This window comes from Rhizobium giardinii bv. giardinii H152, assembly GCF_000379605.1.
GTDB lineage: Bacteria > Pseudomonadota > Alphaproteobacteria > Rhizobiales > Rhizobiaceae > Pararhizobium > Pararhizobium giardinii.
This window is the reverse complement of the sequence record NZ_KB902578.1, coordinates 618,185-674,938: the sequence shown is the minus strand read 5'-3', so window position 1 is coordinate 674,938 and position 56,754 is coordinate 618,185. Positions and strand designations below refer to the sequence as shown.

The 56,754-nt window shown below is 60.1% G+C and carries 55 protein-coding genes and 1 tRNA gene (2 of these 56 only partly in view); 20 read left to right on the top strand and 36 right to left on the bottom strand.

What is annotated here, in order from left to right:
• Positions 1–445 carry the 3' portion of a polysaccharide biosynthesis tyrosine autokinase gene (locus tag A3AY_RS0103395; RefSeq protein ID WP_026203063.1) on the top strand. Its footprint begins 1,892 nt before the window's first position, so only the last 445 of its 2,337 coding nucleotides appear in the window; its start codon lies off the left edge, out of view; the stop codon is at positions 443–445.
• Between the two features lie 156 nt (positions 446–601).
• On the opposite strand, the gene eglC is transcribed toward A3AY_RS0103395, so the two are convergent.
• Positions 602–1,993: an endo-1,3-1,4-beta-glycanase EglC gene (gene eglC, locus A3AY_RS0103390; protein WP_018324274.1), complete on the bottom strand. Its 1,392-nt coding sequence runs from the start codon at positions 1,991–1,993 to the stop codon at positions 602–604.
• Positions 1,994–2,254: 261 nt separating this feature from the next.
• On the bottom strand, positions 2,255–3,508 hold the full coding sequence (locus A3AY_RS0103385) for an O-antigen ligase family protein (protein ID WP_018324273.1): 1,254 nt from the start codon (positions 3,506–3,508) through the stop codon (positions 2,255–2,257).
• A 608-nt stretch (positions 3,509–4,116) separates the two neighbouring features.
• Here A3AY_RS0103385 and A3AY_RS0103380 point away from each other — a divergent pair.
• The 3 genes from A3AY_RS0103380 to A3AY_RS0103370 all read left to right on the top strand — a co-directional run bounded on the left by A3AY_RS0103380 (position 4,117) and on the right by A3AY_RS0103370 (position 6,022).
• Positions 4,117–4,362: a helix-turn-helix domain-containing protein gene (locus tag A3AY_RS0103380; RefSeq protein WP_018324272.1), complete on the top strand. Its 246-nt coding sequence runs from the start codon at positions 4,117–4,119 to the stop codon at positions 4,360–4,362.
• Between the two features lie 322 nt (positions 4,363–4,684).
• A complete protein-coding gene (locus A3AY_RS0103375) occupies positions 4,685–5,374 on the top strand; it encodes a hypothetical protein (protein ID WP_154663244.1) in 690 nt (229 codons plus the stop codon).
• Between the two features lie 153 nt (positions 5,375–5,527).
• Positions 5,528–6,022, top strand: a complete 495-nt coding sequence (locus A3AY_RS0103370; RefSeq protein ID WP_018324270.1) for a BON domain-containing protein — start codon at positions 5,528–5,530, stop codon at positions 6,020–6,022.
• 210 nt (positions 6,023–6,232) lie between these two features.
• Here A3AY_RS0103370 and A3AY_RS0103365 read toward each other — a convergent pair whose 3' ends face one another.
• Both A3AY_RS0103365 and A3AY_RS37335 read right to left on the bottom strand, forming a co-directional pair.
• Positions 6,233–7,486, bottom strand: coding sequence for an NAD(P)/FAD-dependent oxidoreductase (locus A3AY_RS0103365; protein WP_018324269.1), 1,254 nt, complete (start codon positions 7,484–7,486; stop codon positions 6,233–6,235).
• A 233-nt stretch (positions 7,487–7,719) separates the two neighbouring features.
• On the bottom strand, positions 7,720–7,884 hold the full coding sequence (locus tag A3AY_RS37335; RefSeq protein ID WP_018324267.1) for a DUF1328 domain-containing protein: 165 nt from the start codon (positions 7,882–7,884) through the stop codon (positions 7,720–7,722).
• Positions 7,885–8,102: 218 nt separating this feature from the next.
• On the opposite strand from A3AY_RS37335, the gene A3AY_RS38895 reads away from it, so the two are divergent.
• Positions 8,103–8,312, top strand: a complete 210-nt coding sequence (locus A3AY_RS38895) for a hypothetical protein (protein WP_154663243.1) — start codon at positions 8,103–8,105, stop codon at positions 8,310–8,312.
• Between the two features lie 92 nt (positions 8,313–8,404).
• On the opposite strand, the gene A3AY_RS0103345 is transcribed toward A3AY_RS38895, so the two are convergent.
• The 3 genes from A3AY_RS0103345 to A3AY_RS34430 all read right to left on the bottom strand — a co-directional run bounded on the left by A3AY_RS0103345 (position 8,405) and on the right by A3AY_RS34430 (position 10,301).
• Positions 8,405–9,346 (bottom strand): PRC-barrel domain-containing protein, encoded by a 942-nt coding sequence (locus tag A3AY_RS0103345; protein ID WP_018324265.1) that lies wholly within the window; start codon positions 9,344–9,346, stop codon positions 8,405–8,407.
• A 358-nt stretch (positions 9,347–9,704) separates the two neighbouring features.
• A complete protein-coding gene (locus A3AY_RS0103340) occupies positions 9,705–9,902 on the bottom strand; it encodes a CsbD family protein (protein WP_018324264.1) in 198 nt (65 codons plus the stop codon).
• A gap of 69 nt (positions 9,903–9,971) precedes the next feature.
• Positions 9,972–10,301 carry a hypothetical protein gene (locus A3AY_RS34430; RefSeq protein WP_018324263.1) on the bottom strand — a complete coding sequence of 110 codons (330 nt, stop codon included), beginning with the start codon at positions 10,299–10,301 and terminating at the stop codon, positions 9,972–9,974.
• A gap of 266 nt (positions 10,302–10,567) precedes the next feature.
• Between A3AY_RS34430 and A3AY_RS0103330 the strand changes: the two genes are divergently transcribed.
• The 3 genes from A3AY_RS0103330 (at position 10,568) to A3AY_RS0103320 (ending at position 11,987) form a co-directional block, all read left to right on the top strand.
• A complete protein-coding gene (locus A3AY_RS0103330; RefSeq protein WP_018324262.1) occupies positions 10,568–11,437 on the top strand; it encodes an alpha/beta fold hydrolase in 870 nt (289 codons plus the stop codon).
• A 92-nt stretch (positions 11,438–11,529) separates the two neighbouring features.
• Positions 11,530–11,685, top strand: coding sequence for a DUF3309 family protein (locus A3AY_RS37330; RefSeq protein WP_018324261.1), 156 nt, complete (start codon positions 11,530–11,532; stop codon positions 11,683–11,685).
• Positions 11,686–11,738: 53 nt separating this feature from the next.
• Complete coding sequence (locus tag A3AY_RS0103320) at positions 11,739–11,987, top strand: YMGG-like glycine zipper-containing protein (protein ID WP_018324260.1); 249 nt, start codon at positions 11,739–11,741, stop codon at positions 11,985–11,987.
• A gap of 63 nt (positions 11,988–12,050) precedes the next feature.
• Here the strand turns inward: A3AY_RS0103320 and A3AY_RS0103315 are convergent, their stop codons facing one another.
• On the bottom strand, positions 12,051–12,242 hold the full coding sequence (locus A3AY_RS0103315; protein ID WP_040668001.1) for a NepR family anti-sigma factor: 192 nt from the start codon (positions 12,240–12,242) through the stop codon (positions 12,051–12,053).
• Positions 12,243–12,489: 247 nt separating this feature from the next.
• Here A3AY_RS0103315 and A3AY_RS0103310 point away from each other — a divergent pair, with 247 nt between their 5' ends.
• Positions 12,490–13,287 carry a response regulator gene (locus A3AY_RS0103310; RefSeq protein ID WP_018324258.1) on the top strand — a complete coding sequence of 266 codons (798 nt, stop codon included), beginning with the start codon at positions 12,490–12,492 and terminating at the stop codon, positions 13,285–13,287.
• Between the two features lie 49 nt (positions 13,288–13,336).
• Here A3AY_RS0103310 and A3AY_RS0103305 read toward each other — a convergent pair whose 3' ends face one another.
• From A3AY_RS0103305 to A3AY_RS0103255, 11 genes are all read right to left on the bottom strand, one after another.
• Entirely contained in the window at positions 13,337–14,473 is a 1,137-nt protein-coding gene (locus A3AY_RS0103305; protein ID WP_018324257.1) for an AI-2E family transporter, read from the bottom strand.
• A gap of 194 nt (positions 14,474–14,667) precedes the next feature.
• Positions 14,668–15,126 carry a response regulator gene (locus tag A3AY_RS34425; RefSeq protein WP_018324256.1) on the bottom strand — a complete coding sequence of 153 codons (459 nt, stop codon included), beginning with the start codon at positions 15,124–15,126 and terminating at the stop codon, positions 14,668–14,670.
• Positions 15,126–15,572: a response regulator gene (locus A3AY_RS0103295; protein ID WP_018324255.1), complete on the bottom strand. Its 447-nt coding sequence runs from the start codon at positions 15,570–15,572 to the stop codon at positions 15,126–15,128. Before A3AY_RS0103295 ends, A3AY_RS34425 begins: the two co-directional genes overlap by 1 nt.
• Positions 15,569–17,137, bottom strand: coding sequence for a sensor histidine kinase (locus tag A3AY_RS0103290; protein ID WP_154663242.1), 1,569 nt, complete (start codon positions 17,135–17,137; stop codon positions 15,569–15,571). The genes A3AY_RS0103295 and A3AY_RS0103290 overlap by 4 nt, the downstream gene beginning before the upstream one ends.
• A gap of 86 nt (positions 17,138–17,223) precedes the next feature.
• Entirely contained in the window at positions 17,224–17,394 is a 171-nt protein-coding gene (locus tag A3AY_RS39590; RefSeq protein WP_085994998.1) for a hypothetical protein, read from the bottom strand.
• Between the two features lie 197 nt (positions 17,395–17,591).
• Positions 17,592–17,936 (bottom strand): RidA family protein, encoded by a 345-nt coding sequence (locus tag A3AY_RS0103280; RefSeq protein ID WP_026203060.1) that lies wholly within the window; start codon positions 17,934–17,936, stop codon positions 17,592–17,594.
• A 124-nt stretch (positions 17,937–18,060) separates the two neighbouring features.
• On the bottom strand, positions 18,061–18,885 hold the full coding sequence (locus tag A3AY_RS0103275) for a dipeptide ABC transporter ATP-binding protein (protein WP_018324251.1): 825 nt from the start codon (positions 18,883–18,885) through the stop codon (positions 18,061–18,063).
• Positions 18,882–19,736 (bottom strand): ABC transporter ATP-binding protein, encoded by an 855-nt coding sequence (locus A3AY_RS34420; RefSeq protein ID WP_018324250.1) that lies wholly within the window; start codon positions 19,734–19,736, stop codon positions 18,882–18,884. Before A3AY_RS34420 ends, A3AY_RS0103275 begins: the two co-directional genes overlap by 4 nt.
• A complete protein-coding gene (locus tag A3AY_RS0103265; protein ID WP_018324249.1) occupies positions 19,736–20,629 on the bottom strand; it encodes an ABC transporter permease subunit in 894 nt (297 codons plus the stop codon). Before A3AY_RS0103265 ends, A3AY_RS34420 begins: the two co-directional genes overlap by 1 nt.
• Before the next feature lie 9 nt (positions 20,630–20,638).
• A complete protein-coding gene (locus A3AY_RS0103260) occupies positions 20,639–21,643 on the bottom strand; it encodes an ABC transporter permease subunit (protein ID WP_018324248.1) in 1,005 nt (334 codons plus the stop codon).
• Between the two features lie 93 nt (positions 21,644–21,736).
• Positions 21,737–23,332, bottom strand: a complete 1,596-nt coding sequence (locus tag A3AY_RS0103255; RefSeq protein ID WP_026203059.1) for an ABC transporter substrate-binding protein — start codon at positions 23,330–23,332, stop codon at positions 21,737–21,739.
• A 580-nt stretch (positions 23,333–23,912) separates the two neighbouring features.
• Between A3AY_RS0103255 and A3AY_RS36960 the strand changes: the two genes are divergently transcribed.
• Entirely contained in the window at positions 23,913–24,527 is a 615-nt protein-coding gene (locus tag A3AY_RS36960) for a LuxR C-terminal-related transcriptional regulator (protein ID WP_154663241.1), read from the top strand.
• Between the two features lie 82 nt (positions 24,528–24,609).
• Positions 24,610–24,999: a response regulator gene (locus tag A3AY_RS0103245; protein WP_018324245.1), complete on the top strand. Its 390-nt coding sequence runs from the start codon at positions 24,610–24,612 to the stop codon at positions 24,997–24,999.
• A 60-nt stretch (positions 25,000–25,059) separates the two neighbouring features.
• On the opposite strand, the gene rirA is transcribed toward A3AY_RS0103245, so the two are convergent.
• The 4 genes from rirA to A3AY_RS0103225 all read right to left on the bottom strand — a co-directional run bounded on the left by rirA (position 25,060) and on the right by A3AY_RS0103225 (position 29,568).
• Entirely contained in the window at positions 25,060–25,521 is a 462-nt protein-coding gene (gene rirA, locus A3AY_RS0103240) for an iron-responsive transcriptional regulator RirA (protein ID WP_018324244.1), read from the bottom strand.
• A 224-nt stretch (positions 25,522–25,745) separates the two neighbouring features.
• On the bottom strand, positions 25,746–26,813 hold the full coding sequence (locus tag A3AY_RS0103235) for a M48 family metallopeptidase (RefSeq protein ID WP_018324243.1): 1,068 nt from the start codon (positions 26,811–26,813) through the stop codon (positions 25,746–25,748).
• A complete protein-coding gene (locus A3AY_RS0103230; RefSeq protein WP_018324242.1) occupies positions 26,803–27,894 on the bottom strand; it encodes a YjgN family protein in 1,092 nt (363 codons plus the stop codon). Before A3AY_RS0103230 ends, A3AY_RS0103235 begins: the two co-directional genes overlap by 11 nt.
• A 177-nt stretch (positions 27,895–28,071) precedes the next feature.
• Complete coding sequence (locus A3AY_RS0103225; protein WP_018324241.1) at positions 28,072–29,568, bottom strand: CoA-acylating methylmalonate-semialdehyde dehydrogenase; 1,497 nt, start codon at positions 29,566–29,568, stop codon at positions 28,072–28,074.
• A 153-nt stretch (positions 29,569–29,721) separates the two neighbouring features.
• Between A3AY_RS0103225 and A3AY_RS0103220 the strand changes: the two genes are divergently transcribed.
• Both A3AY_RS0103220 and A3AY_RS0103215 read left to right on the top strand, forming a co-directional pair.
• Positions 29,722–30,009: a putative quinol monooxygenase gene (locus tag A3AY_RS0103220; RefSeq protein WP_018324240.1), complete on the top strand. Its 288-nt coding sequence runs from the start codon at positions 29,722–29,724 to the stop codon at positions 30,007–30,009.
• Between the two features lie 10 nt (positions 30,010–30,019).
• Entirely contained in the window at positions 30,020–30,901 is an 882-nt protein-coding gene (locus A3AY_RS0103215) for a LysR family transcriptional regulator (RefSeq protein WP_018324239.1), read from the top strand.
• A 67-nt stretch (positions 30,902–30,968) separates the two neighbouring features.
• Here A3AY_RS0103215 and A3AY_RS0103210 read toward each other — a convergent pair.
• Positions 30,969–31,045: transfer RNA gene (locus tag A3AY_RS0103210), tRNA-His, on the bottom strand.
• Between the two features lie 166 nt (positions 31,046–31,211).
• A complete protein-coding gene (locus A3AY_RS0103205) occupies positions 31,212–31,661 on the bottom strand; it encodes a phasin (RefSeq protein WP_018324238.1) in 450 nt (149 codons plus the stop codon).
• A 244-nt stretch (positions 31,662–31,905) separates the two neighbouring features.
• On the opposite strand from A3AY_RS0103205, the gene A3AY_RS0103200 reads away from it, so the two are divergent.
• A complete protein-coding gene (locus A3AY_RS0103200) occupies positions 31,906–35,787 on the top strand; it encodes a PAS domain S-box protein (protein WP_018324237.1) in 3,882 nt (1,293 codons plus the stop codon).
• A gap of 278 nt (positions 35,788–36,065) precedes the next feature.
• Here A3AY_RS0103200 and A3AY_RS0103195 read toward each other — a convergent pair whose 3' ends face one another.
• Positions 36,066–38,018 carry an acetoacetate--CoA ligase gene (locus A3AY_RS0103195; RefSeq protein WP_018324236.1) on the bottom strand — a complete coding sequence of 651 codons (1,953 nt, stop codon included), beginning with the start codon at positions 38,016–38,018 and terminating at the stop codon, positions 36,066–36,068.
• A gap of 176 nt (positions 38,019–38,194) precedes the next feature.
• Between A3AY_RS0103195 and A3AY_RS36955 the strand changes: the two genes are divergently transcribed.
• Genes A3AY_RS36955 through A3AY_RS0103185 form a run of 3 tightly spaced genes read left to right on the top strand, consistent with a single transcriptional unit; the run spans position 38,195 to position 40,342 of the window.
• Complete coding sequence (locus A3AY_RS36955; RefSeq protein ID WP_051108256.1) at positions 38,195–38,437, top strand: hypothetical protein; 243 nt, start codon at positions 38,195–38,197, stop codon at positions 38,435–38,437.
• 1 nt (position 38,438) lies between these two features.
• Positions 38,439–40,058, top strand: coding sequence for an AsmA family protein (locus A3AY_RS34410; protein WP_051108254.1), 1,620 nt, complete (start codon positions 38,439–38,441; stop codon positions 40,056–40,058).
• Between the two features lie 29 nt (positions 40,059–40,087).
• Positions 40,088–40,342 (top strand): DUF6460 domain-containing protein, encoded by a 255-nt coding sequence (locus tag A3AY_RS0103185; RefSeq protein ID WP_018324235.1) that lies wholly within the window; start codon positions 40,088–40,090, stop codon positions 40,340–40,342.
• Positions 40,343–40,355: 13 nt separating this feature from the next.
• Here the strand turns inward: A3AY_RS0103185 and A3AY_RS0103180 are convergent, their stop codons facing one another.
• The 5 genes from A3AY_RS0103180 to A3AY_RS0103160 form a co-directional block, all read right to left on the bottom strand.
• Positions 40,356–41,174, bottom strand: a complete 819-nt coding sequence (locus A3AY_RS0103180; protein WP_174371916.1) for an ABC transporter permease — start codon at positions 41,172–41,174, stop codon at positions 40,356–40,358.
• Complete coding sequence (locus A3AY_RS0103175; RefSeq protein WP_018324233.1) at positions 41,174–42,085, bottom strand: ABC transporter permease subunit; 912 nt, start codon at positions 42,083–42,085, stop codon at positions 41,174–41,176. Before A3AY_RS0103175 ends, A3AY_RS0103180 begins: the two co-directional genes overlap by 1 nt.
• 4 nt (positions 42,086–42,089) lie before the next feature.
• On the bottom strand, positions 42,090–43,232 hold the full coding sequence (locus A3AY_RS0103170) for an ABC transporter ATP-binding protein (protein WP_018324232.1): 1,143 nt from the start codon (positions 43,230–43,232) through the stop codon (positions 42,090–42,092).
• A gap of 97 nt (positions 43,233–43,329) precedes the next feature.
• Complete coding sequence (locus tag A3AY_RS0103165; RefSeq protein ID WP_018324231.1) at positions 43,330–44,424, bottom strand: polyamine ABC transporter substrate-binding protein; 1,095 nt, start codon at positions 44,422–44,424, stop codon at positions 43,330–43,332.
• Between the two features lie 237 nt (positions 44,425–44,661).
• Positions 44,662–46,071, bottom strand: a complete 1,410-nt coding sequence (locus tag A3AY_RS0103160; RefSeq protein WP_018324230.1) for a helix-turn-helix domain-containing protein — start codon at positions 46,069–46,071, stop codon at positions 44,662–44,664.
• Between the two features lie 231 nt (positions 46,072–46,302).
• On the opposite strand from A3AY_RS0103160, the gene aceA reads away from it, so the two are divergent.
• Both aceA and A3AY_RS0103150 read left to right on the top strand, forming a co-directional pair.
• Entirely contained in the window at positions 46,303–47,592 is a 1,290-nt protein-coding gene (gene aceA, locus A3AY_RS0103155) for an isocitrate lyase (RefSeq protein ID WP_018324229.1), read from the top strand.
• An 80-nt stretch (positions 47,593–47,672) separates the two neighbouring features.
• A complete protein-coding gene (locus tag A3AY_RS0103150; protein WP_018324228.1) occupies positions 47,673–47,912 on the top strand; it encodes an SMc00767 family acetate metabolism repressor in 240 nt (79 codons plus the stop codon).
• An 85-nt stretch (positions 47,913–47,997) separates the two neighbouring features.
• Here the strand turns inward: A3AY_RS0103150 and A3AY_RS0103145 are convergent, their stop codons facing one another.
• From A3AY_RS0103145 to A3AY_RS0103120, 5 genes are all read right to left on the bottom strand, one after another.
• Entirely contained in the window at positions 47,998–48,873 is an 876-nt protein-coding gene (locus A3AY_RS0103145) for a LysR family transcriptional regulator (RefSeq protein ID WP_018324227.1), read from the bottom strand.
• A 393-nt stretch (positions 48,874–49,266) separates the two neighbouring features.
• Positions 49,267–51,108: a methyl-accepting chemotaxis protein gene (locus A3AY_RS0103135; protein WP_018324225.1), complete on the bottom strand. Its 1,842-nt coding sequence runs from the start codon at positions 51,106–51,108 to the stop codon at positions 49,267–49,269.
• A gap of 164 nt (positions 51,109–51,272) precedes the next feature.
• Positions 51,273–53,801: a methyl-accepting chemotaxis protein gene (locus A3AY_RS0103130; protein WP_018324224.1), complete on the bottom strand. Its 2,529-nt coding sequence runs from the start codon at positions 53,799–53,801 to the stop codon at positions 51,273–51,275.
• A gap of 349 nt (positions 53,802–54,150) precedes the next feature.
• Positions 54,151–54,306, bottom strand: coding sequence for a hypothetical protein (locus A3AY_RS38890; protein ID WP_018324223.1), 156 nt, complete (start codon positions 54,304–54,306; stop codon positions 54,151–54,153).
• Positions 54,307–54,528: 222 nt separating this feature from the next.
• The gene (locus A3AY_RS0103120) at positions 54,529–55,713 is read right to left on the bottom strand and encodes a BaiN/RdsA family NAD(P)/FAD-dependent oxidoreductase (RefSeq protein WP_018324222.1); all 1,185 of its coding nucleotides are present in this window, start codon (positions 55,711–55,713) and stop codon (positions 54,529–54,531) included.
• 174 nt (positions 55,714–55,887) lie between these two features.
• Between A3AY_RS0103120 and A3AY_RS0103115 the strand changes: the two genes are divergently transcribed.
• A protein-coding gene (locus A3AY_RS0103115) for a glutamine synthetase family protein (protein ID WP_026203057.1) crosses the window boundary here: on the top strand, positions 55,888–56,754 show its 5' portion. It continues 570 nt past the right edge of the window; only the first 867 of its 1,437 coding nucleotides appear in the window; its start codon is at positions 55,888–55,890; its stop codon lies beyond the right edge, outside the window.

Below are 56,754 nucleotides of genomic sequence, written 5' to 3'. Positions count from 1 at the left end.
TGGCGAGAGCGAGTGGACGGCAGGTCTTCGGGTCGATCCGCAGACGCGGCTGGCGATCCTGCCGATTGCACCGCGCGAACAACTTTATCACACCAACGAACTGCTGGCCTCACCGGGCATGGAGGCGCTCATCGCCAATGCCCGCAAGGCCTTCGACTATATCATCGTCGATCTCGCGCCCCTGGCACCGGTTATCGACGCCAAGGCTTTTTCGCCCTTTGCCGACGGCTTTCTGATGGTCATTGAATGGGGCAAGACCCCCTCCCGGCTGGTCAGGGACGTGCTGCAATCCGATCCGCCGTTCAACGCCAAGATCCTCGGCGTGATGCTGAACAAGACCGATATGGATGAGCTCGGCAAATACAGCGATTTCGGTGCGGCCGAAAAATATCGCAAGAGCTACGAGAAATATTACATCGAACAGCCGCTAAAGCCGGCCCGGTGATCTCTACGGCCAAAGTCGGGTTTCTACAACATCTGTCTCCTTCAGGCTCGATCGAGCCTGAAGATGGCAACCAGTCGGCGATAGGTTTGGGGCGCGGGGAATAACCGCACAGCAGGCCGGCAAGCCAGCGCCGCGCGGTCTTCGACTTGACTGGGCCTAAGCCAGATCGTCAAGCGTGTAGGCGCGAATGTAGTCGATCTTCATCTGAGAACCATCGGCGAGATCCTCGTCGGGCGTGCCGGCCATGCCGCCGACGGCCAGGTTGACGAGCATGTACATCGGCTCGTGCATGTCCGATGGCGTATCGGCCCGCGCAACGGCGACGTCATCGAAGTACCAGACAATCTCGTCTTCCTGCCACAACACGCCGTAGGTGTGAAACCCTTCGGTGCTGGTGACGCTGACAGGGGTCGTGACAGAGGTCTGTTTCCCCGTCTCGTTCGAATGCACGGTGACATGCACCGTATTCGGATCCTGACCGCGCATTTCCACGACATCGAGCTCCGGCGGCCAGGAGCCGTCTTCGGGGAGCAGCCAGAAGGCCGGCCAAGCGCCCTGGTCGTCGGGCATGTCGGCACGAATTTCGAAGTAGCCGTAGGTTTGGGCAAAGGACGCGTGCGTCGTCAGCATGCCGGAAGTGTAGTCATAGCCATTGACCTCGGCACTGATCGAGTCCGGCGTCTCTTTGGCCGTAATCGTCAGAACGCCGTTGTTGATGGAAAAAGGATTGGCGGCTGCGGTCGGCGCATAGAGTGGATTGATGTACCACTGAAGTTCGCCATTTCCAGACAACGTAGCGCCTTTTTCCGGCGCCCACCAGTATTTCGCTTCCCATATACCGGTCGTGCCATCGTAGAGCTGGAGCGTGTTGAAATCGTCGCCAAAGGTCTGGGTGAGAGCGGAGCGATCAAGGCTCAGCTCGAACTGGCCGGCATGGAGATCGCCGATTGCCTTGTTGGCGAAGACCAGGCTTTCCCCGCCCCCGAGATCGAGCCTGAGATTGGCGCCTTCCTGCGTTGTGCGGTCGAGAAGCTGGTCGAAGGACGTGAGCGAGTAGTTCTTCAGCCGGACGATGTCATCCGTGCCGAGATCGGTGATCAGGTCGCTGCCGTTGCCCTTGGTAAAGATGAAGGTGTCGGCACCGGTCCCGCCGGTCAGCACATCATTGCCACCAAGGCCGTCCAGCGTTTGCCGCCCGGATGCGCCCTTGATGATGTTGTCGACCGAATTGCCGAACGCATAGCGGAGATTGCCGGTGACCGTCAGGTTTTCGAAGTTCTCCGGCAAGGTGTAGCTCATCCAGGTACTGATCGTGTCTATGCCCTGGTTGGCAGCCTCCTGAGCACGGTTGATCGACGAATAAAGGTAGTAGATGTCGTCGCCCGTGCCGCCGATCATGGTCACGTTGACGGAGCTGTCACCCCACATGGAATCATTCCCGGCAGTTCCATAGAGGATCGGGCCGGAGCCGGTCGCTGAAAAAAACGCGGTGGAGCTATCGCTGTAGAACAGGGGTTGCCCTAGGGCATTCAGAACGCTTTTGCGCATCGGCTGTCTCCATGGAAGTTGCCCGGGTCCACCAGCCAAGCCTGGTGCACGCGAGCAAGGCTAACATCGCCGCGGCGCAGGAACTATTGCGACGCAGCACATTGAGGCCCAAATCACGCCTATCGGCGGGAAACCACGCATGGGCGTTAACAGCTTGGTAATCAATCCCGTTTTGGATCAGGCGCTCGTTCATGAGACAACGTCCTGTGCCCATTTGGTATGCAGAACGGCCATGACCTGCGTTCGAGAATCGGTGCACCTTCAACGAACATGCGCCTGCAGATAAGGCTGCGAAAACGACGAACGGGGAGCGCTCACCGTGAGTCGCCCGGCTGAAAAATAAAGCAGGAAGGACCCGACTTGGTAAGGGTTCAGAATATCCACTTCGACGAACGCACGCATGAGGAGCAGGACGGCGACGCCGAAAAGCACTGACGATTCCGTTGCCAGCGCTTGCGAAAGCAATCGCTTCAGGTGACCGCAGAGCGTGATCAAAAGGACGGAGCATAACAAAAACAGGCCGACGGCGCCCGTCTCCACCATCGTTTCGATGAAGGTATTGTGAAAGTGGAAGCCGCTGCGGGATCCGATATAGAACTCCTCCCACAGGCGCTCGGCTTCCGAGAAGCCCTGCACCCAATAGGCCTGATAGCCTACCCCGATCAACGGGGATGCGCCGGCTGCCTCGATGCCCTGCTGCCAGAGATAGGTCCGGCCCGTCAGCGTCGAATCCTTGCCGAATATGCCAAGCACGCTGTCCACCGCGCCGCCATAAACGGCACCAACCACGGCGATCACGCCAAGGACGATCACGGCCAGGAAAAACGTCTTGCGCGTTTGCGGCGAAAGCGCCGCCAGCATCTGCAAACCGAGACAAATGCCGATCACGGCGACCGTCGTCAGTGCGGACGTTGCCGATTGGGAGGCATAGAGCGAATAGCAGGCGATGAGCCCGACCCCGGCAGCCGGCGCCAGCCAAAATCCCCGTTCACGAAGCATGAGAAAGGATGCAAAGGCGAAATAGACGCCGAGGGAGGCATAGAAGCCAAGCTGGTTCTTGGAGGCGAAGGCACCGACGAAGCTGAAGGTGCCGTCCAGTGGATCGAAATGATAAACCCCGAACAGCAGCGAAAACATCAGAACGATGCCGATGCCGGTGATCATGCCGAGCGTCAGCGTCCTGATGTCGACGACTCGCATGGCGATCAGGGCGCAAATGACGTGCGAGAGATATTGCAGCCCCGCTCTCGCCGTCACCGCCGGTGCGGCCGACCAGAAAACCGAGAGACAGGCAAACACCGCGAACGCACAGATCCATCCGTATCGGCCAGTGCCGGCAAGGACGCGCCGGTAGTCGACCAGCACCAGTGGCAGCCACAACGCATAATAGAGAAGGATTGAAACCTGGCCGAAAATCGAGGAGTAGGCGAACACGAAAAGGGACAACGCCACCGCTGCGATGGCATAGACCCCGTTCTCACCCGGGCTGACAAGGCTGGCTTTGGCAATTCTCACGATCGATCCTCGAAACCGCGTCCACCTTTATGGCGGCATTTCGGAACAAGCGTAAGGACCGCCTTGTTCCCGTTTCCTGCGGGCCAGTAAGACCCGCTCCCGGGGGCCAGGTCTTCGTCCCATCTGCTCGCACAGCCGTAAGAGACTGCTGTCTGGTCAGATTTCAGAGTGCTCTCCGTATTAGGTTGGCACTGCCGTAGCATAGGGCAGCATCTTGTGCGTCGCAACAAATTCCATATGCAACGCACTTCTTCCGCGTGCCGGTTGATTCCAATTGAGTCCCCTCCGGTGGCTTTTTTTCAGGGTGTGCGACATTGGACAACGCGACAATTTGAAAGATACCCTGCCACCGATATCTGTCATGATTGTGTTTTCCGCGCGATTAAAATGCGCAAAATCAGGGGTTTGACTGCTGCTGACAGCCAAGCCTTGCCGCCGCCCACGGCACCGTGGTTTCCAAAGATCGCGATCCCGCTTGCATCAAAGTCATTTGGACTTATATTGCAGCGCACTCGTTTCTCGCTCCGCCAGGCCGAGTATCCCAATGGCTGCAAGCCACCTTCACGCGCTGAGCTCAGTTCACCGCGAACAACCGAAGGAGTCACTTTATGACCATCTCAACCAACAATGCTGCCGCTCTTGGCAACTCTGGTATGCCGCCCGTTGAAATCGGGGAAGCCGTCAAGCGTTTTCGCGAAGCTTCCGGGTACAGCATCGAAGATCTCGCCGTGACCTGCGGGCTGACGGACGTCGAAATTTCCAGGATCGAGACAGGTGAGGACGTCGACCCCGGCAGGGTGAAGCGCATTGCCGCTGCACTTCAAATGCCTGCCTCAATCCTCGATTCACTTTAGAAAACCGGGGTGTCGCGCCAAAATCGGGCGCGACGCCTGCTTTGATCCGACTGGTGGCCGTCGCGCCGTCGACCGGCTACGATGCCCATACCGCCCGGTTGCAGAGCGCGGATAGCGGCCTCGATACCTTCCCCTACAACGGACACACCACATCGGACTATGGGCAGGTCTGCCCGTCGCCACGCTAAAGGCAGCAACTTCGCCTCACGGATTGCCGAAAGCCTCCTGACAGCGCTCGCCATGGTGTACCTGGTTGCCGCGGATTCGGATGCATTCATGATCTTGCCGTGGCGCTGGCCGACAACCGGAGGAGATCATCCGCTTGAAGCGGAGAATTTCGCAAAACAGGTTTATAGCCCCACTGTTCGACGCCAAAGGCGAAGCTGGTCCCCGACCATCTCGAAATACCAACGCTGCCGATCCGGTGTTTGGAAGAAAAGCTGCAATTTTAGGCACCTTTTCCGCGCCAAGAGCATCTTTTCGGAACATTCGCCCCGCTGCGGCGTTTAAGGGGCAGTTGCCTTCAACGTTTGCTGGCACAGGCTCCATTTCTCGAAAGGATATGAACGCCATGAATCAACGTTTTGACCCCAGTGAAAATCGCAACGTCAATCCGGCGGCATGGCCTGCTGACAAGGCAAACCAGCCCGCAACGGATCCGTTGGCAACCCAGCGTCGACCGGAAGATATTGAACCCCGTTCCAGGCGTTCGAGCTGGCCGATTCTCATCATCGTTCTGGCTGCTTTGGTTCTGGCACTGCTCGTCTGGCTGCCAGCCGAGTTTTCGAGCGACCAGCCGAATGATGCGGCAACCCAACCGTCGACCACGGAACAAACGACCACACCGCCGGCCGACAACAGCGCGACCCCGGGAACAGCAACCCCGGATACGAACGCACCGCCAGACACAACGACGACACCTAACGCTACGCCGGCAACCCCGGATACACAGACACCTGCCACCGGCACCGATACGCAGACCCCTGCGACCGGAACTGCCCCGCAGAACTGATCGCATGAAAATGAAATCATGGCGGAGCCTCATCAGAGGCTCCGCCATTTTCGTGTCTGCTGATGTCCGCTGCGGGGGTTCAAGCCCCTGAAATGAACCAAAGGCGACGCTATCCGTTTGTCCTTGTGATACCATCACAACACGGAGGGAGCGATGAAACGCAAGACGACAAAAACGACGGGGCGCGAGGAAGACTATCGCGACTATGAGGAGCACGACCTCGATGAAGGCTGGCCCTATGCCGATGCTCCACTCGGATCGAACACAAAAATCGGAAACAGCTCCTACGGCCAGGCCGGCACGAACTTCGATGAAGTGGGCAATCCCGGCTTTGAACGCAGCAGCGACACCGTGATCGAAAGCACCGACGGCCCGGATCTCTTGAATGACGATGTCGAGGCGGACGTTGAGAGCGATGCGTTGGAGGAAGCCATCGGCAACGCATTGGCGGACAGCGACATAGACACCTCGGGCATGGACCTGAAAGTCACGCGCGGCATCGCCATTCTGACCGGCGAGGTCGACACCGCGCAGGACCGTCGCCGTATCGAGCGGTTCATCTTCGATACACCCGGTATTTCGAATGTCCGCAACGAGCTGACTTTGCGCTGCGCCGACAGCAATATTCCCAGCGACTGGGACGACTGAGGCACCGAAACCGTCAGAAGGGCTCCTAACAACAGGGATGGCTGACGCCACCTCCCAGCCGATGCGGCTCCGGGAAGGACCACGCTCCCCTAAACAGGCTGCCATCACGGGTCCAAGCGCCGTATCTGGCCGCGATGAAGCGAACCCGGTCTAGATCGGGCATGGACTGCGCCCACAGGTTCGCCGTTGAATGGACTGAGGACGCGTCAATCATGCCAGAAAGCGGTGAGGCCTGTAGGGCTTGATATCGATCACCGTCTTCTCTCCGGTCATTGCTTCCGCAAGCGCGCGGCCGGTGACGGGTCCAAGAGTCATGCCATGATGGGCGTGACCGAAGGCGAACCACAGGCCTTCATGGCGGGGCGCCCTGCCGATGATCGGCATCATGTCGGGCGTGCAGGGGCGGGCGCCCATCCATGGCTCCTCGTCACGGCGTTCGGCGAGCGGGAAGAATTCCCGGGCGACGCGCTCGGCGCGGGTCAACTGCACCGGCGTCTTCGGCGCATCGCGGTGGGCGAATTCGGCACCGGTCGTCAGGCGGATGCCGCGCAACATCGGCGCGAGGAAATAGCCCTTTTCGGCATCGAGTACCCAGTTGTTGAGCTGCGCGCCATCCTCCGTGCCGTAATGCATGTGATAGCCACGCTTGACGGCAAGCGGGAAATGGTAGCCGAGCTTCCTCGTCACCGTGTCGGCCCAGGGGCCGAGCGCCACAACGACTTCCCGGGCTTCCAACGGCCCTTCCGGCGTGGCGACGCGCCACCCGGCGCCTTCGAGAACATGCTCGAGCGTCGCCGCATCGCCGGGGACCAGGCGCCCGCCGAGCGACTGGAAATAGTTGAGGTAGGCCTTGTTGAGGCTGTGCGGATCACGGATCGACCAGGGATCGGTCCAGCGCAGACCGCCGGCGAGATCGACCCTGATCGACGGCTCCATCGTCTTCAGCTCGCTGCTCGACAGCTTGTGATGGTTGACGCCGAAAGCGGAGGAAAGCTTTTCGGCATCCTTGAAGGCGGCGTCACGGGCGGCTTCGGTGCGGAAAACCTTCATCCAGCCGTCTTTGCGGATGAGATCACCGGCGCCAGAGGCATTGATCAGATCTTCGTGCTCGGCGATCGAATTCTCGATCAGCGGCGCGTACATCGAGGCGATGTTCTCATGCTGGGTGAAGCCGGAATTCCACCAGTAGCGAATGAGAAACGGCACGAGCCCTGGCAACGCGCGAAAGTGATAATGCGCGTCGATGGTATTGTTCAGGGCATAACGGAACAACGCACCGAAGTCGTGGGGGAAGCCGTAGGGGAATACGCCTTCGCGCTGGATCAGGCCGGCGTTGCCGTAGGAGGTTTCTTCGCCCGCGCCGCGGCGATCGACAAGCACCACGGACTTGCCCCGTCGTGCAAGATGGATCGCGGTCGACAGCCCGACGATGCCCGCGCCCAGAACTACGACGTCTGTTTTCATGCCCAGTTCCCCATTTTGATTAGTTCTTCAGCCCATGCCCTTTTCGACAAGCCCGCCAGCGACCTTCATGCTGCCTGCGGCTCCGGATTGTGCGCTTGCGATGTTCGATCATGAATAGCCAAGCCAATTGCCTTCGGCAAGCAGGCGGCGGCTCGCGGTACGGCTGAGAAAGACAAGCAAAAGGGAGCGATGCTTGCGCACCACTCCCTTTTCAGCCGCATAACCTGATGAAATCAGGTTCGGCGCATAAAGCCAGCCACCAGCGAGATCACCAGGAAAGCCAGGAACAGGAAGAACAGGACCTGTGCGATGCCAGCAGAAGCGCCCGCAATACCGCCAAATCCTAGAACACCCGCTATAATAGCAACGACGAGGAAAACAAGAGCGTAGTACAGCATCGAAACTCTCCTTGGATTAATCTATCCGCAGCTAAACGCAGAAAAGATTACTTTGTTCCAGGAACGGGCATGCCTCGGCTTCTCGTCGAGATTGAAACTATTGATTAACCATGCTTCGGAAATTTGCTCCGAATTGACACGGATTGGCCATTCGCATCGCGGAACCTTGCCTGCGTAGGGAACGTTGTGAAGGCACGTAGTCCATGCGAGACAATAAAATGACCGTATCCACCTCCCACATCTGGAAATCAGCGGCAGCGACGGTCCGCCAGCCGGGCCAAATGCGTGACAAGAACCTGCACATCGGCGGGACGCTGCGCGATCTGTATGTCGCCCAACAGATGCCGAAGACGGATAAGACTTTTACTGACCTCCTGAACGCGCTTCATACGGCAGAGGAAGCCGCAACGCGGCATCGCCGCAGGTGAAACGAAAAAAAGCGGCTGCAGAGCGCCATCGTTGATCGTCGCGCAGCCCCAAAAAAACGGCGCCGTTTCAGGCGCCGTTTTTGTCAACAGCTTCAATTTGCAGGCGTACTGAGAACAACACCCTGCGGATTGGCCTTGTAAGCCGCCTCGTCATAGGCAACCTGGTTTTCCAGCTGCGCCTTGGTGAAGGGGGAATAGATCGTCATGGCGCCATTCGCGTCGGCCATGACCTGGACGCTCGCCGCACTCATGGCGACCGGCTTCTCGCCGATACCGAGGAAGCCGCCGACATCAATCACGTAGGCCTCGACCTTGCCGTCCTGGCCGAGGATGACGTCGCCGATCTCGCCGACTGTGGTATCGTCAGCAACCTTCACGTCGGTGCCGATCAGTTTGTCGGCGCTGATCAGTGCCGGATCGACGAGTTTCAGTTCCGGAGCAGGATTGGAGGCCGTGGTACCGGGATCGATCTGCGGATTGTCCGGATCGGTCATCTGCGGTGTGGTGCCGGTCGCTGGCTGTGTGGACTGGGCGGTTTCATTCCCGGTCATCGGCGGCGCGGACGACGTCTTGGTGTCCTTGTTCTCGGGAGCCGCCGCCACGACGCCGTCCATGATCGCCGTGCGATCGAATTGCGGTGCGGCCTGCAGTTCCTCCTTGGTCACGGAAACGACGATGATGCGCTGGCCGTCGCGGTCGGACCAGGAGACGCGGTCGAAATTGACCGCCACGTCCTTTTCACCAATACCAAGGAAGCCGCCAACACCGATCACAAGTGCCTCGGCCCCGCCATCGGCGTTGATGACGACGTCGTTGACATCGCCGATCGCTTCGCCCTGTTCGTCGGCGCCGGTGTAAACGGTTTTCCCGAGCACCGAACTCGCCAGAACCTGCTCCGGAGCGGCCGAGAAATACCCGGGCGCGCCCTGGCGGACGGTCTTGGCGGGATCAGCGTTCGTCGCAGCATCCTGTGCAAACGTGCCAGAGGACAGGAACGCGGCGACCGCGGTCGTGGCCAAGAGTGTGCGGATCATTGTTATACTCCTTCATGCAAATGGTCTTGGGAGACTATCGGGCAGGATGCTTGTGATCCTACCGGTGATGGAAACTGTTTGGGAAACGGAGGCCGCAACATCTTGTTGCGAAATCCTGTCGGCTGCCCAACCGCGCAAAGCGGCACCGCCGCGGGGTGCGGGTCTACCTTTTCGTGTATCGGGATACCGATCAGCCAGAGCAGAATGCCCGCATTGGAAAACTCCCAAGCTCGCGGTTGACCTTTACCGGAGGATCACGTTGCGCTGATCCCGTGTTCTTCCAAACAGCTGCCGGCTCTGCTTGCAAAAAACGGCACCCGAACCAGGCCCGGGTGCCGTTTCCGCGCAAAACGCGCGTTCAATGGCGGGAAGACCACTCGTCGATCTGGCGTTCGGCTTCCTCTTTCGCGATGCCGTAACGAACCTGGATGCGACCGGCCAGTTCCTTGCGATGACCAGCGATCACGTCGAGATCGTCGTCGGTCAGTTTGCCCCACTGGGCCTGCGCCTTACCGCGATACTCGTTCCACTTGCCTTCGATCACGTCCCAATTCATGATATTTCTCCTTGGTTGGGTATGGGGAAAACGTTTCGTCGCTTTGAAAGGTTCCGGCCTTGACGACGATCACTTGCTCAGGACAGTGCTGCGGCCGGCCTTTTCCGCGACCATGACCGGCCTTGCCGGATCATCGAAGGTCACCTGAACGTCCAGTTGGCCCGAAGGAGCAATTTTCCAGACGATTGTTGCATCCTCGATGAACAGGGCAGGATCAACTTCCGTGCATTTGCCATGGACGACCTCGTTGGCACCCTTCGCCTCGCTGATTGCAGGCTGCAACAGTTCCCGACATTCGTCGACGGTCTCGAAGCCAATTGCCGGAGCCGGTAATTCCCGGCACTCGACGTTGCCCTGAGTGCAGCCGACAAGCATCATGATCGCTGCGATATGTTCCACCGCCGTGCTCCTTTGCACACTGCCAAGCGTGCGAGACAAACGGGCCCGTGTCGTGAGAAGTTCCGAAAATATCGCGGGGAACCTTTTTGACCGGATCGCGTTTGGAAAATGCGTCAAAGGAATGTCTGACGTGACCTGTCGAGCCGCGGAGACCCGCGATCTACCCGCCCCAGACAGCCAAACCTCAGGACATCGTTGGCGCACATAAAGGAACGTCGGCAATGTTGCGCCCCCCTTCTCCTCATTGGCTTTCCCAGGATCCGGGCATGAAAACCGTGCTCATCCACGGAATGGTGATGGCGCAGACCTTCTGGAGTTGTTTCGCACCGAGCATCGTGCGGGAAGGGTGCGCCGCGGCCTATCCCTTGCCGGGCCACAGCCCTTGGACATTGGACGGTCTTTCCGACGCGCTGAAAACCACGGACATCATCTATGCCTACGCGCGGGCAATCGAACGCGATTTCGGCGGCGAGCCGGTCACCTTGATCGGCCATTCGACCGGTGGGTTCGTCTCGCTGCTGCTCGCTCGCTACCGCCCGGATCTGGTCAGCAATGTCATTCTGATGGGTGCCTTTGCCTGCGGCCGGTTTGTCGGTCAGGAGCGGCTGGCCGCGCGTATTCTCAGGCTGCCGCTGCTGGGCCGCCTGCTTTTCATCCGGCTTTTCACCCGCTGGATCGCCACACGCGAAACGTTTCGCTGGGGATCGCTCGAATGCGTTTTCGACAAGACCGCAGGATGGGAAACGGATGAAACCATCGCAGCCATGGAACAGGTCCGCGAGCACCTCATGAAATCGCAGGCGGACGACATCGTCGCTTTCGTTTCCTGGATGTCGCAGACGTCAATCATCGACGAACTCGCGCTCATCGACGTGCCCGTCCTCAATATCATCGGCGCGCGGGACGCTATCGTTTCGCCATCGCACCAGATCCATCTCTCCGGCCGCCTGCCGCGTGTACAAACCGTCATTCTCGACAGGGTCGGCCACCTGCCGATGGCCGAGGCTCGCGAAAAGGTCGATCAGCTGATCGGTACCTTCCTGCTCTTCGGTCCGCTGACGTCAAGCCGTAAGAGCGACCTTACCAGGTCGGTAACTCCGGAACCTTTCCGGCTGCCCCTTCCGCTCGGATCCTAGTTTACAATCGCGCGTGGAACAAAATTGCGTGACATACGTTTCCGCAAGCAGGTCCCTTTGGCCCAAAGGCCTGAAACGGAAGAGGAAATATTATGCTCGGTACAATACTCCTGATCATCCTCATTCTTTTGCTGATCGGCGCGCTACCGAACTGGGGCTACAGCCGCGGTTGGGGCTACGGCCCTTCGGGAGGCCTCGGGCTGGTCGTCGTCATCATCCTCATTCTCGTGCTAATGGGCCGTATCTGACCGGCGGCCTTGTTTCCCGTGCGATTGTCACGACCCTTGAAAAGGAGCCCAATATGAAAAACATCCTCCTCGCAGTTGCCCTCATCCTTCCCCTTGCAGCCTGTACCCCGACGGAAAGGGGCGCCGGTATAGGCGCGGCATCGGGCGCCGTTATCGGTGGGGTCGCTACCGGCAATGTTCGCGGCGCAGCAGTCGGAGCCGCCGTGGGCGGTGTCGCCGGCGCCTTGATCGGCAACGCCAGTGAGCCTGGTCAATGCTACTATCGCGACCGCTACGGCCGTCGTTACATTGCAGCCTGCTAGTCAGGGCAGTATAGCCTAATGGTGGAGAACGGGCTTCGGCCCGTTTTTCATGGGGTCTAGGCCTCAGCGAGGCGATTTGCCCATTCGCTCGGCCTGATCCAGCTTCTCGAGAAGGTCGAGAAACATGTCGGGAATGGGTTCCTGCTCGACCGCGCTGTAGAGCGCGCGCAGTTTGGAAGCAATCTGGTTGTTGGGGTCCATCATGCCATTAACCCTGCTTCCGGCCCGCCGGCGATTTTCCGGGATGTCACTCATAAAACGTCTCACTCCTGGCACCGTAGTGGCAATCGCCCGACGGTGATGCATCCACGCAAAATTTTGGTACGCTCAAAACCTTGATATATTCCGAATTTTCAGGGGTTTCGCTTCGCCCGGCGCAAAAATCGTCCCGTTTCAAAACTTCCCATAAATCATAAAACATGTTCAAACCAATGCCATGTTGCGACTCGCACGAGGTCGGACACCGGAAATGTCGGAGCCATCATACTGAAGGAAGTCCTAAATGTCACTTTCTACGCGGATCGCAGCCCATCTTCCGTATCTGCGCCGCTTCTCCCGCGCGGTGACCGGCTCGCAGGCTTCGGGCGACGCCTATGTTGCGGCGGTGCTGGAAGCACTGATCGCCGATGTCACGTTGTTTCCGCAGGGGCCCAAGGATCGAGTCAACCTGTTCAAGCTGTTCTGCTCGCTGTTCGAGACAGTTAGCATCGACTTGCCGGATGCCGCTTCACCGTTTAGCTGGGAAAAGCGCGCAGCCGCAAACCTTTCGATGATGCCGCCGGCTGCCCGCAAGGCATTCCTGCTTGTCTCTGTCGAAGGGTTCACACCAGACGAGGCAGCCGAAATCCTTGGCACTACCCTCGACGAAATCGCCGCGCTGTTGCGCGAAGCCTCGGAAGACATCTCCAGACAGGTCGCGACCGAAATCCTCATAATCGAAGATGAACCGCTGATCGCGATGGATATCGAGGATATGGTGACGAGCCTCGGTCACAAGGTCGCCGGCGTGGCAAGAACGTATGGCGAAGCCATCGAGCTTTACGAAAAGACCGCGCCGAAAATGATCCTCGCCGATATCCAGCTTGCCGATGGCAGCTCCGGCATCGACGCGGTCAACGACATTCTGAAGAGCACTGCGGTTCCCGTGATCTTCATTACCGCCTTCCCGGAACGACTGCTGACCGGCACGAAGCCGGAGCCAACCTTTCTTGTTACCAAGCCGTTCAATCCGGAGATGGTCAAGGCGCTCATCAGCCAGGCGCTGTTCTTCGACGAAAACGCTCGCTCGGGCAAGCGATGACGCATCAATCGTGCCTCGCCTTACCTTTGGTCGCGGGCGATCGACTGCCTTATCCTGGAAGCTGCCGTTCCGGCGGGCTGGTCCGCACCTCGTTAAAGATTGTCATGGCGATCAGACAGAGTGGCAGCGCCAGCATGGCGCCGACCGCGCCCCACATCCACGTCCAGAATATGATTGCCAGAAAGATCAGAAACGGGTTGATTTCCAGGCTGCGCCCCAGGATCGCCGGCGTCACCAGATTTTCCATCACCAGATGTAGCATGAAAAAGGCGACGGCCGGCGCAAGCGCCAGCAACAGCGCGTCGTGGGTCATCAGGCCGGCGCAAAGAAGCGCTATCGTCATTGCCGTCACGCCAAGATAGGGAATGAAGCTGGAGACGAAGGCGAACAGTCCCCAGAGCGGCGCGACCGTCAAACCGCCGGCAAAGGCAATCACGGTGGTGATCGTGCCAAGCGCGACGTAAATCAGGCTGGCGGTCGAAAAGTAAAAGCCGATCGCATTTTCCGTGGCGTTCATGATCCGGATCGCTGCAAGGCGACGATCGCGCGTGGCAAAGGCAAGGATGATGGTCTTGCGCAGGTGCGAGCGTCCGACCAGGAAGAGCCCGAGCGCCGCCAGGAAGATAAGGGTCTGGATGAAAGCCGGGGTCACGCCCGCTGCGATGAAGCCGAGCATGGCACCGGCGTTCTCGATGGCAACATCCGTGACCTTCTTTTCGTTGGCGCCATCAATTGCCACTCTCGCCCATTCGAACCGCTGAAGGTAAGGAAGGACACGCTCGATGGTTCGCTCGATAATTCCTGGCGCCTGTCCCGCCAGCGACGTCAGCGGCTCGATCAGTGCATTGATGAGAAAGAAAAGCCCCACGACGAAGACTATCCCCAGCAGGAGCCCGCCCATAACGGGTGGTATCCCGTATCGAGCCAGCCGGTCTGCAGCAAGCCCGAGAACCATGCCGATGACGATGGCAAGAGTGACCGGCATCAGGATTGCTTCCATCATGTAGATGACGGCCGAAGCTGCAATGATGAACGTTCCAACGATGCTCCAGGCGACGACCAGATCGAGCCCGGTTTTTTCTGCCGTTTCCGGGATATCGGCCTCGGCCGCCTGCGCTTCGATTTCGGCCTGCTGCAAATATTGTTGTCGCTTGAAAAGCCCACTTCCCGGCAAGGCGGCGTTCATTTTGCATCTCTCCAAAGATCCAGTGTTCAACCGGACCGACAATCGCCATCATGTGCGGGAAACGCCGGAGCGGTGCCGGCGCCCTCGGCGCTGTAACTCCGGCATCTCCTAACTCATTGTCGCGCCAAAGGTTCCAACGCGCTAATAGACCAAGCGAAAAGGAATGGCGAAGTCATTCGAGTGCCGATGCCAGGTCAGCCAGGCTGTCGGCCAAGGTGCTGGGGATGTTCCCCTGCCACTTCTCGGCGATGGCGAGCTGCCTGCACTGCACGGTCTAAAGCAACACTCAGTTGGTCGAAAAAGTCGGAGGAGACATTCTTGGTCACGCAGTCGTCGGCGCCGCGCTTCAGCGCTTCAACTGCGATACTCTTCTCGCCCGATCCAGTGACGTAGACGACGGGCGGATGATTGGCCTGTTGCACGATCTGCGGGAGAATATCGAGGCCGGTCTCACCCAGCAGATAGTGATCAAGTATGACCACATCGATCCTGCCGGATGCGAGAAGTGCCAGGCCAGACGGGCCATCAAACGCACTGAGAACGGTGAAACCCCGCCGCCCGAGATTTCGGCGCAGCAAAACGCCGAGCGCCTCGTCGTCGTCTATGTAGAGGACCGTCGTCCCGCCGGCCGTGTCGGACGCCTGCTCGGGCATTACGACACCTCCGGCACGGTGACCACCGAGAGAAACATGCCAAGCTGCTGTATGGCATTGACAAATTTGTCGTACTGCATCGGCTTGGCGACATAGGCATTCGCACCCAGATCATAGCATCGGCGGATTTCAGCCGGATCGTCCGTTGTCGTCAGAACGATGACCATCACATGGCGGAGATGCTCGCTTTCCCGCAGCCGCGCAAGAATGTCGATGCCGCTCATGTCCGGCAGGTTGAGATCGAGGAGAATGAGCAGGTGTTTTCCCGCGTGCACCTTGCCGTTGGCATCCGGACCGAGAAGATAGGACAGCGCTTTAAGACCGGTCGTAAAGGGCACCATCGCGTTGGTGACGCCCGCACGGCGGATGTTCTTCTCGATCAGGCGGGCATGGCCCTCGTCGTCCTCAATCATGACGATGACGATCGGCTCCAATCCGTTGCTCATCCCTCCCCCCTGTCTTTGGCAAATCGCAGATTGGCGGCAAAGGAGACGGTGAAGGTCGTGCCCTGGCCCAAAACAGATTGTGCGGCCACATCTCCTCCCAAACGGCGGGCCAACGCGCGAACATGCGCGAGCCCTATGCCTTCGCCCTGCCTGTCCTGCGGACCGGAACGCCGGAAGAGTTCGAAAATCCGCTCCAGATCCCGCTCTGCAATTCCTCTGCCGTTATCGCTGACGTCGATTGTCGCGTGACCTCTGGCGATCTTCCCCGACACGCGGATAATCGCGCTGCGCGACGGATCGGCATATTTTACCGCATTATCCAGAAGGTTGCCAAAGATCTGCTGCAAAGCCAGCCGGTCCGACACAACATACGGTAAACCCTCAGCGATAACGATGCTTGCGCCGATTTCGGCGAGCCTGTGCTGGAGATTGACGGCGGCGTCGGAAACAAGATCGGCAAGGTTGATGGGCTCGGCATTCAACTGTCTGGTTCCGGCGCGCGCCAGTTTCAGTATCTCGTTGATCAGGTCGTCCATGCGCTTCATCGAGGAGCGGATAAAACCCAATGCTTCCGGGATATCGACGTCAACGGCCTCGCGGGCCGCTTTCTCGGAAGGTTCATCGCGCGCTTCAAAAGGCTTTTCCATGTAAGCCGCAAAGACGGAAGCCGCTCGCTCCAGCTCTGCGGTGAACCCCATGATGTTGATCAGCGGTGCCCTGAGGTCGTGACCGACGATGTAGGAATAGCTTTGCAGTTCACGATTGGCCCGCTCCAGGAATTGCGTGCGCTCGCGAATCCTCACCTCCAGCATCTCGTTCTGTTCGGCAAGGGCGCGGCGGGCAGCGTCCAGTTGCCCCGCGTGGACAGCAACGAGACGCATCGCGCCACCGACGAGAACGAGCAACAACGCGGCGCCGCCGGCGATCGAGATCATCAGCCATCTGGTCGCATCGGCAAGTGCTGCGGCCCGCTGGAAGGCGATGTCACCTGTTACGGCCTCGATTCTCGTCATGATCTGGCGAATTTCATCCATCGCACGCTGACCGGCATCGGTCTGAATAACGGCGATGGCATCCCCGTCCCTGCCCGCCGCCTTCATTGCGATGGTGCTCTGCATTTCCGCCAATTTGTCATCGATCAGACGCTTCAGCCGGTCGACGGTGATCGCGCTGATTCCAATCTTCGCCATGTCACCTGTGATGCTCTGGAATTGCACGTGGATGAGGGATTCGGCTCGCTTGAAAGGCGCCAGATACTTTTCTTCACCCGTCAACAGGTATCCGCGCTGGCTGGTCTCCGCATCCTGCACCAGCGTGAGAAGCAAAAGCGCGCGATTGTTCAGCCGGGCTGCCTCGAGGGCCTCTCGAGAGCTCCTCTCGGTCTGCGAGGCAAAACGTAGCGAGACCAGAACCAGGCCGAGCAACAGAAAGGCGCCGGCAAACAGCAGGAGCGGCACCGCTCGGGAAAACGCCGATCGCCCGGTCACCATCCCCTGCCCCGCTGCATGATGGTCACGCTCTCCCTCGTCCGTATCATTCGCCCCCGGAAGTGAGAACGCAATCAAGGCTTAATCTTGCTCAATGCGCGCGCTGCGAGCGTACAGGGCTGGCCGAAAAAGAAAACCATATTGTGGTTGAGGTCCGCCCACCGTCAATACCGTTCCGGCGGAAAAACATGAAGCGTCAGCGAGAACAGGCCAAGGCCCAGCGCTACCACGATCAGGGTATTGGCAATGTCTTCAGACGTTGCGGGCAAGAGACCGAACCCCAGAACCGCACCGACGAACAGGCATAGGCATAGTCTTGGCAACCAGTAAAGCATGACACATTCCCTATGCTCGAACCGCATCCGGAAGAATGCACAAGTTAACGCAACAGGACGCCGATTTGTTCCGCCCACAGAGGCAACGCGTAGGGATCGTTGGGAAGCAGGATTCCAAAAATAAAAGACCGGCGCCCCTGGAGGCGCCGGCTAAAATTCCCAGCGGACCGGCGAGCCGGCCCTAGTACGTCCGCGCCTTAGAGAGCCGCGATAACGATGACCTCGACGAGGTATTCCGGGCTTGCAAGCTTGGCTTCACCGGTCGCGCGCGCCGGGGTGTTGCCCGGCGATGCCCAGGCGTCCCAGACCGCGTTCATCTTCGGGAAATCGACCATGTCGGCCAGCCAGACCGTTGCCGACAGGATGCGGCTCTTGTCGGTGCCTGCGAGCGCCAGCAGACGGTCGACTTCGGCGAGCGCCTGCTTGGTCTGGGTCGCAACGTCGTCGCCGGCATTGCCGACCTGACCGGCGAGATAAACCGTGCCGTTGTGCACGACGGCCTGGCTCATGCGCGGGCCGGTTTCGAAGCGTTTGATGTCCATCTTCATAGTCCTCGTGGTTTGCGGCTGGCCGCATCTGTGAATGTTGAGACGCTGGCGATTTATCGCAGATTTCTGACAAGCGAAACCGTCATTGCGAAAAAGCCGGCGTCATTCTGCCTGGGAATCACGCAGCCTTCCGGGCAAGGCGCGCCTTGATGCTGTCCACATCGGCGCGCGGGGTCGCAGCGAAAAGCGTCTTGGTGTAGCTGTGCTTCGGATCGCTGAAGACCTCCTCGCGGCTGCCATATTCGACGGCTTCGCCGTAATACATCACCATCACGTCGTCGGCGATATAGCGCACCACCGACAGGTCGTGACTGATGAAGACATAGGTCAGCTGGAATTCGTCCTGCAGATCGGCGAGCAGATTGAGCACCTGGGCCTGCACCGATAGGTCGAGCGCCGAAACCGGTTCGTCCAGCACCAGAAGCCGCGGGTTGAGCATCAGCGCGCGTGCGATGGCGACGCGCTGGCGCTGGCCGCCGGAGAACATGTGCGGATAGCGGCCGTAGTGCTTCTCCTCAAGCCCGACCTTCTTCAACATGGCCATGGCCATGTCGCGACGCTCGTCCGCCTTCATCCTGGTATTGATGATCAGCGGCTCGCTGAGAATGTCGCCGATCTTCTTGCGCGGGTTGAGCGTGCCGTAGGGATTCTGGAAGACGATTTGCACTTTGCGGCGCATTTCCGAGGTAAGGCCATCCCTGGCAATATCGACCTTTTCTCCATCAATGAGCATTTCACCTGATGTGGCCGGATCGATCATCGTGACGATCCGCGCCAAGGTCGACTTGCCGCAACCGCTCTCGCCGACGATGGCAAGTGTCTTGCCCTGATCGACCGCGAAACTGACGCCCTTGACGGCATGAACGATTCTGGCCCGTTTGAGCAGGCTGCCCGGGATATGATAGTCGCGGACGAGGTTTCTCGCTTCAAGAACAGGGGTCATCGGACAGCTCCTGCAAAGATCTGGTCGTCACTGAGAAACTCGGCAATCGTCGGTAGCCGGTCGCCGGTCGCATTGTCCGGCAAGGCCGAAAGGAGCGCGCGCGTATAGGCGCTTTTGGGGGATTCAAACAGCGACAACACGTCCGCCTCCTCGATCTTGCGGCCCTTGTACTGGACGATGACGCGGTCGGCGGTTTCGGCCACCACGCCCATGTTATGGGTGATGATGATCATCCCCATGCCATGCTCCGCCTGCAGCCGCATCAGGAGATCCAGAATTTGCTTCTGAATCGTCACGTCGAGCGCCGTCGTCGGCTCATCGGCGATCAACAGTTTCGGATTGCAGGACAGCGCAATCGCGATCATGACGCGCTGGCACTGGCCGCCCGACATCTGGTGCGGGAAATGGCTCAGCCGTTCGGCCGGATTGGGAATGCCCACCAGTTCGAAAAGCTCGATGGCGCGCGCCCTGCGGGCCGCCTTGTCGAGACCAAGATGGAGACGCAGCACCTCTTCGATCTGGAAGCCGACCGTGAAACAGGGGTTGAGGCTGGCGATCGGTTCCTGGAAGATCATGGCAATGTCCTTGCCGACGATCCTGCGGCGTTCCGACGACGACATGCCGAGCAGGTCGATGCCGTTGAACTGCAGCTTGTCGGCGGTCACCTTCGCGGTCCAGGGCAAAAGGCCCATTGCCGCGAGCATGGACACCGACTTGCCCGAACCGGACTCGCCAACGATCGCCAGCACCTCGCCCTCGTTCACCTTGAGCGATACGCCGTTCACGGCGCGGAAAGGCCCGGACGCCGTCTGGAATTCGACAACCAGATTTTCGACTTCGAGAAGGGACATCACGACCTCTTCAACTTGGGATCAAGCGCATCGCGCAGGCCGTCTCCCATCAGGTTGATGGCAAGAACGGTAATGAGAATGGCAAGGCCGGGGAAGGTCACGACCCACCAGGCGCGCTGGATGAATTCGCGCGCTTCGGCAAGCATCGTACCCCATTCCGGCGTCGGCGGCTGGGCACCCATGCCGAGGAAGCCCAGAGCCGCCGCATCGAGGATGGCAGCCGAAAAGGCAAGCGTTGCCTGAACGATCAGCGGCGCGAGGCAGTTCGGCAGGATGGTCAGGAACATCAGCCGCAGCGTCCCGGCCCCTGCCACTTTCGAGGCGATGACATAGTCCTTGGTGCGCTCCGTCATCACCGCCGCACGCGTCAGGCGGACGAAATGCGGCAGATTGACAAGCGAGATCGCGATCATCGCGTTGAGCAGCCCCGGCCCGAGAACAGCGACAAGCACGAGGGCCAGAAGCAGCGATGGGAAGGCCAGGATGATGTCCATCACGCGCATGATGATCGTATCGGTGCGGCCGCGGAAATAGCCTGCGATCAGACCGACAAGCACGCCGGAGACAACCGAAAGACTGACGACGACAACGCCAATAAACAGCGAGAAGCGCGCGCCATAGATCAGGCGGGACAGGATATCGCGGCCGACGGCATCGGTTCCGAGGAAATAGGTGAACCTGCCGCCTTCGACCCAGGCCGGCGGCAAAAGCAGCACCTCGCGGTTTTGAATGCTCGGACTATGCGGCGCCGCAAACATTGCAAAAACGGCCAGGAAAAGAATGATCAGGAACACCGCAAGGCCGATCACCGCGCCCTTGTTGCGAGAGAAATAGAACCAGAACTCGGCGAGACCGGTCGGCGGCGTGATGGTTTTGAGTTCGACAACAGCCATCGGACCCTCCTAGTACCGGATACGCGGATTGATGAACCCGTAGAGCACATCGACGATGAGGTTGACGACCATGATCACGGCGGCGATCAGCATCAGGCCGCCCTGCACCACCTGATAGTCGCGCTTGAACACCGAATCGACCATCCACTTGCCGATACCCGGCCATGAGAAGATGGTTTCGGTCAGGATCGCGCCGGCGAGCAGAACCCCCACCTGAAGTCCGATAGTGGTGACGACAGGGATCAGGGCATTGCGCAGCGCGTGGATGCCGATCACGCGGAATGGCGACAGACCCTTCGAGCGGGCGGTTCGCACATAGTCCTCGCCGAGCACCTCCAGCATCGCAGAGCGCGTCTGGCGGGCGATGACAGCCAGCGGGATCGTTGCAAGCACGATGGTCGGCAGGATCAGATAGGTGACCGCCGATTTGAAGGCGCCTGCCTGCCCCGAGATCAGGCTGTCGATCAGCATGAAGCCGGTGACCTGCGGGAAGAAGTACATCAGCGAGATACGGCCCGAGACGGGCGTCCAGCCGAGATATCCCGAGAAGAAGATGACGAGCAGCAGCCCCCACCAGAAGATCGGCATGGAATAACCGACCAGCGCGGTCCCCATCAGCGTCTGATCGAGCCAGGTACCGCGCTTGACCGCGGCCAGCACGCCTGCCGGAACGCCGAGGCAAACGGCCAGAATGATGGCGCAGAGAGACAGCTCAATGGTTGCGGGGAACAATTGCAGGAAATCGGTCAGCACGGCACGTTTGGTGACGATCGAGCTGCCGAAATCGCCTTGCAACAGGTTCAGCAGATAGTCGAAATACTGGATGTAGATCGGCCGGTCGAGACCGAGGTCGGCCATCAGCTGGGCATGGCGTTCGGGAGACATCACGCGCTCGCCCGACATCAGCATTACCGGATCACCGGGAAGCAGGCGGATGAACGAGAAAGCGATAATGGATACCCCGATAAACGTGGGGATCAGGACGGCGAGCCGTCCGAAAATAAAGCGCAACATGGGCGTTAGTCCGGTTGTGAAACCGGCGGCCCGAGGAAATCGAGCCGCCGGAAACTGCCACCACACATGCGGCGGCATAGATCGAATGAAAGATTACTCTGCGATATCAACGCCGTTGAAGCGGTGAATACCGAGCGGATCCATGACGAAGCCGGAGACCTTCTTGCTCAGCGGAACGAAGACGAGCGAGTGGTCGAGCGTGTTCCAGGGGGCTTCCTTCTTGAAGATCACCTGTGCTTCTTCATAGTACTTCGTGCGCTCTGCGACGTCGGCGGTTGCCTTCGCCTTGGTCATCAGGTCGTCGAACTCCTTGTTGCACCACTGGGCGCGGTTGTTGCCGCCGACGGCGTCGCAACCGAGCAGGGTATCGAGGAAGTTGTCCGGATCACCGTTGTCACCGGTCCAGCCGAGGATGGCCGCACCGTCGCGGTCCTTGGCGGAGGACAGCTTCAGATACTCAGCCCACTCATAGGAGACGATTTCGACCGTCACACCGATCGCGGCCAGATCGGCCTGCATCAGTTCCGCTGCCCGGCGTGCGTTCAGCATGTACGGACGGGCGACCGGCATGGCCCAGATCTTCATCTTGAGATCCTTGACGCCAGCCTCTTCAAGCATCTTCTTGGCCGCTTCCGGATCATACTTGTCGTCCTCGATGGCGTCGTTGTAGGACCACATCGTCGGCGGGATCGGGTTCTTGGCGACCTTTGCGGCCCCCTGGAACACGGCGTCGACGATGGCCTGCTTGTTGACGGCCATGTTGAGCGCCTTGCGTACTTCAGCCTTGTCGAACGGCGCAACGAGCGTGTTGTAGGCGAGGTAGGAAACGTTCAGGCCTTCCTGCTCGAGAACCGTCAGGTTTTCGTCCTTCTTCAGCTCGGCAACGTCGGCTGCGTTCGGATACGGCATGATGTGGCATTCGCCGGCCTTCAGCTTCTGCGCACGAATTGCGGCGTCGGTGGTGATGGCGAAGACGAGATCGTCGATCTTTTCCTTGCCTGCCCAGTAGTCCGGGTTGGCCTTGTAGCGGATCGCAGCGTCCGTCTGGTAGGCGACGAAGGTGAACGGACCGGTGCCAAGCGGCTGCTGGTTCATCAGTTCCATCTTGCCGTCGGCGGCGAGTTTGTCTGCATACTCTTTCGACAGGATCGAGGCGAAATCCATGCCGAGGTTTGCGAGGAACGGCGCTTCGGCGCGCTTCAGCTTGAACTTGACTGTCAGGTCATCGACCTTGGTGATCGAATCGATCAGGTCCGGGAAACCCATGCCCGAGAAATATTCCCAGGAAGCGCCGGCAACATACTTGTTCCAGGGGTTGTCAGCCTTGTACTGGCGCTCGAACGAGAAGATGACGTCGTCGGCATTGAGTTCGCGCGTCGGGGTGAAGAATTCGGTGGTCTGGAACTTGACGCCAGGGCGCAGCTTGAAAGTGTATTCGGTGCCGTCGGCGGAGACTTCATAGCTTTCAGCCAGGCCGGGTTCGAGCTCCGTCGAGCCATGCTTGAACTCCACCAGACGGTTATAGACAGTGCGCGATGACGCATCGAAAGTCTGACCGCCCGTGTAGAGGCCCGGATCGAAGCCTTCCGGCGATGCTTCGGAGCAATAGACCAATGTCTTCGACCATGCAGAACCTGCCATCAAAGTGACGATTGCGGTTGCTGCAAGGAGAGTAGAGAGCTTTTTCATGAGCTTGTTTCCCAGTTTTGTTCTTGTTCTCATATTTTTCTGACGCAGAACGCCATTGCTTCCGGTCAAGGCCGGATGGAACGACATTTGATCGCGCAATGCAATAACCGCCCAAAAAAATTTGTCCAATTGGAAAATTCTTCCGGCCAGGACAAATGGGGCGGCCATACACGACTTTTTTCCGTCGAGAGAGTAGCTGACCGAATCGACTTGGCTTTACCGCCGCTGTCAATCCCAAATTGCACGGATAGCGATCAAGCCGCCCTCATGGCATAGGGCTTCTGCGGGGCTGGGAGGACTGCCACGCCGAAGTCTGCCAGGCGGGGATAGACCGAGCGACCATATGCAGTTCTCCCTCTTCTCGCCAATCCACCGTCACAAAGCCTCAAAACCGTCGACAATTGGCTTTTTCGCTGAACTGCCAGTTGCCTAAAGTGATACGCGCGCTACACTCATATCGCGTGGTACTGGGGACGGCGGCGTCGTGGCAACTCTTTTGAACAACCACCGGCGATACCATTTCGACAACGATTTGGAGAAAGCTCTCAATCGGGTCGATTTCTTTCGAATTTTCCATACAATGTCGCTGCGTTTCGGTTTCGACCATTTCGCCATCCTGCAACTCGGCAACGAAGGTAGCGCCTGCATGCTGTCGAATCGGCTTGCACTGCATGACCTGCCGGCAGGCCTTGCAGAAGAATATGACAAACGTCATCGCTTCGGCGACTCCGTCGCCTATAAGAGCCTCCACAAGTCAGCCATTCCTTCCATATGGAAAGCCGACGACCCTCCTCACGGCCAAGGTGGCAATCTCGTGGAGCAGCTCGGTTTCGAAATGCTGATCTGCGTGCCGGTGACGGGATTGAACGGCGCGCGTTACGCGGTGCTGTTTCTTGGCGATTGCGAGGACATAGACCAGCAGGCGCATTTCGAGCTCTGTTATGATGCGGTCTGCGCGTTCGACTATTTTTACCGGCTGGTCCTCTCCAACAAGGCGGGACTGGGTCTGACGCCAAGGGAAACCGAGATACTGCGCTGGATATCTCATGGCAAAACCGCGAGCGAGATCGCCCTGATCGTCTCCGTCTCCGAACACACGGTCAACTCGCACACGGCGACGATCCTGAAGAAACTCGACGTGGTCAATCGAACCCAGATGGTAGCCAAGGCGATACGGGAGCAGATCATCCAGTGATACCCATATCGCCAATCGGAAAGAGGCATACCGCGCCGGTCTTCTTCATCAGCCATTCCACTAAAAAGAACAGCAGATCATCATGACAGAACCAATTCACATCCTGCTCGTCGATGATGATCCGGCTGAAAATCTGATCATGCGCGGCCTGATGAAAAGGGTTTCGAGCGCAGAAATCCATCTGCATTATTGCGAAACGATCGAAGCCGCCCTCGACTTCATCACATCGGGGAAGCTCGTCTCGATGGTGTTGATGGACAACCGGCTACAGCCGCAGGCAGATTTTCGCGAAACCGTGCCGGCGATGCGCCAACAGGGCTTTATCGGGCCGATCGGGGTGATCTCCTCATCCCTCGCCGACCCCTACTTCCAGAAGTTCGAGGAATACGGCGCCGATTTCCGTATCGATAAGGCGGAACTCGATCCCACTGCGATCGAATTCATCCTCAGGGAATATCTGACAAGGACATAGACCCACAAAAAAGCCCGGACAAACCGGGCTCCTTGTCTCACCTAAATCAAAGGATGAGGCTCACGCTGCTGTCTTCGGGTGGGTCAGTTGGTCGAGACCGAGCAGGAAGTTGATCTGCGGCCGGGCCTTTACCAGGTCGTCGATGGAATACTGCTGCAGGACTTCGAAGAAAGCGTTCAGCGCCTTGCGCAGCGCCGCGTTCAGGCCGCAGCTATCGACGAGCGGGCAATCGATCTCCCCCGCCTCGAAACATTCCGCCATGGCAAAGCTGTCCTCGGTCACTTTGACGACGTCGAAGAGACTGATCTCCGCCGCAGGCCTCGGCAGGCGCACACCACCGTTGCGGCCGCGGACCGTCTCGACAAGGCCAGCCTTGTTGAGCGGCTGCAGAATCTTGAACAGAAAGAGTTCGGATACGCCATATGCCCTGGCGATTTCCGGAATGCGGCTCAAATGCCCGTCATTGGCAGCGCAATACATCAGCATGCGGATTGCATAGTTCGTTTGCTTCGTCAGGCGCATTATTTACTCCCGCTCCAAATTTCTGCACCCCTCGGTCCGTGAACCGTTGAGCCTCCCGGCCTGTCGAAATCACAACGCGGAGCAGCGACTCTGCCGGTGATTTCATGACTGTCATCCTCATATAGAACGGATGACAGTTTGGAACAATTCCAAAAAGCAGAAAATCACCGTGCTGTGATCATCGCCAGTCATCCGACCTGTCCATCTTCCGATCCAGAAGATGCCTAGTTCGGTGTCTGCCGTCCCAACGACGCCGTGAAGTCGAGGATCGCCTTCTTGCGCTCCGGGGTGCCTGGATGTGTCGACAGGATATTCGTGCCCGACGTATCTCCGAGTTTTTTCTCAAGGATATCGAAGAAACGAGCAATGGCGGTGGGATCGTATCCGGCCTTTTCCATCAGTTCGACCGAATGGCGGTCGGCCGCGGTTTCCGCCGCTCGCGAATAGGACAGCGCGACCAAACCGCCGCCCTGGACAAGCAGGTCCTCGACGCTGTCTCCCACGTCGCCGGCAATCAACATGATCAGACCGGCCATGCCGGCGGCGCGGTAGATCTGCCGCAGGCTGTGTTCCAGTTCGACATGACCGATCTCGTGCGCCAATACGCCGACAAGCATTTCAGTGTCACCACCGGCAAGTTCGACGAGTTCGTCGGTGATGATCAGCGTTCCGTCTGGCAGTGCGAAGGCGTTCGGACCAATCGCTCCACCCTCCCGGAAGTTCAACGTGTAGGCAGAAGCGCCACGGGCGGATTGCGCCGCAATGCGGGCGAAGCCTTCGGAAATCGCGCGTTTCTTCGCCTCGTCCAGCCTTGTTTCGTCGAGCACGGTTCGATCCAGCGTTTCCAGCGTGCTGACCGACATCAGCCGCGGCAGGACGGGTGGCGTGACGGCAACGGCAATCTCGACCAGAACCGGCAGAGCGTAACGGTAGACCAGGCCGGACAGAACGAAAACGGCGGCAACGAAAAGCAGCAAGCGGGGATGACACCGCTCGAGCCCATGGACCAGGCCTGCACGCCTGTGCCCTCTGGCAAGCAGCAGACGGTCGATCGCATCGTTGTCGGTGGTTTCGAACAGGGAACCATCAGGAAATTCGACTCGACGGGGGATCGACCCCACCCGCGCCGAAATCTCCAGGAGTGGAAAGGCAGCGGAAGCAAGCGCTGCTTCTTCGCCCTCTTCCGCAACAGCAGCGATCTGCTCGTCCTTTAGCACCAGCCGAGCCGGCACCGACCGGCTGGAACTGCGCGGATGCCAGTCCCCGCGGCAAAGCGGCTCATCAGAAGCCAAAATCAAAACCCTCGAACTCCATGAACTCGGCGCCGACGGCGGTACCTTCCTGTTCGACAGCGGCCAGGATTTCGCCGACGTCGCCATCGAACCGGATTGCCGTATGTTCATTGACATAGCGTGCCAAGCGCACCGCCGCCCAGGGCCGCATCAGGCCGAGAGTGAGAACGGTGACGATCACGTTCGACACTGCGATCCATACATAGCGAGACCGCGACAGATCGCTTTTGAGCATATGCCTGCCATCAAAGACCGTCGAGGACAAGGCGATGTTGCGCACGCCGGCACGATAGAACAGAGCTGCAATGCCAAAGGAGAGAAGCACGGCGAGATAGCTGACGACAGCCAAAACAATGAGAGACGCGTTCATCTCGGGCGAGACGACATCCGGATTATCGATCAGTGCAGCGATAACGGAGATATTGGCAAGAACCGCGACCCCGACGATCAGCATTCCGAGAACAATGATCAGCGCCGAGAAGAGCCAGGTCTGGTAGATCGGCGCCAATCGCGGATCGGTGGCGAATGCGCGGCTGCCATAACGCAGATTGTTGCCCATGTAGCGATACATCCAGCGGCTGGCGAGCGGCGCCAGAATGCCGAGCGACAGGAAGGCCATGACCGGGCCGGCCATGAAGGCGACGAAGGCGCCGCCCATCTTGCCGGTGAAATCGAAACGGACATTGCGATAGCTGGTCACCCGGGCACTGAAGCGCAGGCCGCGCATGATCAGCCAGGGGAAGAACAAGAGAACGACAACGGCAAGCGCAATGCCGGCGATCGGGAACGCTGTCAGGAGAATATTGTAGACGATGAGGTAAGCGAAGACGATCAGCCGGCCGATGAAGATCTGCTTGCCCTTGGCGTGATATTCGAAGGCGCGGCCGAGCAGCACGGTGTTGCCGTAAAAATAACGGTTTCGCCGCACCTTCGCCCAGGCGGAATAGATGCCGAGCGTGACGATCGTCAGAAGGATATTGACGATCCAGATGCCGAAATACTCTTTGGCCGTTCCGGTGAATGACAGCCGTTGAAAGCTCTCTGACCCCCTCGACAAACGTGCCGTTTCGATCGCGCTCATGGTCGCCCCCTCTTGATAATTGCGTGCAGATCAAGAGACGGCCCACTATCCCCCGATATTCGACCGCCGGCACAACTTTTAAACGTCTATCACCACAGGTCAAATCATCTGCAGCGATCACAACGAAAAAGGGCCTCCGAGGAGGAGGCCCAATGTGTGGGAGGATGTGGATGAAGCTTACTTCATCGTCGGCATGACGAACTCGGCACCGTCCTTGATGCCCGACGGCCAGCGGCTCGTGACCGTCTTGGTGCGGGTCCAGAACTTGATCGAGTCCGTGCCGTGCTGGTTGAGGTCCCCGAACGAGGAGGACTTCCAGCCACCGAAGGAGTGATAGGCGAGCGGAACCGGGATCGGAACGTTGACGCCGACCATGCCGATATTGATACGGCTTGCGAAATCGCGGGCCGCATCGCCGTCGCGGGTGTAGATCGCGACGCCGTTGCCGTATTCATGCTTCATCGGCAGATCGAGGGCTTCCTCGTAATTCTTGGCGCGAACGACGGAGAGAACCGGTCCGAAGATTTCGGTCTTGTAGATGTCCATGTCCGGGGTCACGTTGTCGAACAGGCAGCCGCCGATGAAGTTGCCGTTTTCATAGCCCTGCAGCGAGAAATCACGACCGTCGACGACGAGCGTGGCGCCCTGTTCCACACCCTTGTCGATCAGGCCGAGGATACGATCCTTGGCTTCCTTGGTGACGACCGGGCCCATGTCGGCCTTTTCGTCGGTATGGGGGCCAATGCGCAGGCTTTCGACCATCGGGGTCAGCTTGGCGATCAGGCGATCGGCCGTTTCCTTGCCGACGGGAACGGCAACCGAGATCGCCATGCAGCGCTCGCCGGCCGAACCGTAGCCCGCACCCATCAGGGCGTTGGCGGCCTGGTCGAGATCGGCATCCGGCATGATGATCATGTGGTTCTTGGCGCCGCCGAAGCACTGGGCGCGCTTGCCGTTCATCGCGGCCGTGCCATAGACGTAGCGGGCGATCGGCGTCGAACCGACGAAGGACACGGCGGAGATGTCCGGATGCGTCAGGATCGCGTCGACCGCGCCCTTGTCGCCATTGACGACATTGAGGATACCGGCCGGCAGGCCCGCTTCGATCATCAGTTCGGCAAGGCGGATCGGCACGGACGGATCGCGCTCGGACGGCTTCAGGATGAAGGCGTTGCCGCAGGCGATCGCCGGCGCGAACATCCACATCGGGATCATGGCGGGGAAGTTGAAGGGCGTGATGCCTGCGCCGATGCCGACGGCCTGGCGGATCGAATACATGTCGATGTTCGGGCCGGCGCCTTCGGTGAACTCGCTCTTGGCGAGATGCGGAATGCCGATGACGAACTCGCAGACTTCCAGGCCGCGGATGACGTCGCCCTTGGCGTCTTCGATCGTCTTGCCATGCTCACGCGACAGCATTTCGGCCAGTTCGTTCATGTTGTCGTTCAGGAGCTGAACGAATTTCATGAAGACGCGGGCGCGGCGCTGCGGGTTGGTCGCGGCCCACTTCGGCTGCGCCGCCTTGGCGTTCTGCACGGCTGCATCCATCTCCGCCTCGCTTGCCAGCGCCACGGTGGCCTGAACTTCGCCGGTTGCCGGATTGTAGACGTTGCTCGTGCGGCCGCTGGTGCCGGCAACGCGCTTGCCGCCGATGAAATGACCAATCTCGTACATGGGTGATCCTCCTGATCTTGATTATGGTCGAAGTGTCGCACTACAATATGCACAAATCAACGCGCGATATTCAGGAACCGTTGTGCAAGATTTGATGTCAGCCCGTGATCATGAGGCCCCGCGATGAATACAGCCGTTGAGAAGATTGTGAGAATGGCGGAACTGGAAATCGATCCAGCCCAGATCGGGGCCTACACTGCCCTCTTGGCGCAGCAGGTCGAAGCCTCTGTTGCAAAGGAACCGGGCGTCCTCATGCTGCATGCCGTCTCGCTCAAGGGCAATCCTGAGAGAATTCGCATCCTTGAAGTTTATGCCAGCCAGCAGGATTACGAAGCCCATCTTCAGACACCGCATTTCCTCAAGTACAAGAGGCTGACCGCGGACATGGTGAAGTCGCTCAACCTTGTCAATGTGGACCCCATTGTCATGCGAGCCAAATGAGGAATGCTGTATGAACTGGGATGACGTCCGCATGTTCCTCGCTGTTGCCCGCAGCGGCCAGATCCTGTCAGCCTCCAAGCGCCTCGGCGTCAATCACGCGACGCTGAGCCGGCGGGTGACGGCGCTGGAGGAATCGCTGAAGACGCGGCTGCTGATCCGCCGCACGAATGGCTGCGACCTGACGGCCGAAGGCGAGATCTTCGTGCACGCGGCCGAGCGGATGGAAACCGAGATGCTTGCCGCGCAGGCACAGATCGGCCGCATCGACACGGTGATCGCCGGCACGGTGCGTGTCGGCGCACCGGACGGTTTCGGCGTCTCCTTCCTCGCGCCGCGCCTTGGCCGGCTGACGGCGCGCTTTCCGGAACTGCGTATCCAGTTGGTGCCCATCCCCCGCTCGTTCTCGCTGTCGCAGCGCGAAGCCGACATCGCCATTACGCTGGAGCGGCCGGAACAGGGCCGGTTGATCTCCTCGAAGCTGACCGACTACACGCTCGGGCTGTACGCCTCGCAAGATTATCTCGCCGCCAACGGAACACTTGAGACCATCGAGGATCTGAAGAGCCATCGTCGCATAGGGTATGTCGAGGACCTGATCTTCACGGCGTCGCTCAATTTTACCGGCGAGGTTATGCGCAGCTGGGATGCATCCTTCGAAATTTCCAGCGCAACGGGCCAGACCGAGGCGGTGCGTTCCAGCGCCGGGGTCGGCATCCTGCACAACTACATCGCCCGGCAATATCCCGAGCTGATCCGCATCCTGCCGGAGACGACGATCCGCCGGGCGTACTGGACGACCTATCACGAAAGCGCCCGCGATCTCGTGCGCGTCCGCACCGTCGCTGATTTCCTTCAGGAACTGGTGACGGCGGAGCACCGCATTTTCGTTTGAACGGTTCTGTTGCGGCAAGGGCCGACAGGAAGGCGACGTACAAATTTGAAGAGATGAAGGGGCAAAATGGTACGGTTGGGGGGTCTCGAACCTCCGACCTCAGGTGCCACAAACCTGCGCTCTAACCAACTGAGCTACAACCGCACACAAGACAGACACGCGAACCATCGTCCGGCGCCGCTTTCCGGGTCAAATACGGGCAGTCCGTATTTTTTGCAAGACATAACTTGCCGTTTGATGTGAAAAAACCGGGTGACGGATCACCCGGTTCTCTTGATGGGGCCGTACCGGCGAACCGGTGCTGGCGAAATCAGCTCTTCTTGAAGCCGGAGATGACCTTTTCGGCAGCGTCCTTGCCAGGCTTCGCGACGTTTTCGGCAACCTTGCGGGTGGCTTCCTGCATAGCCTTCGCCTGCTCGACGGCGAGCTCGGCCTGCTTGCGGATGAAGGCAGTCTGCAGTTCGAAGAATTCGGAAACCGACTTGACGCCGAGCAGCGCTTCCAGATGCGAGAGCGAGTTCTCGGCATTGGTGCGCAGGGCGTCGATCGCCTTGAGGCCGAGTTCGACCGTGCCGGACTGGGCGCTTTCGAGCGTTGCTTCAACGGTCTTGGTCGCGTCTTCGGCGGCGGTCTTCACCTTTGCATAGGCTTCCTTCGACTGTGCGGCGCCCTTTTCGGCGAAATCGCGGAAGGTCTCGGTGACCTTGGTCGGGTCGAATGCAGCCAGCGAAAAGGCATCGTCTGTTTTCTTGGTAGCCATGATCTGCGCTCCTTGGTTTGGGCCCTCTCCTGAGGCACCCGTTTGAGATGATGTCTATATAGGCGATTTCATTGTGCATTGCAATATATTTGTGCATTGCACAACAAACAAATCGGCCGGCATTAACCTTTCGCGGCGAAAGACCGGTGGCGCATGGCCCGCAAGCTGGACCCCCGCCGCCCCGACAGCTATTAATACACTGTTAACATACCCGTCCGTGTGACGGCTTTAAACAGGTCAGCCGATGCCCGCAAAATCGTATCCCTTCATCGACATCGCCGTTCACGAACGGGTGCGGGAGCATTTTGCGCGGGGCGATGCGGCCGTGTTGTTTTCGCCGGACATGAACCAGGTGCTGTGGTCGAATGGCGAAGGTGCCTTCCTGTTCGGCCTCGCGTCGATCTATGACTTCATCGACACCGGCGCCAACCGCAGCGACGCTGCCTACCGCCAGTTGGAAACGGCGGCCCGGCAGCTCGAACGCAGCGGCGACAAACGGTCGTTCCTGATGCGCATTGCCTCGGGCTTCCAGCGCGTTTCCGTCGGCGCTTCGGTGGAGATGATCACGGTGCGGCCCGGTGAGACCGCAATCCTCTTCGCAGCTCCCCGCACCGGCAAGCCGCTCTCCGCAGAACAACGTGCCGCCCGGATGATTTCCGGCTTCGACGACCCCGATACCCATATGGCGGTCCTTGACAGCGAAGGCTCGCTTCTTGCCGCCTCCCCCGGGTTCGACGCTCTTTTGATAACGCCACAGACCTGCCGGGCGCTGGTCACCGCGGTTGGCCGCGACAGCGACTGGCTGCTCAAGCGCCCGGTCCCGACCGGCAAGGGCCGTCTGCCGGCGGCGATCGGTAAACTTTCTGAAGACCCTGCCCTGCACCTGCTTTTCGCCGTCGAGACTATTCTCGGCAATCTCGACGCAGGTGCGGATTTCCGCGAGATCGAGGAAAACGACGCCGATATCGCCAAAGAAGCGCCGGCGTTGTCCGCGGCAACCGCCCCGCTTCTTTCGGCAGCAGGCTTGCCGCACGATGTTATCGACGAGCTCGAAACAATCGAGGAAATCCCGGCCGACAGCGACAGCTTCACGGAATTGCTGGAAGCACCTGAGGCAAAGGATGTCCTACCGACCGACGCGGTGACGGACGCCCCTGCCGATGATCGTTCCGGGCCGGACACAAATGAGCCCGTCCTTACGGACACGCTGGTTTCTGCCGAAGAGCCCCAACAGCATTCCATCGATCCTCGCGCCATTGCATCGGAACCAGCGGGCGCCGATGCTGACGAGCCGCAGCCGGACTTCTCGTCCGCTGAGGCGACGGAACAACGCCCTCCCGAGGTCGAGGAAGCCATTGCCGCCGAAGCCGAACAAACGGACCGTGCAGTCGCGGACGAAGCGCTGGATGAGGCGCAGCAGGACGCCGACGTTCCGGCTGCGCCTTCCAGTGAGCCGAACAGGATTGAGGGTGCGCCGGAAGAAACGCCCCTTAACGAGGATGTTGCGGCAGCGCCGGCCGAAACCACCTCGGAAGAGGGCCTTCAGGACGAGGCCCTCACCGCCGGCGCCTCGCGCTTCCTCTTCACACCGAACAGCCGGGCCGTGCGTTTCGTCTGGAAGATCGATGCCGACGGGCGGTTCAGCGAGATTTCCGAGGAATTCGCGACGGCAGTCGGGCCGAAATCCGCCGATGTCGCCGGCCAGCGTTTCACCGAGCTGGCGGCGCGATACCATCTCGACCCCGGCAACACGATCGGCGAATTGCTGACGCGGCGCGATACCTGGTCGGGCAAGACCATTTTTTGGCCGGTCGAAGGGACAAGCCTGCAGGTCCCTGTCGACCTGGCGGCCCTTCCGACCTATTCGCGCAACCGCGAATTCGACGGCTTCCGCGGTTTCGGCATCGTTCGCGTGGCCGATGCGGTCGAGGACGAACAGGCCATGGGCCTGACATTCGGCGAGCCGCCGCTCGTGGACGAGAACGCGCCAGCAGAAATTGATGGCGCTACCGTTGATACCGCAAACGCAGAGAATGCTCGCGGCGACCAGGAACGCACGGTGGACGGCTCGATCCAGGACGAGACCATCGTGGATGACGGGATCGCGGGCGACGGCACCGATGACGGCATGGAAACCGTGCCAGCGGATCTTGCCGCCGAGGCCGAGCCGGAAGAGTCCGGCGAGGAACACCTGTCGGTCGAACCGGAACAGCCTGCAGCGGAGCATCCGCTGGAAGATCCTTTCCGGGGTGAGCGCCCGGCATTGAAGCTGGTCGAGACGCCGAGGCGCCGCGCGTCCGACAAAGTGGTCGAGCTCGACAGCCACCGCCCGCTCGGCGCCGAGACTTTGAGCCGCAGCGAACAGGCCGCGTTTCTCGAGATCGCACGTCAGTTGGGTGGAACCTTCGGCAAGCGAGCAAATGAAGACGTGCCCGCGACCGACAGGTCCGGCGCCGATGAGCGAGCGATCGCCGAGCCCGTCGAAGAGACGGCTTCGGTGAACGCCGACGACACCGGCAAGAGCGCTTTTGCCGATATCGACAGCCCAGCAACCCCTGCCAGCGAAACCACCCTGCCGGAGACCCTCGCAGCGGTCGTCCCGCCGCGCACCAGCAGCAACAGCAGCCTGACGCCGGAACTCCTCGACAATCTGCCGATTGCCCTTCTGGTTCACAGCGGTGACGATCTGTTCCATGTCAATTCGGAATTCCTCAAGCTCACCGGCTATTCCAGCCTCGACGAATTGCGGGAAGAAGGCGGGATCGATGCCCTCTTCGCCGGTGACGATGACGGTCTCCTCGACCTGCCGAACGGCGCCATGATGGTCATCAGAAGCGACGGCACTCTGATCCCGGTGACGGCGCGGCTGCAATCGATCCGCTGGGAAGACAAGAGCGCGCTGATGATGGCACTATCGGCCGTGCATGCGCCGGCGGCACCGGTCGCAGCCGAGGCCCCGCCAGAAGACATCGCACCAGAGGGCGAGGAGAACACGGAAATCCAGGCCTTGCGCATGGAAACCGAAGAACTGCACTCGATCCTCGAAACCGCGACGGACGGCGTTGTCGTCGTCGGCGCAGAGGGAGAAATACGCTCGCTGAATCGCTCCGCAAGCGCGCTGTTCAACTATGACGACGGCGAGATCCGCGGCAAACCGTTTGCCATGCTGTTTGCCCATGAGAGCCAGAAGGCCGTGCTCGACTATCTCTCCGGCCTTTCCGGTCATGGCGTCGCCAGCGTGCTGAATGACGGCCGGGAGGTGATCGGTCGCGAGGCATCCGGTGGCTTCATCCCGCTGTTCATGACGATGGGCCGCCTCTCCTCCTCCAACGGATTCTGCGCCGTCATCCGCGACATCACCCAATGGAAGCGGACGGAAGAGGAACTGCGCAACGCCAAACGTGCTGCCGAGACGGCGAATGCCCACAAGAGCGATTTTCTCGCCCGTGTCAGCCATGAGATCCGCACGCCCTTGAACGCGATCATCGGCTTTTCCGACATGATGGCCAGCGAGCATTTCGGCCCGATCGGCAATCCCCGCTACGTCGAATACGCAAATGACATCGGCCGCTCCGGCCGCCACGTGCTCGACATCGTCAACGACCTGCTCGACATCTCCAAGATCGAAGCCGGCGAGATGGATCTGGAATTCACTGCGGTCGAGATCAATGACGCGGTGTCCGAAGCCGTGTCGCTGGTGCAGCCGCAGGCCAACAGCCAACGCGTGATCATCCGGACCTCGCTGTCGGGTTCGGTGCCGAATGTGGTCGCCGACAACCGCTCGATTAAGCAGATCGCCCTCAACATCCTGTCGAACGCCATCCGCTTCACGCCGTCGGGCGGCCAGATCGTCGTCTCGACGGCCTACGAAGCCAATGGAAGCGTCATCCTGCGCATCCGCGATACCGGCGTCGGCATGACCCGCACCGAGCTTGAGCAGGCGATGAAGCCTTTCCGGCAGGTGACCACCGGCGTGCGCAAGCGCGGCGACGGCACCGGTCTCGGCCTGCCGCTGACGAAGGCCATGGCGGAAGCGAACCGGGCGCAGTTCTCGATCAGTTCGACGCCGAACGAAGGAACCCTGGTGGAGATTTCCTTTCCATCGCAGCGCGTGCTGGCAAACTAGTGACACACCCTAAAAGCTGGGAATAAAAGCTAAAAAAAGAGGCAGCCAAGAAGCTGCCTCGATAAGTGAATGCTAAACAGGTGCACGAGAAGCAGTGACATCAGGTCCGTGCCGGCATTGCTGCCGAGAGCCAGCCCTCACATCGGGTAACCTCAAGTTGAAAGCACCATGCGCTGCCATTTGTAAACAAAACCTTTCCGCATCATCCGCAAATTTTAAGCATTCGCGGCAAAGACCGAAGCTTTGGTTAATTCGGCAGGCCGGAAAGTCTTAACGGCTCAGTTCCGCAATTCGGGGAGGTTCGCGTAAAGGTCGAGCGCTTCGGGATTGGCAAGCGCCTCCTTGTTCTTGACCGGCCGGCCATGGACCACCTCGCGCACCGCGAGCTCGACGATCTTGCCCGACTTCGTTCGCGGGATGTCGGCGACCGCGATGATCTTTGCCGGCACATGGCGCGGCGAGGCACCGGTGCGGATCTTGGTCTTGATCGCTTTGACGAGATCCTCGGTCAGTTCCCTGCCCTTTGCCAGGCGCACGAACAGGACGACGCGAACATCGTCATCCCAGTCCTGGCCGATGCAGATCGCCTCGGCAATCTCGTCCATCTGCTCGACCTGATTGTAGATTTCCGCCGTGCCAATGCGCACGCCGCCCGGATTGAGCGTCGCGTCGGAACGGCCGTGAATGATGATGCCGCCATGCTCGGTCCATTCGGCGAAGTCGCCGTGACACCAGATATTGTCGAAGCGTTCGAAATAGGCCGCCTTGTATTTGTTGCCCTCCGGATCGTTCCAGAACATCACCGGCATCGAGGGAAACGCCTTGGTGCAGACGAGTTCCCCCTTCTCCTGGCGGACCGGCTGACCGTCGTCGTTCCAGACATCCATGGCAAGGCCGAGACCCGGCCCCTGGATTTCGCCGCGCCAGACGGGTTTAAGCGGATTGCCGAGCACGAAACAGGAGACGATATCCGTACCGCCGGAAATCGAGGCCAACTGAATATCCGGCTTGATGCCTTCATAGACAAAGGAGAAACCCTCCGGCGACAATGGCGAGCCGGTTGATGTCATCAGCCGCAGCGACGAGAGATCGTGCGTTGATGCCGGCGTAAAGCCGCCCTTGCGCACCGCATCGATATATTTCGCCGAGGTGCCGAAGACGGCGAACTTCTCGTCGCGGGCATAGTCGAACAGCACGTTGCCGTCCGGATGGAAAGGCGAGCCGTCGAAGAGGCAGAGCGTGGCGCCCAGCGCCAGACCGGACACCAGCCAGTTCCACATCATCCAGCCGCAGGTGGTGAAGTAGAACAGCCTCTCGCCCTCTCTCAGCCCGCAATGGAAGCGGTGCTCCTTGAGATGCTGGAGCAGCGTCCCGCCGGCCGAATGGACAATACACTTCGGAACGCCGGTCGTGCCCGAGGAGAAGAGGATATAAAGCGGATGCGAGAAAGGCAGCGCCACGAATTCGAGCGGCTTTTCGGCGAAGGGCGCGATGAAGGCAGAGAGGCTCTTGCCGTTCCCGACGGATGCTGCGAGCGCGTCCGCATCGCCGGCGTATGGAACGATCAGCACCGGCACGCCGAGTTTCTTCGAAACGGCCTGAACCTTGGCGGAAACATCCTGCAGCTTGCCGGCATACCAGTAGCCGTCGCAGGCGATGAACAGCTTGGGTTCGATCTGGCCGAAGCGATCGAGCACGCCCTGTTCGCCGAAATCGGGGGAACAGGACGACCAGATAGCGCCAATGGAGGCGGCAGCCAGCATCAGCGCGATGGTCTCGGGCATGTTGGGCATCATCGCTGCAACGCGATCACCCTTGCCGATGCCCGCGGCCTTCAAGGCCTGCTGCAGCCGCGACACGAGCGCCCGCAGTTCATCAAAGGACATCCGCGATCGCGCCTTGTCTTCGCCCCGGAAGATCAGCGCGTCTCCGCTTCCCGTGTTCCGCAACAGGTTTTCGGCGAAATTGAGCGTCGCGTCGGGAAAGAACCGGGCTTCCAGCATGCGATCGCCATGGATCAGCGCCCGCTCGCCCTTTTCGCCGATGACGCCGCAATGGTCCCAGACGGCCGTCCAGAAATCGGCGCGCTGGCTGACCGACCAGGCATGGAACGCGTCATAGTCGGCAAAGCTCTTCGAAAAGCGCTGTTCGCACCAAGCGATGAACGCCTTCATCGGCGTCTGGTCGATGAATTCGCGGGACGGTGTCCAAAGGGGACGTTCTGCTTGCATGCTTTCCTCCGCTACCCAGACCAGCCTCTATATCATGCTGCGACGCAAGATAAACAGAGCACGCACTTAATGGCTTTGGCAGTTGCGACATTTTCCCGTTTTCAATCGTTTGATTTCTCCGCAGCGAAAGCCTATCGATCCGCCTTCCAGACCATATGAAAGTGCGCCGGACGGCAATGAGGCAAAACGTCGATCTCCCCCCCCAGCAAAGCAGGGCTCCGCAGGCTGCTTCTATCGCGGTCGGCGCGCTCGTGCTCGTCATGCTGTTCAAGGTAGCCTTGCCGCTTTTCATTTCAACGGCCAGCGTCAAGCTCAACATGGAGCGGGCGCTTTCCTCCTGGACAGGGGCACGCGCCGCCATTGCCGGCAATCCGGATATCAGCTTCTGGCCGCATCCGGTCTTGACGCTGCACGCATAGCGTGACCTTCGAAGGCGGCGATACAGCCTCTCCGGAACTGTTGGCGAAAGCCCAATCCATCGCCGCCGGGTTTGACCTCCTCGCCGCCCTGCGCGGCACGCCGGTCTTCTATGACTTCCGCCTGCTCAACCCCGTGATCAAAATCGAGCGCCGGACGGACGGGAGCCTCAATTGGCGACGGGCCGGCTGGATGGCCGACGCCATCGCCCATGCCTCGTCGACGACGCTATCTTCCGCCCGCCACACCCCGATCGGCGACATCGAGATCGAAAACGGCACGCTGGAACTGAGCGACCGTATCACGGCCAGTACCCATCGGGTGACCAATGTTTCCGGCTCGATCCAATGGCCGGCGCCGGCTGCGCGGATCAGTGCAGGTCTTTCGGCTCTGATGAATGGCGAAAGAGTCGAGTGGTCCTTCGTCTGCGATGAGCCGATGATGCTGCTTTCGGGGCAAGACAGCGCAATCCAGACCTCGTTCACCGCCGCACCGCTGAGCTTCAGCTTCGACGGTACCGGCAACGCCTCCACGCATCCCTTCGCCTCCGGGCAACTGCAGTTGACGGCGGCTTCCCTCCCCACATTGATGAGTTGGTATGGCGGGGCGAGACCGCTGCCGCCATCGACGGGAACCACCTCCATCGACACGAGCATGACAGTGTCCGCCGAGATGTTGAAGATGGACAATCTCTCGCTCGCGCTGAACGGATCCAGTGCGACGGGTGTTCTGGATGTGGCGTGGCGCAAGCAGCACAGCCCGCGGATCGATGGCACGCTTGCCTTCGAGCGGCTCGACTTGACGTCGCTCCTCGCTTTGCTCCTGCCGATGCAGCCGGCGTCCGCCGCCTCCGGGACGCCGGACATGTCGTTTCTCAGGCGGATCAATCTCGATCTGCGGCTTTCGGCCCAGGAGGCAAGCTACGGCACGGTCACACTTACCGATATCGCCGCTGGCGTGATAATCAACAACGACCGGGCATCCCTCGATATCGGCGACGGCACTTATTCCGACGGCTCGCTCAGCGGCCGCATCGATCTTGCGAAAGACGGCGCCAATGGCGGCCGGCTGCAGTTTTCTCTGAAGAATGCCAATCTCGCCCCTGTCGTTGCGGGCCTCGGCCTGCAGGGATCGCTGCCGCTGGGGCGGGGCGTGGTGAGCGTCGACCTCGCAACCACCGAACCGCTGTCGGCGAGAACAATGAACAGCGTTTCCGGCGAAATCCGCTATTCCGCTGTCGACGGTGCGTTGACGAACTTCAACGGACCGGAATTCGAACGGCTTGCGGCGCAGGGCAGTTTCTTCAACATCAGTCAGGCCGGCCACGGTTCCTTTGACTTTGCCACCGCAGACATAATTGCAAAGCTGCACGGAGGCGTTGCCGAGCTGACGAAGGCGGATATTCGCGGCGAAGGACGAACCCTTTCGCTTGCGGGGTTCATTCCCTACCGCAGCGGCAGTCTGGCACTGGCCGGCGCCGTTCGCCCCGACGATACCGCGATACCGCCGGTTCGCTTCTTTGTCGGCGGCTCCTGGCCAAATGCAATCATCTCACCGATCACGACGATCCCTGCCCTTCAACAGTCCGTCACATCGACATTGCCACAGGGTCTTCTAAAATAAGCTGCCGAATCAGCCCACTGGAGATGTCCGTGCTGCGTTTTCTTGCCGCCCTGTCCAAGATCGCCTTGGCATCGCTTCTGACGGGCGTCGCGCTCTCGCTCTTCAACATCTCTTCCGAGCAGATCCTGCAGCAGGCAGGGCTGACGCCCGAGATGGTGTGGACCTACTTTCTGCGCCTGACCGGTTGGGCGCTGCCGAACATCCTGCTCGGCTCGATGATTGTGCTGCCCGTCTGGCTCCTGACCTATGTCTTCCTGCCGCCACGCGAGAGGGAGCGCGACTGAGGGCTCGCGGACATCACAGGGCGAAGGCGGCCTGCTCGTCCTTGACCCGCTGGACTTCACGACGCCGTGAGACGACGGAAGCGATGAGCACGCCCATGGCGACGATGCCGATCAGGATGGTGCAGACCGCGTTGATTTCCGGTGTCACACCCAACCGCACCTGGCTGTAGATCTTCATCGGCAGGGTGGTGGCTCCCGGGCCGGAGGTGAAGTTCGAGATCACCAAATCGTCCAGCGACAGCGTGAAAGCGAGGACCCAGCCGGAAAAGACCGCCGGGGCGATGACCGGCAGGGTTACCTGCAGGAAGGTCGCGACCGGGGTGGCGCCGAGATCCATCGCGGCTTCCTCGATCGACCGGTCGAAGCTCAGCAAACGGGATTGTACGACAACGGCGACGAAGCACATGGTGAAGGTGATGTGCGCCAGCGTCAGCGTCCAGAAACCGCGATCGAAGCCAATGGCGACGAACAAGAGCAGCATCGACAGGCCGGTGATGACCTCCGGCATGACGAGCGGCGCGTAGATCATGCCGGAAAACAGCATGCGGCCGCGAAACCGCGTGTAGCGCGTCATGGCAAGGGCGGCGAGCGTGCCGAGCACCGTTGCCACGGTCGCCGAAATAAGGCCGACCCGCACCGTCACCCAGGCGGCATCGAGCAGTGCCTGGTTATGAAGGAGCTGCACATACCACTTGGTCGAGAACCCCGCCCAGACGGTCACCAGTTTCGATTCGTTGAACGAGAAGATGACGAGGAGAACAATCGGCAAATAGAGGAAGGCGAAGCCGAAAACGATCGATGCGATGTTGAACCGTGACCACTTGACCATGATTACCTCCCCTCGCCGTCGGCCTTGGCCTGCGCGTGCTGGAAGAACATGATGGGCACCACCAGGATCAGCAGTAGGATCGTCGCCACCGCCGCAGACACCGGCCAGTCACGATTGGCGTTGAACTCGTTCCAGAGCGTCTTGCCGATCATCAGCGTCTCCGACCCGCCAAGCAGGTCTGGGATGACGAACTCACCGACCGCCGGGATGAAGACGAGCATGCAGCCGGCGATTACGCCGGGCATCGAGAGCGGGAACGTCACGCGCCAAAAGGCGCGGATTGGCGTGCAGCCGAGGTCCAGTGCCGCTTCCGTCAGGCTGTGATCCATCTTTTCCAACGACGAATAGATCGGCAGCACCATGAAAGGGAGGTAGGAATAGACGATGCCGATATAGATCGCCCAGTTGGTATTGAGAATGATCAGTGGCTCGTCGATAACGCCGAGCGTCAACAGCAGCTGATTCAGCAGGCCCTCCGGCTTCAAAATCGCAATCCAGGCGTAGACGCGGATCAGGAAGCTCGTCCAGAACGGCAGGATCACCAGCATCAGCAGCGTCGCGCGAACGGTGGTCGGTGCCTTCGCCATGCCGTAGGCGATGGGATAGGCGATCAGCAATGTCGCAATGGTCGAAATGACGGCAATCTTCAGGCTGGAAATATACGCATTTGTGTAGAGCGCATCGCCGGCAAGAAACACATAGTTGGCGACCGACAACTCGCCGAGCTTGTCGACGAGGCCCGAGATGCCATCCGCCAGATTGAAGACGGGCAGATAAGGCGGCATCGCGATTGCGGTTTCAGACAGCGATATTCTGAGAACGATGAAGAAGGGCGCAAGGAAGAAGATCGTCAGCCAGGCGTAGGGGATGATGATCACCAGCCGGTTGAAGATTGCCGATCCGAATTTTGACATGGCCTCAATCCTTCAGCACGACGCCGGCGTTCTCATCGAAGGAAACCCACACCTGCTGGTCATAGCCCAGAGGATCCTCGACCGCGCGCACCGCGTTCAACGATGACGCCTTGATCACCTTGCCGTCCTTCAGGCGCACATGGAAAATCGTCATGTCGCCCAGGTAGCCGATGTCCCAGATCTCGCCCTGGGCCGCATTCAGGGGTGCGCAGGCCGGCTTGTCGCGGCTGACGCGGATCTTCTCGGGCCGAATGGCCAGTCCTGCCTTTGTGCCGACAGCCGGCGGCTCCGACGAAGCCACGCGCACTGAAAACCCTGCTTCCGTCGCGATGTCGACCGTCCCGTTGCCGGCAGACGTGACGGTGCCGTCGAAAATGTTCACGTCACCGATAAAGTCGGCGACAAAACGCGAGTTTGGTGCCTCGTAGATTTCCGGCGGCGTCGCTACCTGGATGACCTTGCCATGCGCCATGACGGCGATGCGGTCGGCCATGGTCATTGCCTCTTCCTGGTCGTGGGTGACGACGACGAAGGTCAGGCCGAGCTGCTGCTGCAGGTCCATCAGTTCGAACTGGGTTTCCTCGCGCAGCTTCTTGTCGAGCGCGCCCAGCGGCTCGTCGAGCAGCAGCACCTTTGGCCGTTTGGCGAGCGACCGGGCCAGCGCCACACGCTGGCGCTGGCCGCCCGACAACTGATGCGGTTTGCGCTTGGCGAACTTGTCGAGCTTGACGAGTCTCAGCATCTGGTCGACGCGCTCGGCGATCTGCGGCTTCGGCATGCCGTCCTGCTTCAGGCCGAAGGCGATGTTGTTCTCGACCGTCATATGCGGAAACAGGGCATAGGACTGGAACATCATGTTCACCGGTCGCCGATAGGGCGGGATACCGGCCAGGCTCTGTCCGTCGAGGACGATTTCGCCGGATGTCGGCTGCTCGAAGCCCGCCAGCATGCGAAGCAGCGTGGACTTGCCGCAACCGGAGGCGCCAAGCAGCGCGAAAAATTCACGGGGATAGATATTGAGCGACAGATTGTCGACGGCGACGAAATCTCCGAATTTCTTGGTGACGTTCTTTACTGCAATGAATGGCACGGCGGTGGCATCGGCCCAAGGGGCGAAGGAGCGCCGGATACTGCCAAGTGACTTCATCATCTATCCCCGAATGATGTGCAAACAGCACGGCCATGTTTGGTCCGTGCCCATACGAAAATTGCCCGGATTTGATGTCCGGGCAATTCTCTTCGACTTACTGGCCGGTGACCACTTTGGTCCACATGCGCGTCAACACGCGCTGCGATTTGGCGTCGAAGGGTGTCGTTGTGAAAAGCTTCTTCATCACATCTGCCGGCGGATAGATCGCGGTGTCCTCAATCACTTCCTTGCTGATGAACTGCTGCGATGCCTTGTTGCCGTTGGCGTAGAAGACGAAATCGCTCGCCTTGGCGATGACTTCCGGCTTCATGATGTAGTTCAGGAATTCATGCGCTTCGGCCACATGCGGCGCATCAGCGGGAATGGCCATCACGTCGAACCACATCTGCGCGCCCGTCGGCGGGATCGAGTAATCCACGGTGACGCCAGCCTTGGCCTCGGCGGCACGGTCGCGCGCCTGGAAAATGTCGCCCGAATAGCCGAGCGCAAGGCAGATATCGCCGTTTGCCAGCGCATTGATATATTCGGAGGAATGGAACTTGCGGATAAAGGGTCGAACCTTCAGCAAAAGCTCTTCCGCCTTGGCCAGATCCTCCGGCGCGTGGCTGTCGGGGTTGAGGCCGAGATAGGCAAGCACGCTCGGCACCACATCGGTCGGGGAATCGAGGACATGGATGCCGCAATCCTTGAACTTGGCGGCGACCTCGGGCTTGAACAGAACATCCCAGGTCGGCTTTTCGTCCGTGCCGAGGATCTGCTTGGCCTTCTCGACATTGTAGCCAATGCCGGTCGTGCCCCACATGTAGTCGATGGCATATTCATTGCCCGGATCGTAGGTGGCGACGCGCGTGGTGATCTCGTCCCACATATTGGACAGGTTGGGCAGCTTCGACTTGTCGAGTTTCTGGAACACGCCGGCGGCGATCTGGCGCTGCAGGAAAGTTGCGGTCGGCACGACGACATCATAGCCGGTTCCGCCGGCGAGCAGCTTGGTCTCGAGGATCTCGTTGGAATCGAAGACGTCGTAGACGACCTTGATGCCGGTTTCCTTGGTGAAATCCTCCAGAATGCTGGCGTCGATATAATCGGACCAGTTGTAGACGTTTACGACGCGCTCCTGCGCGGTCGCAACCGACGCTGATCCGACAAGGATCAGCGCAGCAAAGGCAGTGGTAATCTTGCGCGACATGGAATTCCCCTTTTTTATCGAGCTCCCGTCAGCCGCGCCATCGCCGCGCGTCAAACGATCGAGCCCGTATGCGTCTGGAAGTTAGGCATGTTTTCGGGCAACCACAAGCGCTTTTACGCGGTGGCGAACACCGGAGTCCCGCTCTTACCAATTTTAGCAGCGGCTACAAAAATCTGAATCTTTTCAATGCCCGGTTAAGGCCGGCCCATCATCCTGCCAGCGACTGAGCAGAGGCAGCTATTGAAAGTCGAAGGCACTCAAGCCGGTCACCATCTCGTCAAGCCCGAGCGGCCGGGTGACCGGCGGCTCGGCCCGCGCAAGACAGCCCTGCCGCTCGCAAAGCCTGCAGGCGGTGCCGCCGGCAACGGTCGCGATCGGCACCTCGCCGTAGACGGTTTCCGGTGCATGAGCGGCATCGCAGCCGATCAGGATTGCCGTGCGCCGAATGCGCTCCTGAAAGTTTGCCCGGGGACCGTCGATCGTCCGGGCAAGCACCAGGAACTCTCCGCCTCCAAAAATTTCCACGCGGTCCGCCAAAATCTGGCCGGCCTGAGAAAACGTCGCGTGGATGTTGAGCTTCGGACAGTTGCCACCGAACCGCGCCTGCGGAAAACCTTGAGCACCGGCCTTGCGCAGGCGGTGACCGGCATGGTCGATCTCCATCAGGAAGAACGCTACGGCCGAAACGCCTGGGCGCTGAAGCGTCACCAGCCGGTTCGCTGCCTGCTCGAACGAGACGCGAAAGCGGGCGCTCAGGACATCGAGATCGTATTTGGCCCTGAGCGCCGCCGAATGAAACGCGCCATAGGGCATCATGATGGCGTGCGCGGCATAACGCGCGAGTTCGAAACGGCCGATACGCCGCGCCTCACTCGTCGAAAATGCCAGTTGATCGAGATCGGCTGCAATCGCTTCCGGAAAGGCGATCTGCGCCGCTTCCATCGCGATCTCCCGCAACTGGTCCTGCAGGGACAATCGTTCCGACAGGAACAACCGCATCGAGTGCCGATCGAAACGGCGACGCAGATCGGGCATGACATGCACCGGCAAGGCGCGGACGGTCAGGCCGTGTTCCTTGCGCAGCCAGTCCTTCAGAGCTGCGGCAGAATCTTCGGTGGCCGACAGCTGCGCATGGAATGCTTCGGCGGCCTCGTCGATCCGAGCGAAATAATGCGGACGATTTTCGAAGACCTCGCGCACCTCGTCCATTGGCAGGCGCGCGTCCGACAGTGCGGCCATGTGGCCCTGGCCCGACAGGAGGCCGCTCAGGTCCTTCAACCGCGAGGACTGCTCACGATAGGCACGGTAGAGCTTGAGGATGCCGGTGGCCGCATTGGGCGCCGCTTCGGCCACCTCGATCAGTTCCTGATCTCCCGGCAACTCGCCAGCGAGCAGCGGGTCGGCGAACATCTCGCGCAACTGCGCCACGCTGCCGGACGCCTCTCCCTGCAGCTCGTCCAGATCGACCTTGTAGACGGAAGCGAGTTTCAGCAGCAATTGCACCGTGAGCGGCCGCTGATTGCGTTCGATCAGATTGAGATAGGACGGCGAGATGCCGAGCGCCTCGGCCATCGCCGTCTGGGTCAGGGAGAGGCCATTGCGAATGCGCCGCACGCGGGCGCCGGCGAAAATCTTGTTCTCAGCCATTTGTCATGCCTTTTACAACGTCCCGCCAAAATCCGGAATTTACATAATTTACAAAATTACAGAAGCCGCCTGTAAAACACAAGACATGATAACCCTTTTAGTATCCGCGAAAATCCTTTTGCTATAGCGACTTTGTGCAGCGCACTGTAAATCTAGTTACATCAAATTCGCGCACTGAGCGGGCATCGAACCAAAGTCGAACACCGCCAGAAAATTTGCAGGAGGACCAATATGACTGATTTTTACAATCTCGTTCCCGGTGCACCCCAGGGCCGTTTCGACGGTATCGAGCGCCCCTACACCGCAGAGGACGTCAAGCGTCTGCGCGGCTCCGTTCAGATCAAGCATACGCTGGCTGAAATGGGCGCGAACCGGCTATGGCAGCTCATCCATGAGGAAGATTTCGTCAATGCGCTGGGTGCGCTCTCCGGCAACCAAGCCATGCAGATGGTTCGCGCCGGCCTGAAGGCGATCTATCTCTCCGGCTGGCAAGTTGCCGCCGACGCCAATACGGCATCCGCCATGTACCCCGACCAGTCGCTCTATCCGGCCAACGCCGCTCCCGAGCTTGCCAAGCGCATCAACCGGACGCTCCAGCGTGCCGACCAGATCGAGACCTCGGAAGGCAAGGGCCTTTCCGTCGATACCTGGTTTGCGCCGATCGTTGCCGATGCGGAAGCCGGCTTCGGCGGTCCGCTCAATGCCTTCGAGATCATGAAGGCCTTCATCGAGGCGGGTGCCGCCGGTGTCCACTACGAGGATCAGTTGGCCTCGGAAAAGAAGTGCGGCCATCTCGGCGGCAAGGTCCTCATCCCGACGGCCGCCCACATCCGCAACCTCAACGCCGCGCGGCTCGCCGCCGACGTCATGGGCACGCCGACGCTGGTCATCGCCCGCACGGACGCGGAAGCGGCCAAGCTTCTGACCTCCGACATCGACGAGCGCGACCAGCCCTTCGTCGATTATGAGGCAGGCCGCACGGTCGAAGGCTTCTATCACGTCAAGAACGGCATCGAGCCCTGCATCGCCCGTGCCATCGCCTACGCGCCGAGCTGCGACCTGATCTGGTGCGAAACCTCGAAGCCGGATCTCGAGCAGGCGCGCAAATTCGCCGAGGGTGTGCACAAGGCGCATCCGGGCAAGCTGCTCGCCTATAACTGCTCGCCGTCGTTCAACTGGAAGAAGAACCTCGACGATGCGACGATCGCCAAGTTCCAGCGCGAACTGGGTGCGATGGGTTACAAGTTCCAGTTCATCACACTCGCCGGCTTCCATCAGTTGAACTTCGGCATGTTCGAGCTCGCCCGCGGCTACAAGGATCGCCAGATGGCCGCCTATTCGGAGCTGCAGGAGGCGGAATTCGCCGCCGAGGTCAACGGCTACACGGCGACCAAGCACCAGCGCGAAGTCGGCACCGGTTATTTCGACGCCGTGTCGATGGCCATCACCGGCGGCAAGTCTTCGACCACCGCCATGCATGAATCAACCGAACACGACCAGTTCCGCCCAGCGGCCGAGTAACAACAATTCCCCTCCCCAGGCTTGGTTTGGGGAGGGGCTGCAAGGCAGCCCATCAAGAACCCCATCAGAGGAGAAATGCCATGTCAGTCCAGACACGCGTCAAGGAACGGGCCGAAGAGCAGTCGTCGGCCATGACACCGGAACAACAGGCGATGATCCGCATGGTCGCCAACGACCTGCACCGCCTCAACCAGGCCGTCATGAAGGCGGTGGACGCCGGCGTCTCCGTCGAACTCGTCCGCTCGGCCCGGCATCACGGCGGCGAAGGCAACTGGGGCGACCTGTTGATCCCGGTGATTGTCACGCAGGGTCGCGGCTGAGCGATGGCCATCAGCATGAAAATCCCGGCGGGAGCGATCCTGCCGGGATTTTGCTCTTGGTGGTCCGGCCCACATCGCAAGCCAGCTAGAAACTCCGGCTCGGCCTTTTTCCGGCGAAGAGATCGGCATGACTTTTCACCAACCGATACAGGCGTTCTGACACCGTGCGGATCTCGCGGCGATGGCGGTCCTCGCTGTTGGTGACGATCCATTGTCCATGGCGAAGCTGCTTCAATTCCTCGCCGGCCCTTTCGAGGCCGGGATCGAGGTCGCCGACGAAACAGGGCAGGACAGCCTGCCCCGCGCCAGCTCGCGCTAGGTCGAGCAAGGAGCGCGGCCGGCTGACGATCACGGCGATCGATGCCGCCGCCTGTTCATGTGGCCAGCGCAGATAGGGCGAGATCGCGTCGTCCTCCGACACGGCGAGCCAGGCCGAGGCCAGTCCATCGAGCGCATTGCGCTGGCGGTAGGCGGCATAGGCGACCTCGCCGATGTGACGGCTCGTGAGGTTCGGCTCTTCCGGCATGACCGCTCTGACGCCGACGTCGCTTTCCCGGTGCGCAAGCGTCGCGCGCCGCTCGGAGACCGACATGTCGAGACGGAAACCGTCACGGTCGCTCCAGATGGCCTGGATGTTCTCGCAGACCAGCCAGGTCACCCAAGTTCCGGCCATCAGTCGCACGACCGCCGAGCCATGCGCCTCCTGCCGCCAGTTTTCCACCCTTCGCACCACGGCATCCATGGCCTGCAGCTGCTCGAACAGCGCCTGCCCATTTGCCGTCAGTCGATAACCCGTCTGGCTGCGCAGGAAGAGTTGCCGGCCGATTGTCTGTTCGAGATCGAGCACGCGGCGGCCGACCGTCGCAGGGCTGACGCCACTCGCTTGCGCGGCGCCGGTCAATCCGCCATGGCGGGCGACGGCCAGAAATGTCTGATAGGCGTCCCAGTTGATGTCTTTCATAATTGAAAGACATACGCCATCTTCTTGCGTTTATAAAACAATTTTTGAGGCATAGATTGAAACCGTAAACCACGCGGCCAAGGGCCGCACGATCCCAATCGAAGGAACGCTGCACGCGGGACGAGGTCCTGCGGCGGCTTCCTGTTGTCTCAAGGAAACGTCCAATGCCTGAAATGATAGGAATAGTTCTGCTGACGGAGATGTTGTCGAAAGACGGACGCAGGCGACATGAGTTCGAGGAATTGCGCAACCAGAGCCGACTGCCAGGCCGGTTCGTGGCCGCAGTCCAGAGATTTCGCCGGCGCTGGTCGCAGTGATGCTGCCAAAACAAAGACCCGGTCGGTGCCTCTTCGGCGTCGACCGGGTCTTTCCGTCCTTTTAGGGCAGAGCCGCTCAGGCGGCGCGACTGACCTGGCGCTGGACATTCTCCCGTTCCAGGCTGAACTGCTCCACCAGCGTCATGAGCATATCCGCCTCGTCTGCCAGTTCGCGGCTGGCATTGGTCGTGTCGGCGACCATCGAGGCATTCTGCTGGGTCATCTGGTCCATCTGGTTGACCGACCCATTGACTTCCTGCAGGGCAGACGACTGGTCCCTGCTGGCGGTGGCGATCATTTCGACATGCTGGCTGATGGCGACGATCTGCTTGCTGATCGAGGCGAGCACGGCGCCCGTCTCCTGCACCAGCGCAGAGCCGGTGCTGACTTCGCTGGTCGACTTGTCGATCAGCATCTTGATCTCCTTGGCAGCATTGGCCGAGCGCTGCGCCAGTTCCCGCACTTCCTGCGCAACAACAGCGAAGCCCTTGCCAGCATCGCCTGCCCGTGCCGCCTCGATGCCGGCATTCAGCGCCAGGAGGTTGGTCTGGAAGGCGATGTCATCGATGACCTCGATAATCTGTTCGATCTGGTGCGAGGCATCCTCGATCCGGCCCATCGCGGCGATGGCGTTGGCGACGACGCTGGCCGAACTGTCGGCACTCTTCTTGGTTTCGGCGACGGCGCGGTTGGTCTCCTGCGCCCGTCCTGACGAGGACTTGACGGTGACCGTGATTTCCTCGACGGCGGCTGCCGTTTCCTCCAGAGACGCCGCCTGCGCTTCGGTGCGCTTTGAAAGCGCGTCAGCAGACGACAGCATTCGGCCGCCGTTGCGCTGGATCGCCCGGGCATTGTCGCGGATATGGGAAAGCGTTTCCCGCAGTCGGGTGACCGAACCGTTGAAGTCGGTGCGCACCTGTTCGAGACGGCCGGTGAACGGTGTATCGATCTGCTGCGTGAGGTCTCCCTGCGACAAGCGGCCGAGGCCGGCTGCGATAGCGTTCACCGCAAAATCGATCTCGCGGTCCATCTCGCGCTTTTCAAGGTCGCGGCGCGAACGCTCCTCGTCCGTTTCAACGCGGCGATTCTCGCTTTCGATTTCCATCCGTAGCTTCGACAGCGCATTTTCGCGGAAGACGGCGAGTGCGCGGGCAATGCCGCCAAACTCGTTCTTCTGGTCGAGATAAGGAACGGAAACATCCAGATTACCCGAAGAAATGGCCTCGACCGAACCTGTCAATATGCCAAGCGGCCGGATCGATGCGCGGATCGCCGCGTAGGCAAGCATGCCGACGACGATCATCACGCCGGTGCCAATCGCGAGGATCAGATACTGGAGATAGTTGATCTTGCTGAAATAGACTTCCGTCGGAATACCGATGAACAACATGCCGACATTGGCGCCGGCAGCGTTTTTCACCGGGAAATATCCGGTGATATAGTCCCGTCCGAACAGCACCGCCGGCCCGTAATAGGCCTCGCCCTTGGCCAGGAACGCCTGTGCCGGATGGTCGGCGGCAAGCTTCGTTCCGACGGCGCGATCGCCGCTTTCCTTCTTTACGTTCGTCGAAATGCGGACGTAATCGCTGCCCTGCTTCTCGAAGATCGTTGCCACCCCGCCAATCGTCTGGGCGGTGCGGTCAACAAGGTCGTGATCGGGAAGCGCAGCCATCTTGTTTTCGGTCACGCTGGTCAGGATTCCATCCTTCATCTCGATCGCCGCGTCCGGCACCTTCATGCCGTAGAGCACAGCCATCGCGCGACTTGCGTCGCGGGCGTCCATGGTTGCGTCCGCCATCACGTAGCTGCGCAAATTGTAGTGCATGACGCCGGCGATCGTCGCGGTGCTGAGGAAGATCAGCCCCAGCGTGATGGCGACCAGCTGGGATACGACTGAGGACTTGAAAAACCGGAGCATCGCATGGCCCTCAAAGTGAGAAATTTCTAATACTCTTAAATTGAAAGCCTTAAAAAATGGTGAGAAATCCAGCAATTGCGGGCTTTTCGAGTAATATGAAGAGCATTTCCCAAACTAAAATGCCCGACCGCGAGGCCGGGCACCGGAATATCGTTCGGCTCCGCTCAGGCGGCGCGGCCGACCTGTCGAGTGGCAATTGCCGGCTCCAGGCGGAACTGTTCGACGAGCATCATCAGCGTGTCGGCCTGGTTGGCGAGTTGTCGGCTGGCACCGGTTGCCTGCTCGACCATGTTGGCGTTTTGCTGGGTCATTTGGTCCATCTGGTTGACCGAGCCGTTCACCTCGTGCAGCGCCGCCGCCTGGTCGCGGCTTGCGGTCGCAATCATCTCGACATGGCTGCTGACCGAGACGATCTGCTGGCTGATCGAGGCCAGCACCGCACCGGTCTCCTGGACAAGTTGCGACCCGGAGCTCACTTCGGCGGTCGACTTGTTGATCAGCCCCTTGATCTCGCGGGCGGCTCCCGCCGAGCGTTGGGCGAGTTCGCGAACCTCCTGGGCAACCACCGCAAAGCCCTTGCCCGCATCGCCGGCGCGCGCTGCCTCGATGCCGGCATTCAGCGCCAGCAGGTTGGTCTGGAAGGCAATTTCATCGATGACTTCGATGATCTGCTCGATCTGGCGCGAGGCGTCCTCGATGCGCCCCATGGCAGCAATCGCGTTGCTGACGACGACCGCCGAGCTGTCGGCGCTCTTTTTCGTGTGCGTCACGGCGACATTGGCCTCATGCGCCCGTTCAGCCGACGAGCGGACGGTAACGGTGATCTGGTCGACGGCGGCCGCCGTTTCCTCAAGCGAGGCCGCCTGCGCCTCGGTGCGCTTCGATAGCGAGTCGGCAGAGGCATGCATGTCGTTGCCACTGCGCTGGATCAGTATCGCGTTGTCGCGGATCTGCACGAGCGTGTCCTGAAGGCGGATCAGCGAGCCGTTGAAGTCCATGCGCAGTTGCTCGAGCCGGCCGGTGAACGGCGTGTCGATCTGCTGGGAGAGATCGCCCTGCGCCAGGCGGCCGAGACCGGCCGCAAGCTGGCTGACGGCGAAATCGATCTGGCTGTCGAGCGCCTGCTTTTCCGCATCGTTGCGCAGGCGCTCGGCTTCCGCATGGGCGCGCTGCTCTTCGCTCTCGGCCTCGATGCGGACTTTCGACAGCGCGTTTTCCTTGAAGACGCCAAGCGCGCGGGCCATGTCGCCAATCTCGTCGCGGCGGGCACCGCCGTCGATCGACGTGTCGAGCGCGCCATCGGCAAGCCGGCGCATCGCCGCGGTGATCTGGCCGATCGGCCCCTTTAGCGTCAGGACCAGCGCCCCGCCGGCCAGCAGCGCAATCAGGATACCGACGACGGTTGCGAAAACGGAAACCTGGTTTGCCTTGTCGCGTTCAACCGATGCCGTTGTCTTCTGGCCTTCGGCAAAGGCAGTGAGCTGGCCCCAGATGTTGTCGATCTCGGCGGCAGCCGCCGTAAATTCGGCTTGGCGTTTCTGGCTGATATCGACCAGCGCGGCGCTGTCGCCGTTCATTTTGGCGATGATCGGCTTCAAGGCATTGACGAGCCTGGAGAAGAATTCGAGATCGCCGGCGGTTCCGGCAAGGCTCTGAATGTCCTTCTCCATCCCAGTGAACTCGCGGGTAAGACGTTCGCGCCCTTCCTGATTGGAATTTTCAAGGAAACTCGCCGCAGCGATACGGATCGAATAGACCGAGTTGACGAGCTTGCGGGTATCCGCCAGCACGGTACCGGCCTTGACGAGCGGTGCGTCGAGCTTGCCGAACGTCGCCGTCGCCTCGCGCATCTTCAGGCCCGCGGCGGTGTGGAGCTGGATGCTCGTCTGGCGGAAGCGTGCCAAGAGCTTGCCGATGGCGGCCGCCGTTTCGTCGCTCTTGTCGCCGCCGTCGATCAGCGCCTTGATCTCGCCAATCGTCTTCTTGAAGGTTTCGGCCACCGCTTTCTGGTTTTGCGGCAGGCCGGAGCTGATCTTGCGCAGCACCTTGGTCATGTCACCATAGGAATCGGCCGCGACCTTGATCTTGTCTTCAGCATTGGCGGCCCTACCGAATTTCGAATTGAAGGAAACCAGCATATCGCTGGAGGACGTCAAGCGCTCGGCTTCGCGCAGCAGCGACTTGGCGGCCTCCTCGTCCTTACGGACACCACGCTCCATCTTGGTCGCTTCCTCCAGCACCTTCATCTGCTCGCCCAGCAGTTCGCCGAGGCTTGCGGTGATGGATTTGCGCAGGCTCACTTCGTTCTCATAAAGCGTCCAGAGCTGCCCGACGCGATCGCCGATCTTCGTGCTGCCCTCGACGGCCTGCTGCAACTGCTGGCGACCCTCATCGTCCACTACCTGCGACAGCGTGTCTGCGAGGACCTTTTGCTGCGCTTCGAGCTTCGCAACGACCGTCTGCCGGGTTTCGTCCGACGTGTTCTGAAGGAAGGCATTCATGCCGGCATAGACATCCTTGAAGCCGCTCAGCGACTGCAGGACGCTGTTGGAGATTTCCATCCGCCCCTGCAGCAACCCTGACGCATAGAGGCCGGTGATACCGACAGCGCAGATGCTGACGACGAAGGGCAGGATGAACAAGAGCACCTTGGTCTGGATTTTGAAGCGGGCAAGAATCTTGTCGATGAACATGGACGCACCTTGGCTCGCAGCCTGCAACCGCCCTCCACAAGCTCGACGAGCTTTCCCGGTGCGCCAAACAAGCTGATGATTTGACTTGAAAACCATACGGCGTGACGCCGCCAGCCTGCCAGGCATTCATTGCATGACCCGCTCATCCCCATAGGCGAGATCACGGCAGACTCCGTTGTGGCGCATTCTTCAACAGCAAGAATTAATATTTGAATAAATACGACTTATTTCGTTTCACTGGCGCCAAAAGCGACACGTCCGCTTAGGTCTGGCGGCACCGGTGAAGTCTGGGCGTAGACGATCGCGTGCAGGAGTGGGCTACTCGGAACTGCGCTCTTAAAACCTGGTTTCAGAAGGACCAGAACGAGGGAAGCGCCGAGAGTGCCGTGAGAGCACCGAGTGCGATGACGGCGACGCGGATCAGCATGGCCTTTCGCGTCTTGCTTTCGTCGGCTTTCGCAATAGCGATTGCGCGAGCTGCGGAACGGCTGCGATACTGGTTCATGGCATTATGTCCTTTCGACCAAAGCAACGATAGACTCGGATGATCCGAACCGCCAGCCCGCTTCGTGTTGCAACGGCACACGAAAGAGAAAAAATGTCACTTTTCTGATTCATTCTCCGAAAAGCCATCTCACACGTCCGCGGGCCGTCGTGCCAGCTCGGGAACAGGTTCCGCCAGATATCTTAACAATGGCTGAAGTGAGCGCGGCCTTTCTGGGGTTGGTTACGCAACCTGGCCCGCGGAAAAACCCGACGCCCACGCCCACTGGAAGTTATAGCCGCCAAGCCAGCCCGTGACGTCGACACATTCGCCAACGAAATAAAGGCCAGGCACTTCGCGTGCCTGCATCGTGCGGGAATCGAGCGCCTTTGTGTCTACCCCGCCGAGCGTTACTTCAGCGGTGCGGTAGCCTTCCGAGCCGGCCGGCGTGATGGTCCAATCCTTTATGCCGGCACAGAAACTGTCGATCACCTTGTCGGAGAGGTCGGCAAGCGACCGGTTGATCAGGCCGGCGGTCTCGGCAAAGAACTGCGCCAGGCGCTTTGGCAGATGTTCGCCAAGCGCCGTCTGCAGCGCCTGCCGGCCATTGTCGCGGCGCGCAGCCTTAAGCAGCGCTGCAACATCGACACGCGGCAACAGGCCGAGCCGGATGCCGCCGCCCTCGCGCCAATAGGAGGAAATCTGCAGGATGGCCGGGCCGCTCAGGCCGCGGTGGGTGATCAGAACGGCCTCTTCGAACACCGTCTTGCCGGAGCGCGCCTCCGCGTCGACGGCAACGCCCGCGAGCGCACTCAGGCTTTCCAGTTGCGCCGGGTCAAGCGTCAGCGGCACCAGCGCCGGGCGGGTTTCGACCAGAGGCAGGCCGAACTGCTCGGCAATCCTGTAGGCAAAACCCGTCGCTCCCATTTTCGGGATCGATTTGCCGCCACTGGCAATGACCAGCGCAGAGCCGTCGATCGCGCCGTCCCCTGTCACCACGCGGAAACCGGAAAGTGTCTTGTCGACGGACTGAACCTGCACCCCCAACCGCAACACGGCTCGGGCTTCCTTCATTTCCGACAGCAGCATCCGGATGATGTCCTTGGCGCTGTCGTCGCAGAAGAGCTGGCCAAGCGTCTTTTCGTGCCAGGCGATGCCGTGGCGTTCGACCAGCGTGATGAAGTCCTGCGGCGTGTAGCGTGCCAGCGCCGACTTGCAGAAATGCGGATTGGCCGAGAGAAACCTCTTCGGGCTCGCGTGAATATTGGTGAAGTTGCAGCGCCCGCCGCCCGAGATGCGGATCTTTTCACCCGGCGCCCTGGCGTGGTCGATCACCAGCACCCGGCGGCCACGCTTGCCCGCTTCGATCGCTGCCATCATGCCGGCAGCACCCGCGCCGATTATCACCACGTCATATTGTTCAGCCAAGGCATCCGATCCTGTTTCGCCTTCCTTTTCCGGGCGGCGGCTTGAAAGTCAATCGCTGGCGTTCCATGGCGTTCACAAATACAGCTTGTGCGTGATGGCAAGTCCCGGTTTTCACCCTAGCCAATTACCAAACTCCGGCTATGATGGCCCACCCGAACCCAAAACCGGTGATTTATGCCTGCCAGAAGAAGCATTGCCCAACACACATCAAAGACCAGCAAGACTTCAAAAATTCCCCCCGCATTGCAATCCGCCCGTGGTGTCAAGACCTGGAAGGAAGCCGCAGACTGGCTGAAAATCCGCGGTATCGAGGATATCGAGTGCATCACGCCCGACATTGCCGGCGTTCCGCGCGGCAAGATGATGCCGTCTTCGAAATTCACCTCCAACACGTCGCTCGCCCTGCCCTCGGCGATCTATCGTCATACGATTTCCGGCGAGTACCCGGAGGAGACCGGCAACTTCCGTTATGATTCCCGTGACAGCGACATCAAGCTGGTTCCGGACCTTTCGACCCTGTCGGTCGTTCCATGGGAAACGGATCCGACGGCGCAAGTCATCTGCGACATTGCCGGGTCGAAGGGCGAGAACGTGCCCTATACGCCGCGCAACGTCCTGAAGCATGTGCTCGACCTCTACCAGCAGAAAGGCTGGAAGCCGGTCGTCGCGCCGGAGATCGAATTCTACCTGGTCGCCAAGAACGAGGACCCCGATTATCCGCTGCATCCGCCGAAAGGCCGCTCCGGACGCGCCATTCAAGGCGGTCAGGGCTATTCCATTGCCGGTGTCAACGAATTCGACGAACTGATCGACGATATCTATCATTTCTCGGAAAAGCAGGGGCTGGAGATCGACACACTGATTCACGAGGAAGGCCCGGCACAGCTCGAAATCAACCTGCGCCATGGCGATCCGATCGAACTTGCCGACCAGGTCTTCATGTTCAAGCGGACGATCCGCGAGGCTGCTCTGAAACACGGCATCTATGCGACCTTCATGGCCAAGCCCATGCAGGCGCAGGCCGGTTCCGCCATGCACATC

Bases quoted from the DNA above. Each gene is read 5' to 3' on its own strand.
- eglC (WP_018324274.1), bottom strand. From the start codon at position 1,993: ATGCGCAAAAGCGTTCTGAATGCCCTAGGGCAACCCCTGTTCTACAGC.
- A3AY_RS0103380 (WP_018324272.1), top strand. From the start codon at position 4,117: ATGACCATCTCAACCAACAATGCTGCCGCTCTTGGCAACTCTGGTATG.
- A3AY_RS0103370 (WP_018324270.1), top strand. From the start codon at position 5,528: ATGAAACGCAAGACGACAAAAACGACGGGGCGCGAGGAAGACTATCGC.
- A3AY_RS0103365 (WP_018324269.1), bottom strand. From the start codon at position 7,486: ATGAAAACAGACGTCGTAGTTCTGGGCGCGGGCATCGTCGGGCTGTCG.
- A3AY_RS37335 (WP_018324267.1), bottom strand. From the start codon at position 7,884: ATGCTGTACTACGCTCTTGTTTTCCTCGTCGTTGCTATTATAGCGGGT.
- A3AY_RS38895 (WP_154663243.1), top strand. From the start codon at position 8,103: ATGACCGTATCCACCTCCCACATCTGGAAATCAGCGGCAGCGACGGTC.
- A3AY_RS0103345 (WP_018324265.1), bottom strand. From the start codon at position 9,346: ATGATCCGCACACTCTTGGCCACGACCGCGGTCGCCGCGTTCCTGTCC.
- A3AY_RS0103340 (WP_018324264.1), bottom strand. From the start codon at position 9,902: ATGAATTGGGACGTGATCGAAGGCAAGTGGAACGAGTATCGCGGTAAG.
- A3AY_RS0103330 (WP_018324262.1), top strand. From the start codon at position 10,568: ATGAAAACCGTGCTCATCCACGGAATGGTGATGGCGCAGACCTTCTGG.
- A3AY_RS37330 (WP_018324261.1), top strand. From the start codon at position 11,530: ATGCTCGGTACAATACTCCTGATCATCCTCATTCTTTTGCTGATCGGC.
- A3AY_RS0103320 (WP_018324260.1), top strand. From the start codon at position 11,739: ATGAAAAACATCCTCCTCGCAGTTGCCCTCATCCTTCCCCTTGCAGCC.
- A3AY_RS0103315 (WP_040668001.1), bottom strand. From the start codon at position 12,242: ATGAGTGACATCCCGGAAAATCGCCGGCGGGCCGGAAGCAGGGTTAAT.
- A3AY_RS0103310 (WP_018324258.1), top strand. From the start codon at position 12,490: ATGTCACTTTCTACGCGGATCGCAGCCCATCTTCCGTATCTGCGCCGC.
- A3AY_RS0103305 (WP_018324257.1), bottom strand. From the start codon at position 14,473: ATGAACGCCGCCTTGCCGGGAAGTGGGCTTTTCAAGCGACAACAATAT.
- A3AY_RS34425 (WP_018324256.1), bottom strand. From the start codon at position 15,126: ATGCCCGAGCAGGCGTCCGACACGGCCGGCGGGACGACGGTCCTCTAC.
- A3AY_RS0103295 (WP_018324255.1), bottom strand. From the start codon at position 15,572: ATGAGCAACGGATTGGAGCCGATCGTCATCGTCATGATTGAGGACGAC.
- A3AY_RS39590 (WP_085994998.1), bottom strand. From the start codon at position 17,394: ATGCTTTACTGGTTGCCAAGACTATGCCTATGCCTGTTCGTCGGTGCG.
- A3AY_RS0103280 (WP_026203060.1), bottom strand. From the start codon at position 17,936: ATGGACATCAAACGCTTCGAAACCGGCCCGCGCATGAGCCAGGCCGTC.
- A3AY_RS0103275 (WP_018324251.1), bottom strand. From the start codon at position 18,885: ATGACCCCTGTTCTTGAAGCGAGAAACCTCGTCCGCGACTATCATATC.
- A3AY_RS34420 (WP_018324250.1), bottom strand. From the start codon at position 19,736: ATGTCCCTTCTCGAAGTCGAAAATCTGGTTGTCGAATTCCAGACGGCG.
- A3AY_RS0103265 (WP_018324249.1), bottom strand. From the start codon at position 20,629: ATGGCTGTTGTCGAACTCAAAACCATCACGCCGCCGACCGGTCTCGCC.
- A3AY_RS0103260 (WP_018324248.1), bottom strand. From the start codon at position 21,643: ATGTTGCGCTTTATTTTCGGACGGCTCGCCGTCCTGATCCCCACGTTT.
- A3AY_RS0103255 (WP_026203059.1), bottom strand. From the start codon at position 23,332: ATGAAAAAGCTCTCTACTCTCCTTGCAGCAACCGCAATCGTCACTTTG.
- A3AY_RS36960 (WP_154663241.1), top strand. From the start codon at position 23,913: ATGTCGCTGCGTTTCGGTTTCGACCATTTCGCCATCCTGCAACTCGGC.
- A3AY_RS0103245 (WP_018324245.1), top strand. From the start codon at position 24,610: ATGACAGAACCAATTCACATCCTGCTCGTCGATGATGATCCGGCTGAA.
- rirA (WP_018324244.1), bottom strand. From the start codon at position 25,521: ATGCGCCTGACGAAGCAAACGAACTATGCAATCCGCATGCTGATGTAT.
- A3AY_RS0103230 (WP_018324242.1), bottom strand. From the start codon at position 27,894: ATGAGCGCGATCGAAACGGCACGTTTGTCGAGGGGGTCAGAGAGCTTT.
- A3AY_RS0103225 (WP_018324241.1), bottom strand. From the start codon at position 29,568: ATGTACGAGATTGGTCATTTCATCGGCGGCAAGCGCGTTGCCGGCACC.
- A3AY_RS0103220 (WP_018324240.1), top strand. From the start codon at position 29,722: ATGGCGGAACTGGAAATCGATCCAGCCCAGATCGGGGCCTACACTGCC.
- A3AY_RS0103215 (WP_018324239.1), top strand. From the start codon at position 30,020: ATGAACTGGGATGACGTCCGCATGTTCCTCGCTGTTGCCCGCAGCGGC.
- A3AY_RS0103205 (WP_018324238.1), bottom strand. From the start codon at position 31,661: ATGGCTACCAAGAAAACAGACGATGCCTTTTCGCTGGCTGCATTCGAC.
- A3AY_RS0103200 (WP_018324237.1), top strand. From the start codon at position 31,906: ATGCCCGCAAAATCGTATCCCTTCATCGACATCGCCGTTCACGAACGG.
- A3AY_RS0103195 (WP_018324236.1), bottom strand. From the start codon at position 38,018: ATGCAAGCAGAACGTCCCCTTTGGACACCGTCCCGCGAATTCATCGAC.
- A3AY_RS36955 (WP_051108256.1), top strand. From the start codon at position 38,195: ATGAGGCAAAACGTCGATCTCCCCCCCCAGCAAAGCAGGGCTCCGCAG.
- A3AY_RS0103175 (WP_018324233.1), bottom strand. From the start codon at position 42,085: ATGTCAAAATTCGGATCGGCAATCTTCAACCGGCTGGTGATCATCATC.
- A3AY_RS0103170 (WP_018324232.1), bottom strand. From the start codon at position 43,232: ATGAAGTCACTTGGCAGTATCCGGCGCTCCTTCGCCCCTTGGGCCGAT.
- A3AY_RS0103165 (WP_018324231.1), bottom strand. From the start codon at position 44,424: ATGTCGCGCAAGATTACCACTGCCTTTGCTGCGCTGATCCTTGTCGGA.
- A3AY_RS0103160 (WP_018324230.1), bottom strand. From the start codon at position 46,071: ATGGCTGAGAACAAGATTTTCGCCGGCGCCCGCGTGCGGCGCATTCGC.
- aceA (WP_018324229.1), top strand. From the start codon at position 46,303: ATGACTGATTTTTACAATCTCGTTCCCGGTGCACCCCAGGGCCGTTTC.
- A3AY_RS0103150 (WP_018324228.1), top strand. From the start codon at position 47,673: ATGTCAGTCCAGACACGCGTCAAGGAACGGGCCGAAGAGCAGTCGTCG.
- A3AY_RS0103145 (WP_018324227.1), bottom strand. From the start codon at position 48,873: ATGAAAGACATCAACTGGGACGCCTATCAGACATTTCTGGCCGTCGCC.
- A3AY_RS0103135 (WP_018324225.1), bottom strand. From the start codon at position 51,108: ATGCTCCGGTTTTTCAAGTCCTCAGTCGTATCCCAGCTGGTCGCCATC.
- A3AY_RS0103130 (WP_018324224.1), bottom strand. From the start codon at position 53,801: ATGTTCATCGACAAGATTCTTGCCCGCTTCAAAATCCAGACCAAGGTG.
- A3AY_RS38890 (WP_018324223.1), bottom strand. From the start codon at position 54,306: ATGAACCAGTATCGCAGCCGTTCCGCAGCTCGCGCAATCGCTATTGCG.